The sequence below is a fragment of the Sorangium sp. So ce145 genome, from assembly GCF_051525985.1.
GTDB classification, from domain to species: Bacteria; Myxococcota_A; Polyangia; order Polyangiales; family Polyangiaceae; genus Sorangium; species Sorangium cellulosum_B.
In genome coordinates, this window is record NZ_CP150315.1 from 10576606 (window position 1) to 10634276 (window position 57671).

Here is a 57671-nt window from a genome sequence, read left to right on the forward strand (position 1 = left end):
CCTCCACCTGGTCGCGCGTCGTCTTGATCTCGCCCTGAATGGGCGGCAGCGTCGTGTTGATGTCCGCCGGCGGGTCCGGGAGGTCGGTGCAGAGGATCTGGCGCTGGATGAACACGCCGCGGTGGATCGGCGAGCTCTTGTTGAAGAACGCGTGCGAGCTCAGGAAGCCGGCCTGCGTGAGCAGCCCCGCCCGCTCCGCCGGGTCGAGCGGCGTCTCCACGAGCTCGCTCGTGAACGACCCCTCCACGCCGTAGATCGGGGCGAGCCTGTCGTTCACGAAGCCGACGGGCGCCGTCATCAGCGTCCTGAAGTCGCCCTCCATCTCGAGGACGACGTGCCGGATGAACTGCCTCGTCTCGGCCGCCATGGCCGAGGACACGCTGGCGTCGAAGTCCTCGTAGAGCGCCGGATCCTTCGAGAGATCCGCGTAACGGCTCATGTGGAGCCACTGGGCGTGGAAGTCGTCCAGGGCGCTCGTGGCCCTGGGGTCGGCGAGCATGCGCCGCGCCTCGGCCTCGATGCCCTCGGGCGTGCCCAGCGCGCCGCCCTCCGCCGCTTCGAGGAGCGCGTCGTCGGGCAGGCTGTTCCAGAGCAGGTACGAGAGCCGCGTCGCGACCTCGTAGGCGTCGAGCGGGATGATCCCCGCGCCGTCGAGCTCCTCGCTGAGCTCGATGCGGTAGAGGAAGTGCGGCGACTGGAGCATCGCCTCGATGACGTGGCGCACGCCCTGCTCGAACGGCGTGCCCGCGTCGAAGAGGCCGTTGCCGCGGGCGTACGCGGCGGCGTACGCCTCCTCCTGCTCCGCCGAGAGCGGCCTCCTGTAGACGCGCTTGCCGAGCTCCCGGATGAGCTGCCGGGCGCAGGCCGCGCCGTCGCCCTCCGGCGCGCACGGCACGATCTTGCCGAGCACGGCCTGGTCGACGACGGCGTCGGCCGCGATGGTCTCCGCGGCGCGGCGGTAATCGCGGGCGAGGCGGTCGGAGACGAGGAGCCCCTTGGCGTTGTTGTTGAACCCCTCGAACGCCGGGTCCGCGAGGAACGCCGCCGAGGCCTTCATGTCCTTGCCGAAGAGGTCCCGGATGGTGTTGTCGTACTGCGCGTGCGTCAGCCGCGTCAGGCGCGGGGTGGGGCCTGGCGCTGTGACGCCAGGCTCGCACTGGGCGCCGGGACCGGGGCCGGGGCCGGGGCCGGGACCAGGGCCGGGACCGTCGCCCGGATTCGATCCGCCGTCTCCAGACGATCCCGAGCACGCGGCCGCGCTGGAGAGCGCGATGGCCGCGAGCAGCATCCTCGGGGTGCTTCGATTCACGGGCAGCTCCTTCGTGAATGAGCTCGAAGAAAGAAGAATCTACGAGCGCTCCATGGAACAGGCTATCGGGGCCAGGCGCCCAGCGTCAATGCGAGGCGGCGGTGGAGCGGTCGGTTCCGTCAGTTCCGCCGGTTCCGCCGGTTCCGCCGGTTCCGCCGGTCCCGCCCAATCCGCCGGAGCTGTTCACCGGAATCGGCGCAGCGCGGCGATGACGCGCCCAGACTGGAAAGGCGCCCAGGTGGGCGCAGGGAAGTGCGTTATCCACGATTCAGGAGACAGCGCCTGATCACGCACGCCGGGAGCGCTGGTCGCTCCTGGGCGTTCAAGGCGTCGCGGGCATCTGCGGCTGACACCTGCCCGACGAGCAGACCGCCGTCATCCCGTCCGGGAACACGGGCGCGCACGGCGGGCACGCGCCCATGCCGGCGGGACAGACGAGGGCATCGAGCTCCGCGCTCTGGTTGAGGGCGACGATGCCTGTCCCGTCGCACCCCTCGCAGCAGCCGAGGCCGTCGCGCAGGACGCAGTCCGAGTCGACCGTGCACTCCGTCAGCGGCGACTCGCGCACGTCGAGGACGACGCAGCGCCCCGCCTCGCACGTGGCGGTGAAGTACTGGGTCGTGCGCTCCGCCTCGGTGACCTCCGGGCACGCGCCGCACGCGACGCCCCCGCACCCCTGGATGATCTCGTTGAGCCTCGTCCCGGCGCGGTTGATGGCCCTGAAGTTCTCGGCATTGGCCGTGTCACAGGCGCCGCAGCAGCCCCGCGACACGAGGATGCAATCGCTCGGCGCGTTGCAGACGCCGATGTCGGGCAGCTCGCCCCGACAGGCCTCCTCGCACGCGGCGAGGGAATCGAAGCGGTTCTCGTTGCCCTCGCAGCCGCCGTAGGTGAACTCCCTGCACGCGCCGGCGGCCGGGTCGTACCGGTATTTCGGGAACGCGGCGTCACACCGGCCAGGATCCGCCGGGAGCAGGCACCGGACGGGCAACTCCCCGCCGCCGCCACCGCCGGTCTCCGCGGACGAACCGCCTCCGCCCGGGTCCCCGCCGCCCGAGCCCGCGGGGTCCACCTTCCCGGAGCAGCCTGCGGCGAGCAGAAGGGAGGTAAGCAAGCCAAGACCCAGGGATAAGCGCCGAGACATGCCGGGCGAGTTGCAACGCGCATGCCCTGGGCGTCCGGTCGGTGCGCCCGCCGATCTCGGCCCGGATCGCGCGGGCGCTGGGCCTCGGTGTGCCAGACGGCGCGGCACACCATGACGGCGTCGTCGAGGCGGCCGGTCCCCGAGCGGCTCGCCGTCAGGGGTCGCGCGTCAGCCGGACGTTGTACATGGTGCTCCCGAACACGATGCTGCCGTCTGCCCTCTGCTGGTCGACGACGAAATCGAAGGCGACCGCGTTGCGCACATCGATGGTGCACCCGGATGCATCACAATCGCAAACGCCTATTCTACACAGCGCGATGTATCCGCAGTCGGCGGGCTGCCCGTCCTGGGTACAGCCGGCGGCCCCTGTTCCCCACCCCCCGTTGGGCATGCAGAGGTAGGCGTCCGAGTCTGGCTGCATGAGGTACGACGTCTGAAGCTCGCACCAGCCCGTCCAGAGCTCTCGGGGATCGATGGTGAAACGCAGCCGGCGGTCGGTGAGCTGCGCATCGAGCATGGTGAAATCGAACCCCTCGTAGGGCAGGTCGGTATCGTAGTAGTCGCCCGGCGCGATCGACGTGGGATAGCCCACGTCCGGATCCACGGCCGGGGGGATGGCGGCTCCCGTGCCGAAGCGCACCTTCCCCTGGATCGATGCGCCCTCCACGGTGTCGATGTCGATCTGGATCACGTCCGATCCCGAGCGGAACTTGAAGTTCTCGACGTATCCATCCCAGTGCGCGATGAGCAGCGCGGCCGCGCTGGAGTCGGGGTTGGGCTCACCGCTGCCGATGGGCAGATCCTGCGACTGACAGCCGGTGTTCCCGAGCGAGGCAGCCGTGAAGAGCAACGCGAGCGCGACGCGGGTCGAACGATTCATGGTTCCTCCTGTCTCTTGCGGTCCATCGCTACATGGCCGGCGCGAGGAACATCCGTCTCTGTCAGTCGAGATTTTCTCGGAACGCGCACGAGGCGCGGACTCGGCCCATGTGCACCGAGCCCGGCGCTTCGCCGAGGAGCCGCTCGGCCTCCGCGCGCGCCTCCGGCGCCCGCCCTGCCGCGCAGAGGGCGAGCACGCGCGCGGCCATGCGCTCCTCGCGGAGCTGGCCCTCTGGGAACCGGGCGCCGAGGTCGTCGAGGCGATCGAGCGCGGCCGACGGATCGCCGTCCCGCACGGCGTCCTGCGCCTCGCGCAGCAAGGCCATCTCCGCGGCGAGCGTGCTCGGCGTCGCCGGCTGTCCGCCGCGCGGGCGCGCCGGCTCGCGTTCGCCGCCGCCTGTCGAGGGCGCTCGCGCGGCGTCCTCCGCGCCCAGGTCCAGCGGCCGCGGCGGTGCGGAAGCGACCGCGCGGGCGGCGCGCGAGGGCGCCGCTATCGGCGCCGGCGCGGCGACTGGAGCCGCCGCGGGCGGCGTCACCGCGGGCGGAGGCGCCGCCCGCGGCGTCACCGCGGGCGCGCTCGCCGGCGGCGCTGCGCTGGCCGGCGGAGGGACGTCGACGGTCGCCCTGCCGGTGAAGAACCCGCCGGCGAAGGCGACGGCGCCGATCAGCGCGCCCGCCGCGATCACCTTGCCCGAGAGCACGCCGCCGGCCGCGTTGCCCGAGAGCACGCCGCCTTCCCCGCTGCCCGCGAGCGGCGGCGGGGGCGAGGTGGGCGCCTCCCCGGACGGCTCCTGCGGCGCGCCGACGGCCAGCTTGCCCGCGAGCGCCGCGCGGAGCCGCGCCTTGTCGGACGGCGCGAGCCCGTCCGCTCGGGCCGCCTTCAGGAGCGCGCGCGCCTTCTCGCCCGGATCGCTCATGGCCATCCGCCTCCGCTCCTCGCCAGCGCCAGCTCGAACTCGCGGCGCGCGGCGCGCAGCCGCGAGTAGACCGTGTTCAGCTTCAGGTCGAGCGCCGCGGCGATCTCCGGCGCGCTCAGCTCCTCGATCTCCGCCATCACGAGCACCGCGCGCTTGTCGTCGTCGAGCTCCGCGAGGAGCGCATCGACGAGCTTCAGCGCCTCGACCTGCTCGAGCCGCTCCGCCGGCCCCGGCGCGCGGTCCGCCACGCCGCCCGGCAGCTCCTCGAGCCCTCCCTTGCGCCGGACGAGGCGCCGGTGATCGCGCGCCACCCGGCAAAGGATCGCGAACAGCCACGCCTTCACGCTCGACCGCGGCTCGAACTCGCCGAGCCGCCGGTGGACCACGACGAAGACGTCCTGGAAGGCGTCGTCCAGGCTCGCCTCGCTGACGCCGAGCCGGCGCAGGTTTCGCCAGACGAAGTCGGCGTGCTCGTCGTAGACCGCATCGAAGTCGAGGGAGACGGGCCCGTCGTGGACGCCGAAGTGCGGATCGAACACGGACCCCGCGAAGGGAAGCGCCGACGCGGGGGACGTCCTCGTCACGCGAAGTACATGGCCGGCGCCGTCCGGATCCGTCACGGAAATCGCACCTCGACCCCCAGCGAGGCGCGGAGCGCGGCGGCGGCGCTCCGATGGACCGCGCCGATGCCGACGAGAACGAATTGATCGCGCCTCACCGGAACATGGACGTCGAGGACCAGCGGGACGCGGATCCGATCCGAGAGGGCAAAGATGGCGAGCGCTCCGGCGTACGGCGCGACCCAGAGCGCCCGGTTCGAGCCGGGCGACGCCGCGCCGAAGCTGGCCGCGCTCATGACGCCGACCTCGATGCCGGCGCAGGGCCCGAGCTCGAACGCGCGATAGCGCCCGGCATAACAGAGGCGCAGCCCGCCGGTGGTCAGGTGGACGGTGCCGCCCATCGTCGTCCCCGCGACGACCGCTCGCTGTGCGCCGAAGGTGGTGCCGGACAGCTCGGCGCGGAAGGCCTCGAGCAATACGCCCGCGGCGAGGCTGGCGCCCGGGGCGACCGCCGGGAGCGAGGCCGAATCGATGACGCCGGAGGCCCTGAGCGTGGCGCGCAGCTCTAGCGGGCGCGACGGGCGCGCCGCGCGCCGCTCCGGGGCCGCGGGGGCGCTGGCGTCCGGCGGGGGCGAGGCCGCGGGCGGCGCCTCGGCGGCGGTGCGCGCGTCCGGAGCTGCGTCCGCCTCCGGCTCCGCGCCGGCGCCCTGCTCCGCGCCGGCGGCGGCGTCCGGCGCCGCGCCTGCGTCCGGATCCGCCTGCGCGGCGCCTCGGCTGGCCGCATCGGGATCGATGGCGAGCGCGATGATCAGCGCCGCTGCGTCGGCGAGCTCGGCGCAGGTCTCGCCGTGGAGCTCGCGCGACCGTGCCGTCTCGCCGAGCGTCATCGTGAGGCGGAGGTCCCACGACCCGCGCACGTTCCGGGACACCACCGCGCGCGCCTTGAGCGGCGGCTCGCCGCTCGCGCCCGCGGGCCGCCCGAGGCGCTGCTCGATCTCGGCCAGCACACGCCCTCGATCCGCGCACTCTCCGGGCGCGACCCAGTCGAGCGCGACGCCGTCCGCGTTCGCCGCGCCCTCTGCGGCGCTGGCGCGCGCCTCGGCCGCCGTCGCGGCGAGCGCGAGCGCGGCGAGCGCGGTGAAAGAAAGAGACGAAGCGGACATCGGCTGCAGCGATGACGTCCGACCCGCGGCGGTCGCGCGGGCCCATCACGTCCCGCGGATCGCGGACGACGATGGCGCCGGGCTCCTTCGCGATCCGCAGGAGGCCCTGCGCTCCGCTCGGGAGGCCGGCGCGGCTCGACGGCCAGCGAGCCTACCAGAGATCGCGGGGACACGTCCGCCAGCGCAGCCGCAGGCGGCGGGCGCGCGTGCCTCGCGGCGCCCTTCTGGCGCCACGCCCGCCCCCGTCGAGCGCCCGGCGCCGTGATCCGGCGGGCGCGCGGCGGCGCTCGCGGGTGCTAGCGTGAGGCCGTGCGCGAGCGCCTCGATGGGATAGTCGCCAAGCTGACCGCGGTCCGGGAGCGGGGCCTCTCGTGTTTTGGCAGCGACGCTCATCGCTTCGAGCTGAGGCCGCCGGCCACCGAGGCCGAGGTGGCGGCGTTCGAGGCCGCGCGGCGGGCGCGGCTGCCCGAGGACTACCGCGCGTTCCTCCTGCACGTGGGGCACGGCGGGGCCGGGCCGTTCTACGGGCTCCTGACGCTCGCGCAGTGCGACGAGGCGCGGTACGAGGCGATCGACGACCTCGACACCGCGTGCCCGCTGCACCCCGACACGCTGCCGCCCGGGAAGGACTGGCTCGATGTGCTCCTGCCCGGCGAGGGCGAGGCGATGGACCGCGCGCTGCGGGGCACGCTGAGCCTCGGCATGCAGGGCTGCAGCTACTTCAGCCAGCTCGTGGTCACCGGGCCGGCGCGCGGCCGGGTGGTGTACATCGACCTCGACGGCGGGCGCCCGTATTTCCCCGAGAACGAGGGCTTCCTCGACTGGTACGAGCGCTGGCTCGACGAGCTCCTCGCCGGGTACGAGTTCCACTGGTTCGGCACCGGCATGCCGGGCTTCGAGCCCGAGCTGGCCGGCGCGCTGCGCCGGGGCGAGCGCCTGGCGGCGGCGCTGGCGGCGATGTGCCAGCTGCCGCGGCTGGGCGGGGACACGCTCGAGCTGGTGATCGCGCGGCTCGATCACCCCGAGGCGGGCGTCCGGCAGCAGGCGCTCCAGGTGCTCGGCAAATTCGACGACGGCGCGGGGGCACGGGCGCGGCGGTTCCTGCGCGATCCGGAGCCGGGGCCGCGCCGGGCGGCGCTGAAGGTCGTGTGCAAGGGCGATCCCGCGCGCTGGGCCGCCGATGTCCGCGCCCTGCTCGACGACGCCGACGGCTCGATCGCGTCGGCGGCCCTCCGCGCCCTGGACGAGGCGAAGGTGATCATGCTGGCCGACCTCGCGCCGCGCGCCCGCGACCCGCGCAAGGGCGTGGCGACGGACGCGGGCTGGCGCCTCGCGGGCATGGCGAGCCGGGGCGTGCCGCCGTCGGAGGCCGCGGCGTTCGTCGCCGCCGCGACGGCGATGCTCGATCACGCCGAGCCGAGCGTGGCGATGTACGGCCTGCAGGTGCTCGTCCACGTGGACGCGCCGGCGCTCGTGGAGCGGCTGCGGGCGTTCGCGCTCGGCGAGGAGCGCTCCCACCGGATGAGCGCCTGCCGGGCGCTCGTCCGGCAGGACCGCGCCGCGGGCTTCGAGGTGCTGACCGAGCTGACGAGGCACGCCGATCCGTTCGTGCGCCAGGACGCCGCGCGCATGCTGGGCGACGTCGGCGACGCGCGGGTGCGGCCGGCGCTCGAGCGGCTGCTCGAGGATGAGACCAAGCCGTTCGAGCGCACCGCGACCGGCACCCGCAGCAACGTCTACCGCGTGTGCGACACGGCCCGGATGGCCATCGAGGCGATCGATCGCCGCGCGCTGCATTGAAGCGCGGCGACCGCGGCGCGGCCTCCGGAGGTCAGAACCGCTCGACAGCGAGCGTCCTGTGTCGGGATTGTGTTTGCGTCTCCGCGCTCTGCCGGCCCAACGACTGCCGTTCAGCGGCGCACCGCCCTGCTGAGCGGAGCGAAGTGGGGCGGTGCGTCCGATGCAACGGCCTGTTCGGCGCGCTCGTCATCATCGCGCTTGCCTCGCACACGAGTTCGAGCACATCTGTCCTCCACCCCAATGTCGAGCCCCGACGCAACAGGAAGCTCGATCGCGCGAGGCTCGGCGCGACTGGAGGCGCCGGCGACCTTCTTTGCACGGTTTCTCTCGCGGGCTCGATGTCGCCGCTCGCGGTTCTTTTGCTTCCTCGACCGCAGCGGCGATCTCTCGACCCTCGGCTCGCCTACGTTCGGCGTTCCGTTGCTCTTCTCGGAGATGGCGCTCCCCGCCTCCCGTCGACGTTTCTCGGCGACAGTGCGCTTCTCGCTTCCCTGCGCCACGCCGCGCGCCGCCCGCGCCAACTGATCGCACCGCGCATTCAGGTACGCCCGCACCGTGTTCGTACGCTGGTGCCCCTTCACCCAGCGAAGGTCCATCTCGATCCCGTGCTCGTTCGAGAACGTCCTGATCCTCTCGCGCAGCCTTGCAACCGCTGGAGCGTTCCGCTGGATGCGTGGTTTAAGCGCTCCATCGCTCAGAAAGCGAACAGCCGCCTGGCTGTCTGTGTACACGACGAGCCCGCGCACAGCCTCGCCCCACGCCTTCCGCGCCAGGTAGACCCCGGCGAAGATCGCCGCCAGTTCTGCCTCGTTGGCGCTGCTGACATACGGTGGACAGGCCCCGTGCCGCACGATCCTCCCGCGAGTCGACCTCAGCCAGACGCCCCAGCCGGCCACGATTGGTGAGAAGGACGCGTCCGTATAGCAGGTGACCCAGAAGCGCGATTCCCCGGCCCTTTCTCCCTGGCTGTTCATCCCAGTCGTGCCCCCAGGAAAGCGCTCTTGCCGTCGGCCCGCGCGGCGCTGCATGCGCCTCCGCTTGGCCGCGAGGCGGTGCAGTCGGCAACCGCAGAGTACGTAATCCTAGAACACCGATCACGTTGATCGAGCGAGAAGTGAACCGCCAAGGCGCCATAAGACGCCAAGATTTTGTGATTTTCTTGGCGTCTTTGGCGCCTTGGCGGTTCGAATTCTGCTCTCTTCTGGCGGTTTCAACCCGTTTGTCGCTCTAGAGTGACGGCAGCTGCTCGCGGAAAAACGCGTTGTACTTGGGATCGTTGTACCGCTCGTACTCGATCGCGAACGGGGTCAGCTGGCTGACGCCGCCCTTGTACCGGATGGTGAGGGCCATCGGCGTGACCTCGCGGTAGTTGCTGGCCGCCGGCAGGTCGTCGTTGGTCTTCCCGCCCGCGGAGAACAGGGTCAGCAGCACGCCGTCGGGGTCGTCGTGCACGACGCGGAAGCCCTCCGGGACGCGCTCGTGGCCGCGGATCAGCGTGGTGCAGCCGAGCTTCTGCATGAAGCTCTTGAACTGCCGCTTGCCGAAGGGGAAGCGCGCCGTGGACTTCTGGAGCTCCGCGGGGATCGCGTCGACCTCGCTGGGGTCGCTCCAGAGCATCTGGAACCGGATCTCCGGGTCGTTGAGCGAGGACACCGACGTCCACCGGGCGGCGATGGTCTCGTCGCGCGGGATCCCCGCGTGGACGAAGAGGATCCTGTCGAAGACCAGCATGTTGGGGAGCGCCTCGAAGAGGCGCATGTAGGCGGCGAACACCTCGTTCGGCGCGATGGCCGCGAGCGAGCTCATCGCCTCGGAGGGCCGCACCGGCGCGAGGACGCGGCCGTTCAGCTCGACATAGTACTCGTGATTGCCGCGCAGCACGAAGACGTTGTCGGGCGCGGCGAGGAAGAGCTGCATCACCGTGCGCAGGACGCCGTTGTAGCTGAACCTGCCGCGATCGATGTAGTCGCCCAGGAACACCAGCAGCATCCGCGGGTTGTGCGCGGGGTCGTCCCGGTGGGCCTGCACCTTGGCGAAGAAGTCGGCCTGCATCAGCGCCCCCTTGAGGCACGAGTAGCAGCCGTGCAGATCGCCGATGACCAGGAGCTCGACGTCCTCGGCGGGATCGGGCGAGGCGACGTAGACGTGGCCGTCGAGGAAGGGCGCCTGCCCGGCGAAGCCCGCGAGATCCGCGGCGCCGTCGAGCCGGCCCGCGCCACGCGCGCGCTGCTCCTCGAGCTTCGCCTCGAACCGGCGCATCAGGTCCATGTCGACCTTGGCCTGCTCCGCGAACGTGGCGGGATCGCTCGCGTAGTCCCACTCGAACGCCTTGAAGAACGGGTGATCGACCTCGCGCGCCTGCTTGCGCGTGGCCGGATCGATCACCACCGCGCCCTGCTCGATCGTCTCGATGTCGACGTCGTCGATCTCGATCGGGGACGCCGACAGGAGCGACGAGAGCTCGTCGCGGAACCGCTGCTCGTTCGGGTGGACGACGCCGTCGGCGAGCATGAGCTCGTCGACGGTCGCGAGCAGCGCCTTCCGGTTGTCGTCGTCGAAGCCGTCGAGGAGCTCGAAGCAGCGGAGCTTGATCTTGGAGAGGACGAAGTCCCTCGGGTCCTCTCCCTCGGCGACGCTCTCGGTGAAATGGCTCTGGATCTGGTGGTCGATCTCGGAGAAGACTTCGTGGAAGTGGCTGGTCCACCGGCCGACGACGTCCGGGTTCTCCTGGGCCTCGCCGCCGAGGGCGTCGCGCGCGCGCTGCCGGACGAGGTCGTGGATGTAGCCGCGGATGAAGGACTTCTCGGTCGGATCGAGCTCGCCGTCGATGTACCCGAACCCCGTGAGGTAGTAGATGATGGCGTGCATCTGCTGCTCTGCGACGCGCGGATCCGGGCTGAACGACATCATCAGGCAGCTCTCCTCTTCGCGATGGTGCCCCAGGGTAGCGCAAGACGGGCGCGCGGCGGCGGCGAGCGCGCCTCACGGCCGCGCGGGCGAGCGCGCGTCGCGGCCACGGCGGCGATCCCACATCACCGCCGCGCGGGCGGCGCCGCGCGCCCGACGAAGGCGCGGATCCGCGCGCGGTCGGCCTCGGACAGCGCGTATCCCGGGGGCGGCATATTCCGCTCGTCCACGACCCGGCGCGCGATGGCCTCGCGGAGCGAAGCCCACGCCGCGGGCGTGGAGAGGTCGACGCCGCCCTCGCCGCGCGGGCGGTGGCAGCGCGCGCACGCGCGGGCGAACACGGGCGCGATCTCGCCCCAGGCGGGCCCGCCGCCGTCCTCTGCGGCGAAGCGCCGGAGGGCGCCCGACGCGAGCAGCCACACGTCGCCGCTCGGCGAGCCGACGAGCCTGCCGGCCCGCGGGAGGCGCGCGCCGCGGGTCTCGCGCACGCCGGCCTGCTCGAGCACGCCGAGCTCGTCGCCGTCGGCGAACCACGCGCGGTCGCCGGAGACGGCGAGGCCGTGGAGCGCGGCGCGCGCCCGGAACCGGAGGCGCAGGACGCCGGCGCCGTCCTCCGCGTAGAGCGCCGCGGGCGTCGCCGCGAGCAGCGCGCCCGCGCCGGTCAGGGCGAGCAGCGGCGCGGCGCCGTCCGCCGGGAGCGGGTACGATCGCAGCGCCCTCGTGGCGACATCGAGGGCGCCGAGCCCATCGCCCCCGGCCGCGAAGGCCACGCGCCCGGCCCCCGCCGCGAACGTCGCGAGCGGGCCCGCCGCGTAGCGCGTGACGGTCTCGCCGTCCGCCACCGCGATCTCGCGGTCCAGCGCGAAGGCGGCGCCGCCCTCGCCGAGGCCGATCGCGGACCGCACCGCGGCGCGCTCGAGGCCGTAGCGGTCGGAGACGGCCTCGAAGGCCCCCTGGCCCGGCAGCCGCAGCAGCCGGCCCTCGGCGTCGACGCCGACGATCCACGTGCCGTAGCCGTCGGGCGCGGGCAGGGCCGCGGCGCTCACCCAGCGGTGGGGCGCGCGCTCCACCCTCGCGAGGGCGCCGTTCACGAAGACGGCCGCGGCGCCGTCGTGGAACACCACGACGCGGCGCCCGTCGTCGGCGACCGCGCGCACCGGGCCGAGCTCCCCGGGGGACGGCCACGCGACCTCGCGCACGACGAGCGGCGGGAGGGGCGCCGCGGCCTGCGCCGCGCATCCGGCGAGCGAGAGCGCCAGCGCCGAGGACGAGAGCGCCAGCGCGGAGGACGAGAGCACCAGCGCGGCGGCGGACGCCGCTCGGCGGAGGAGCGTCACGGCGACCGGAGGAGCTCCGGCACCACCTCGCCGTCGCGCAGGTGCTCGCGCGGGGAGATGCCGAAGGCGAACAGGAAGGTGGCGAGCAGGTCGGGCGGGGCGATCGGCCGCGGCCCGCCCTGGAACGTCTTCGCCGGGGCCGGCAGGAGCTGCTCCGGGTCGGTCTTGCCGAACGCGAAGCTCCCGCGGAAGCGCGGGGAGATCACCATGGCGGAGTTGTTGGGGTAGTGGTCGCGGCCCATCGCCGTGTTGAGCTGAGGCGTGCGGCAGAAGTCGCTCGTCACGAGGATGTGGGTGTGATCCGAGAGCTTCTTGCCGGCCCGGGTCGGGTGCGGGGTCTTGTCGAGCGAGCCGAGGAGGGCGGCGATCAGATCGAACAGCTCCTGCTGGGTGGCCGCGTGCTGGCGGTAGGTGCTCGTGTGCGTGTCGAACCCGCTGCTCGAGAAGCTCACGCAGCGGACCACGTTCCGCCGCATGGCCTCGATCGCGAACGCGGCGTTGACGGCCGCTTGCCTGGCGAAGCGGGCCGCGTGGTTGAACTCCGGGTGCGCCTGGATGAGCTTGCCCCTGGAGAACACCTCCTGAAGGCCTGCACTCAGCATCTTGCCCAGCCCGTCCGCCTGGATGGCGAAGCCGCGCAGGGCGTCGGCGTGGCTGGATCGCGCGGCGAGGGCCCTGGCCTCCTCGGAGAGGAGCGCGGTCACCGCGGCGCGGTCCTCGTCGGTGTCGTAGTGGCGCGCGCGGGAGAGCGAGCGGCTGAGGGTGCCGATCTCCCCGACCATGAGCGGGACGGCGCGCCGATCGAGGCGGTCGCCGACGAACGCCGAGGGGAACTGGACCGAGACGACGGGGAAGGTCTGGCCCGCGCCGAGCTCGCTCCCGCAGATCGCGTCGACGCTGGAAGCCACGGTGCGGCCGCCGCTGAGGTGCCGTCCCGTGGTCGAGAACGCCGTGCCGTCGGGGTGGCTCACGGTGTTCATCGCCAGGCCGTTGAGGATGCACAGCCGGTCGTGCATGTCCGCGAGGGCGCCGATGCCGGGGCCGAACGCGAGGCTCGATCCCTTGGGCGTGACCGGCGCGAAGCTCTTCGCGCCTCCGGCCGCGGGCGCGTCGACCCAGAGGCGGAGCCCCGCGGTGTCGGTGTTGTCGGTCGTCGCGGGGCTCACGAGGCCCCTGGCCTCGTTCCGAGGATCGGCCCAGAGCGTCACGTCCCAGCCGCCCGACGCGTGGATGAAGAGGAAGAACTCGTCCTCCGCGGCCTTGCCCGGCGCGGCGAGCGCGCGCGCCGGCAGGCCGAGGACACCGGCGAGCGCCGCGCCCGCGGCGGCCTCGAGCAGCGCGCGGCGCGGGACGGCGAGGCGGCGGGGGCGGGGGGCGTGGCGAGGCATCGGGCGCGCTGCTCAGGATACCCTCCGCGGCCGCGCGCGCCCGCACGACCTTGCCGCCGAACGCGACCGCCATCGCGTGCATCGGCGCTACACGGACGAGCTCATCGGGGCTCTTAGATTCGACTCACGATTCTCCCCAGCTGTCGCGCTCCGCGCTCAGCGCGGCATCAACTTGCTCCTTCGACAAGAGTTGCTCCGGGTTCTCTTCGCGCCACGCGTCGACGGCACGGCAAGCGGCCAAGAGCCTTTCATGGCGTCCATCTTCCATGGAGTGCGCGTCTCGCTGTTCGCGAATCAGCACGATGATGTCGGCTTCTAACCCGGCGGTAGCGCGCTGTGACCTCCTTCGCACCGCCCGTCCAAGGGCCATCCTCCGCATGGGTGCGATCTCGGAAGGACGAGACGGCGATCGATGCGGATGGGATGAGAAATTTCGTCGCCAAAATGCAATGCAACGCCAGATGCCTCTCGGCATCGCTCACGCGCCGGGAACGCTGGCCAGGCACACACGGTGGATGGTAGAGAGCGAGCGTGACGCTGGCGCGCGGTCACGTGCGTTGGCGCGCCCGAGGTGGAGCGTGCGAGGTCCTCGATCAGCATCCTGGCTTCCGTCGTGGGCAGTGTTGTTCCTCGTGCTGCTCGCGGCTGCTCCTGCGCGTGCGGAGGCGCCTCCGAAGCGCTCGCGAGCCGTCAAGGAGCTCATTCGCGAGGCCGGGGCGGCGCTGGCTCGGCTCGACGTCGCGCGAGCCCGGGAGCTGTGGGGCGAGGTGTACGATATCGAGCGGTCGAACGTCGCGATGTGCAACATGGGGCAGCTCGACCTGCGGATGGGCCGCTGGGAGGAAGCCGTGGTGGAGCTCTCGCAGTGCGTCGAGCACATGCCGGCCCCGCGCACGGAGGTGGAGCGGCGCCTGTATGACCACCGGCACGCCGACCTCGCCCGGGCCCGGCGGCGCGTGGGCGAGGTGATCCTCATGCCGCCGCCAGGCGTCGTGGGCATGTTCGTGAACGGCCGGGGGCTGAAGGACGGCAGCCGCATCTACGTGAGGCCTGGCCAGCACGAGGTGATGGCCGTCGGGCAGGAGGGGCAGGTCGCGCGCGCGGGTGTGAAGGTGGAGGCGGGCGAGTCGAAGGAGGTGCCGCTCACGTTCGACAAGCCGGCACAAGCGCCGGAGGAGCGCGCGCTGCCGCCGAAGGATCACGCTCAGCCGCCGAAGGGGGCTTCCGGGCCTGGTGCGCCCGGGCCTGCGGCGCCAAAAGGGCCGCCGCAGGGCGCGGGCCGGCCCGGGCCGGACCTCCGGATCGTCACGACGGGCGCGGTGGCCTCGGTCGGGTTCTTGGTGGCGGGCGCCGTGTTCCTGCAGAGCGCGCAGGGGTACGTGCAGGAGGCGAAGGCGGGTTGGTATCACGCTCAGGCGATGAGCAAGCTCGATCCCACATTTCAGCCCGACTACAATAAAGTCATTGATCCTGCCGCCAGCGGGAAGCTGATGCATCTCCTGGGTACCAGCGCGTTGATCGCTGGGGCGGCAGCAGGCGCGGCCACCCTCGTGTACGTCTGGTTGCCGAACGACACGCAGATTCGAGTGGCGGCGCACGGCGCGGAGGTTCGCGTCCGATGGTGAGCGTCGGCGAGGTCGCTTTGGGCCGTCAGCGCGCGAGCATGGTGAAGCTGTCACGGAGGCCTTCCTGATGCGACGTCCGATGTTGCTGCTCGTCTCCGCGACGGCGCTGCTCGCGTGCCAAGACGAGTGGTACGTACCGCTGCTTCCGCCGCCTGCCGATTCGGGTCCAGTGCTGTGGATGTGGGTAGGTCCGGAGGACGATGCGCCTCCCTGTATCGACGGCCAGCCGCCGAAATGGGAAGGCTGGATGGCTGAAGCCCCTGAAGGGCTGCCGGACACGTGCCAAGCGTGCGAATGCGGCCCAGCGGCGTGCGAGCTGCCCTCCAGGGTCATGGCGAACGCGATGACCTGCGCAGGCGGAGGCACGTCGATCGCGCTCGATGCCGGAGCGGGATGGGATGGGACGTGCGCTGCGCTCCCGTCGCCCGTCCAGCCGGACGACTTCGCGTCCGTGGTCTACGAGCCGCCGACACTCTCGCCGTGCACCCCCTCGGCGACGCCCGAGCCGCCGCCCGTTCCGGCAAGGTTCGTCCGGGTGTGCGCCGGCAACACGGCGCAGGCCCCGCCGGGGTTCATCCCCTGCATGCAGGCCAGCAGCGAGGGGACCTGCAGGCGCGGCCTGACACGACACGAGTTCTTCGAACAGCTGATCGACAACCGCGCCTGCGCTCCGTGCGAGTGTGGTCCCCCAGCGGGGGGCAGGTGCGTCGCCGACGTCGGCTTGTATGGGGACAGCGCGTGCAGCGACCGCATGGACGCCGGGCTCGCCGTCGGCCTCGGGGAGATGCCCTGCGCGGACGTCACCTCGCCCCTCCCGCTCAGCGCGATCCGCGCCACCCTCGCGGAGGAAGAGCCAGGCGCCTGCTCCCCGAGCGTCGCTGCCGTGCTTGGCACCCTGGAGCGACGCGAGCCGCACGTCGTATGTTCCTATTCCGAGATCTGGTGGGACACCCCGTGAGGCGGATGACGATGTCCATGTCGAGCGCGCGGCTCACGCTCCTGGCCGTGCTGTCGCTGCCAGCGATGGCGTGCGTCAACAATCCGGACATCGCGGGGAAGGCGGTCGTCGCCCTCGACGGTGAAACCCTGAATTACGATACTGGCGATGATGGACGGAGGTTCGTGAAAACAGGGGAGAGGTGGTCGACGGGGTGCTTCCTGAAAGACTCCTTGCCGGAGATGGCCCTGGACCGCGCGCGCGACGACAACCCGCCGATCAGCGGAATTTCATTGGACGTCGAGCGGAAAGATGACGGCGGCGAGCCTCTACCGAACGTCACGATGGACATAGGAGAGGATTTCTACGATGGCTTTTGCCACGTCGTGGCGACGGTCGGCAGCGATCCGCGCGAGGTGGACTTCTCGACGGGCGATTGCGAGCTGCAGCGGGCCCTCGACGGCCATCCCGCGCTGCTCGTCTCCGCTCTGTTTCACGTCAAGGAGTGCGACGAGTAGGTCACGGCCGGCGCGGCCGGAGCCATGCACGGCGCCGGTCGCGTCGTGGGCCCGCTGATAGTACCCCTAATACAGGTGGAACTCCGGGTGCCGCACGAGGCCGTAACACACCGCGGCCCACCCCGCCTCCTCCGGCGAGAACCGCGACTTCGCCGCGCCCTTCGCGCGGTGCCGCGCGACCGTCCCCTCGTACAGCGCGAAGAACTTCCCCTGCCGGTCCGGCGGCGCGAGGCGCGCCGGGTAGCTCAGGAACGTCCGGTGCAGCACGTCGAAGCGCGGGGCGAACGCCGCCTCGTCCGGGTCCTGCGCGGGCAGATCGAACGCGAAGATCAGCCGCCGCTCGATGGGGACGCGCTCCTTCGCCTTGAGATCGTGCTCCAGGGCGCGGTCGCAGAGCGCGATCCCGAGCCGCTCGAACGCCGCCAGCATGAGCGCGTTGGTCTGCGTGGCGCGCGGGAGATCCAGGCCGTGATCCGGGAGCCCGAGCGCCGCGAGGTAGTCGCCCCAGGTGTCGAACAGCGCCGCCTTGTCGTCCCCCCGCGCGCGGCGCTCGAGCTCGGCGGGCGCGAGGCCGCCGAAGAGCCGGAGATAGGTCCTCAGGTACGCCTCGGCCGGGATGAGCCGCAGATCCTGCTTCGGAGCCCGGCTCTGCGCGACGCGCCCCGTCTCCCGGAGCGGCGCTGCAGGCCGCGGCGCGATCGCCTCCGGCGGGCCGCACGCGCCGGCCAGCGCGGCCACCGCGGCCACGCCAGCGAGGGCGAAGGCCCCCGTCCGCCCGGGCGCCCTCCCCCGGCCCTGCATCACCGCGTCCCCTCGCCGCGCGTCGCGCCGCCCCGCTCCCCCGCCCCGCCCCGCTCCCCCGCTCCGCCCTTCGCCGCCCCGCCCCGCTCCGCCTCGCCCTTCGCCGCCCCGCCCCGCTCCAGCGCAGGCCGCACGTTGCTCGCGCGCGCATACGCCGGCGAGCGGACGATCGCCTCGACCAGCGGCCGCATCCGGTAGCCGCGCGACACGAACCGCTCGCGCAGCGCGCCGAGCAGCGCCTCGTCCTCCTCGCGCAGCGGCCGCCCCAGGAACGACTCGGTGACGCGCAGGGCCGCGCACGACGCGAACTCCGGCATGCGCGTGATATCGGCCGCGGCGCCGGCCGGACCGCGCTCGGCGTGATCCGCCGAGGCATAGGCGCCCCGCAGCACGCCGCGCTCCCGGCTCGAGAACACGGGGTCGTAGAAGCGCTCGCACGATTGCCCCGTCTTCCCGTCCGCGTTCAGCTTGCACACCGGGTTCTCGATCGGGAACCGCTCGGCGGGCAGATAGGTCCACGTCGTCTCCTCGACCCGCGTGAAATACGCCGCGAGCGGCTCCAGCGTCGCATGACAGCTCGCGCAGCCAGGCCGGACCATGAGGTCGGGCTCCTCCGACGGCGGGAGCTCCGCGTGCTCGGCCGTGAAGCTCTTGCACAGGAACGCGCTGTAGAGCGCCGCCGCCCGCGCGCGCCGCGAGGAATACTTCGTGAGGAACACCGGCGTCGTGAGGATCCCCGCCGCGCGCGGCCCGCGATCGGGGATGAACGTCCAGGCCGAGACGTCGTGCGGCGCGACGACCGGCGGCACCGCGCCCGGCAAGAACAGGGGCGCCTCGTCCTCGCGCATTCCAAACGACGGGTGCAGCGAGCAGCACGCCGCGGGCGCGCTCGACCGGTAAAACTGCGCGAGCGGCCCGTTGATGAACGTGTAGCGCCCGGTGAGGATCTCCCGGAAATCGCGATCCGCCGCGAAGACATGATTCATGAGATGAATCGCCTCCTGCGACCACCAGAACTTGTTCCAGCCGGTGATCGTGTGCGGCGCGGAGCCGATGGGATCGTCGATGCCGAGCGGGGTACTCGCCGGCAGCACGAAGGCGCGCGGATCCCTGCCCGCGCTGTCGGCGGGCAAGCAATGCTCGAGGCCGATGCCGCAGCCGCAGTCGACGCTCATCACGGGCGCGAGCGCGCTCCGGCACGAGATCGGCTCGCCCCGGTGCGCCTTCGCATAACGATCCTCGCGCACCGGCGGGCGAGCGCGGCCCGGCGGCGGCGGAGCCCCCTTCGGCGGCGGGGGGATGTCGCTCGCGTAGATGTGGCCGACCTCGGCGGTCTGCGCCTCTTCCTTGCAGACCCGGACCTCGACGGTCGGCGTCTTGCCGTCCGGCTCGACAAGGAGCTGCGGCAGCGGGACATACGCGCTGTCCGGGTCCTTCCACCCATCGCCATAACGCTGCGTCGGGACGACGGAGAGGTAATCGCGATAGAGCCAGTAGGGGCGCACGAGCGTCGTCCGCTCGTCGAGCAGCCGCTGGGAGATGCGGGCAGGCGTCCCCTTGATGGGCGCGTACGCCGCCACCGCGAGCCCGCTCTCGGCGTCGGAGAAGCAGAACTCGCCGTCGATCACCGGGTTCAGGCGGCGCTGGTTGACGCGGTAATAGACATAGAGCGGCTTGCCCTCCGGGCCGAGCACCTCCACCCGGCGGAGCGTCGTCGCAGACGGCGTGAACAGCCCCGCCGGGCCGAGCTCGAGCCGCAGGACATCCATGTAGATGCGCGTGAGCCGCTCGGCATACCCCGGGCCGTCGAGGTGGCGCTCTATCCAGGCGTCCAGATCGAAGCCCGGCGACTCGATCTCGGCGAGCTCCTCGCGCGTCGGGAGCCGCCCCTTCAGGTCGAGGGAGAGCGCCCGGAAATACCGGTACTGCTCCAGCGTCGGCGCGGCGGCGGACGGCGGCGCGAACGAGGCCGCGGCCGCCGCCGCGAGCGGCGCCGCCACGGCCAGCGCGCGCAGCGCGCGCCCCCTCATGCGTCGACCTCCTCGCCGGGCGGCGGGGCCTCCTCGCCGGGGAGCACCCCGGCCATCAGCATCCCGAGCTCCGTCCGCGATACCGCGCCCGCGTCCCGCGTCGCCACGATCTCGCCCCGGTACATGACCGCGATCCTGTCCGACAGCGACAGGATCTCGTCGAGCTCCGCCGACACGAGCAGCACCGCCGCCCCCGCGTCGCGCGCCGCCACGATCTCGCGGTGGATGTGCTCGATCGACCCGACGTCCACGCCCCGGGTCGGCTGGCTGGCCACGAGCAGCTCCACGGGGCGGCTCATCTCCCGGGCGAGGATCACCTTCTGCTGGTTGCCGCCCGACAGCGCGGAGGCGGGCGTCTCCGGGCCGGGCGCGCGGATGTCAAAGGTCTTTATCAACCGCCTCGCGTTCTCCTCGCGGGCGTCGTCGCGGAGCACGCCGCGCACGGCGAATGGAGCCTTGTAGTACGTGCACAGCACGAGGTTGTCCGCGATCGCGTACGAGAGCACGAGCCCGTGGCGCTGGCGGTCCTCGGGCACGTGCGAGACGCCGCGCTCGATGAGGGCGCGGGGCAGCGCGCCGGTGACGTCGCGGCCCCGGAGGAGCACGCGCCCGGCGCGGGGCGTCGAGAGGCCGGTGATGGCCTCGCAGAGCTCGGTCTGGCCGTTGCCCTGCACGCCGGCGATCCCCAGGATCTCGCCGGCGCGCACCGAGAAGCTCACCTCCCGCACCACGTCGGCGCCCGATCCGCGGCGGCCCGCGACGCCGAGGCGCTGGACGTCGAGCACGACGTCCCTGGGGCTCGCCGGGGCCTTGCTCACCTGGAGCGCCACCTCGCGGCCCACCATCATCGCCGCCAGGCCGCGCTCGTCCGTCTCCGCCGGGATCGCGGCGCCCACCACGCGCCCGGCGCGCATGACCGTCACCCGGTCCGCGACCGCGAGCACCTCCCTGAGCTTGTGCGTGATGAACAGGACCGAGACCCCCCGCGCCGTCAGCCCCCGCAGCACGCGGAACAGCTCGTCCGCCTCCTGGGGCGTGAGCACGGCCGTCGGCTCGTCGAGGATCAGGATCTCCGCCTTCCGGTAAAGAGCCTTGAGGATCTCCACCCGCTGCTGCACGCCGACCGGGAGGTCCTCCACCCGGGCGTCGGGATCGACGTCCAGCCCGTGGCGCGCCGAGAGCTCGCGGACCTCGGCGCTCGCGCGCCGGCGGTCGAGCAGGGCCCCGCGCACGGGCTCCGCGCCGAGCACGACGTTCTCGGCGACCGTGAACACCGGGATCAACATGAAGTGCTGGTGCACCATGCCGATCCCGAGCGCGATCGCGTCGCTCGGCGAGCGCAGCGCCACCGGGCGCCCGCTCCGGAGGAGCGCCCCCTCGTCCGGGCGCAAGAGCCCGTAGAGGATGTTCATCAGGGTCGATTTGCCGGCGCCGTTCTCCCCGAGCAGGGCGTGGATCTCGCCCTTTCGGAGATCGAGATCGACCTTGTCGTTCGCCAGGACGCCGGAGAACCGCTTCGTGATCCCCCGGGCCTCGAGGACGGCCGTCACCGCCGCCCCTCCCGCTCGTACGGCAGGCCGTCGGCGGCCGGCGGCGTGGTCTTGCCGATGACGCCGGTCAACAGCAGCAGCGTCAGGAGATAGGGCACCAGCCCGACGACCGACGATTGCTGCAGGAACGACCACGACGGCGGGATCTGGTCGCGGAAGAGCTGCAGGTTGATCTGGAACGCCTGCGCCGCGCCGAAGACGAGCGCCGCGGCCCACGAGCCGAACGGCGTCCAGTCGCCGAAGATCATCGCCGCGAGGGAGATGAAGCCGCGCCCGTTCGTCATCAGCGGCTCGAAGGACGGCACCGACTCCAGCGTGAAATACGCCCCGCCGAGCCCGGCGATCGCCCCGCCGATCACGACGTTCACGTAGCGCACGCGGGCCACGTCGATCCCGACCGTCGCGGCCGCGCGGGGGTGCTCGCCCACGGCCCGCGCGCGCAGGCCCCACCGCGTGCGGAAGAGCACGAGGTGCGTCAGCGCGACCAGCGCGACGGCGGCGACGGCGATCGGCTGCTGCTCGAACACGGGGCCCACGACCGGGATGTCCGAGAGCAGCGGGACGCCGAGGCGCGGAAGGACGCCCGGCGCGTGAGGCACCTGCCCGCCGAACACGCTGCCCGACCCGAAGAAGAGCTGGCGGTTGAAGAAGCCGGTGAGCCCCACGGCGAGCAAGTTGATCACCGTCCCCGCGAGGATCTGGTCCACCGAGAAGGTCACCGCAAGCGCGGCCAGCAAGAGCCCCAGCGCGGCGCCGGTGGCGACCGCGATCACGACGCCGATCAGCAGGCTCGGCAGCGGCGGGAAGCCCAGGATCGCGCTCGCGTAGATCGACCCGAACCAGCCCGAGAACGCCGCCGCGAGCATCATGCCCTCGATGCCGAGGTTGACGACCCCGGAGCGCTCGCAGAAGACGCCCGAGAGGGCGCCCAGGGTGAGCGGGGTGGCGACGGCGAGCGTCGTGGCCGCCATGCTGGCCACGATCGTCAGCGGCGGCACCTGCGACGCGCCGACAAGCGTCACGACGAGGACCAGCACGCCCACGACCACCGCGATGAATGCGTAGCGTCGATAGCCCATCTTCGTCCTTCCCTGCTCCCGTTCCCCGCTCCGGTCCCCGGCCCCTCGCTCGAGCCGGCGCGCTAGCCGCCCCACCCGCGCGTGAGCACGAGCCGCTCGCCCTCGCCCCGGACGCGGTAGATGCGCCGGACCAGGGCGTCCGCCGCGACGAAGAGCAGGATCAGCGCCTGGATGATGGAGATCACGTCGATCGGCACCTGCGTCAGGTACTGCATCCGGGTCGCGCCGCTGCGCATCACGCTGAACAGGAGGGCCGCGAGCACCGTCCCGCCGGGGTGCGTCTTGCCGAGCAGGGCGATGGCGATCGCGTCGAAGCCGTATCCCTGCGAGAACCCGAGCTCGTGCCGGTGGTGGAGCGCGCTCACCTCGATGGCGCCCGCCAGCCCGGCGAAGGCGCCCGAGAGCGCCATGGTCGCGATCACGGTGCGGCTCACCCGCACGCCGGCGTAGCGCGCGGCGTCGGGGCTCTGCCCGGCCGTGCGGATCTCGAAGCCGAACGTCGTCCGCCGGAGCGCCCACCCGACGAGCGCCGCCGCGAGCAGGGCGAGCGGGAAGCCCCAGTGCAGCCGGAAGCCGTCCACGAGCGCCGGGATGCGCGCGCTCTCGTCGATGAGCGGCGTGCGGGAGAGCACGTTGGACGCCTCGGGATCCTTCATCGGGCCGTTCAAGAGGAAGCTGACCGCGTTGAGGGCGACGTAGTTGAGCATGATCGTGCTGATCACCTCGTGTCCCCCGGCGCGCGCCTTGATCCAGCCGGGCACCGCGGCCCACAGCCCGCCCGCGAGCGCGCCGAGGAGCAGCGTCACGGGGACGTGCAGCGCCGCGGGCAGGCCGCCGCCCACGAGCTGCGGCAGCCAGTGGCCCGCCCAGGCCGCGGAGAGCGCCCCGAGCGCGAGCTGCCCCTCCGCGCCGATGTTGAAGAGGCCGCCCTTGAGCGCCAGCGAGACCGACAGGCCGGCCAGGATGTACGGCGTCGCCCACACGAGCGTCTCGCTCACCGCCCGCGGCGACCCGAGCGCGCCCTCGAGCATGCCGGCGTAGGCCTCGAGCGGGTTGCCCCCGGCCACGGCGATGAGGACGCCGCCCAGGACCATCGCGGTGAACACCGAGAGGGCCGGCAGGAGCAGCGGCCGGAGGCGCCGGAGCAGCGACTCGAGGCGCCGGATCAGCTTCTCTCGCATCCTCGGGAGCCCAGGGCGATCACGGCCCCTTGGCCGGCGGCACCGCCGTCTTGAGCGTCCCGTCGAGGAGCCCTTTCCGGAGCTCCTCCATCTTCGCCTTCACCTCGGCAGGGACCTTGGCGTCGAGATCGTGATACGGCGCATACCCCGACTTGCCCTGGAAGTTCCCCGCCGGCAGCTTCCCCTCCTTGGCCGACTTGATGAGGTCGAAGGTGCCGTCGGAGATGAGCTTGACGGCGCTGGAGAGGAGGACCTTCTGGGCCTCGGGCACCGTGAAGTACTGGTCTGTGTCGACGCCGATGGCGTAAACGCCCTTCGTGGCCGCGCCGAGCAGCGCGCCGTTGCCCGTCTTGCCGCCGCCGCCGAAGACGATATCGACCCCCTTGTCGATCATCGAGACGGCGGTCGTCTTCCCCCACTCGGGATCGGTAAACGTCTTATCGAAGCCGACGTCGTTGTGGTAGACGACGCTGAGCTCGATGTCGGGCTTGACGTGGCGCGCCCCGGCGCGGAAGCCCTCGCCGAACCGCCACACGGGCGGGACGGCGTCGGTGGCGAGCACGGCGCCGATCTTCCCCGTCTTGGTCATCATCGCGGCCAGCGCGCCGACGAGGAAGCCGCCGTGGTCCTCGGGGAAGACCAGGCCCACGACGTTCGGCTTGGTCGCGATCTGGAACTGGTCGATGCCGATGAACTTGACGCCGCTGAACTGATCCGCCGCGGCGCGCGTCGCCTCCGTGAGCCCGAAGCCCGACGTGACGACCACGTCGTACCGCTCCTCGGCGAACGTCCCGATGTTCTTGGGGTAGTCCTTCGGATCCGTCGTCTCGATGTACTGCGTCGTGGCGCCGAGCTCCTTCTGCGCCCGCTGGATCGCCTCCCAGGCCGACTGGTTGAACGACTTGTCGTCGATCTTGCCCATGTCGGTGACGAGGCCCACGCAGAACACCTCGGGGCTCGCGCAGTCGGCCTTCTTGCTGCTGTTACACCCCGCGAGCGCGCTGGCGAGGGCCAGCAGGACCGCGAGCGCGACGCGCCGCTTCTTCAACATGGCGGATCTCCTTGGAAGGCCCGCATTGGACACCGGGCCGCGCACCAAGGCAACCACCGCATCGCACTGGCGCATATTTACCCACACGGCGCTCACACGAGCGCTCTCATCTGCTGCGCGGGAGCACGACCGGCTGCGCGGGAGCACGGCGCGCCTCCCCTCGAGATCGCGATCGGGGGAGCAACATTTTTTCCTCGAGCGTTGTCACAGTCGATCGGCAGCGCCCGATGAGCGACGGGGCGCGCCGGCGCAGCCTTCCCGAGGAGGTCCTTCCATGAATGGTCCCGCCGTTCGATTCACGCTTTTTTGTGCTCTCATCGCGTCCGCCCTCGTCCCTTCGGCGGACGCGTCGGCCTGCGGTGGAGTCGAGATCATGCCCGCGATCGACCACCGCGTGATGGGGATCGCCCAGGCCGAGCGAGCGCTTCACGACGGCCGGTTCACCGCGGCGGCGGGGAGCGTGATCCGGATGTTCCCCGAGATCCGGCGGATCTCCTATGACAAGGACCCGCTGATCAACCGGGCCTTCCGCGTGCTCGCGGTGGCCACCGCGCGCGCGGACGGGGCGCTCCAGGTCGGACCGCAGCTGCCGCGCGAGCTGCTCGAGACGTGGGGCGGGGCGTCGGCCGAGGAGCGCAAGGGGAACATCGACTGGTCGATCCGCGCGCTGCGCCGGCTGAACGAGCAGCGGAAGAACGATCCGGCGCTCCAGACCGACCTGGGCGAGGCGCTCGCCAGGGCGCCCGAGCACCGCGGCGAGGCGCTCGAGCTGCTCGGCGATCTGGCGGAGAAGGACCTCGTGACGAGCCCCGAGGCGTACGCGACGCTGGCGCGGCTGCGCGCGCTCTCGGGGGACAACGCGGGGCACGACGCCGCGGCCACCCGGTGCGAGACGATGGCGCAGAACAAGGCGCTCTGCCGGACGAGCGGCGCGGTCGGTCCGCAGAGCTGACGCCGATGCGCGCCCGCCCGCTGCTCGCCCTGCTCGCGGCGCTCGCCTCGGGCGCCGCGGGGTGTACCTCCGAGGACGCGCGGGGATCTGCCCCTGCCGCGGCGCCGCGCGCGAGCGACCAGGGCGCCGGGGCGGCCGCCGTGGCCGCCGTGGCCGCGGCGCCGGCCGGCGATCCGGCGCGCGGGGAGCGGCTCGTCGCGGAGCTCCAGTGCAACCGCTGCCACGACGGGACCGGGCAGGCGCCCGCGGCGCGCGACGCCCACTGCGTCCAGTGCCACCAGGACATCGCGGCGGGGCGGTTCCAGGCGCCGGCCGCGGCCATGAAGCGGTGGAACGAGAACCTCGTGCAGCTGCGCGACGTGCCGTCGCTCGCCGCCGCCGGCGACAGGCTGCGCCGCGACTGGATCCGCGGCTTCTTGCTGTCGCCGCACGACGTGCGCCCGCGCCTGCACGCGACGATGCCGCGGCTCGCGATCGGGCCCGAGCAGGCGAGCGATATCGCGGCCTACCTCACGCGCGATCGGCGCGAGAGGCGCGAACGTCCGAGTGCGCCGCTGGAGGGCGCGAGCGCGGCACGGGGGCGCGAGCTCTACGAGGCCAAGGGGTGCGGGACGTGCCACGCCTTCTCCGGGGCGGCCGGGGTGACGGCGGTCGCGCCCGTGAAGGGGATGGAGAAGGAGACGCGGGCCGCCGTCGCCCTGGCGCCGGATCTGCGGCACGCGCGCGACCGGATGGATCCCGCCGATCTCGTCGCGTGGGTGCTCGACCCCGCGGCGATCAAGCCGGGCACGCCGATGCCCCAGGTGCCGATGTCGCCCGCCGAGGCGCGGGACATCGCGGCCTTCGTCGTGACGGCGGAGCTGTCGGTGCGGGCGCCGGCGAGCGCGCCCGAGCGGCTGCCGCTGCTGTCGCGGCGGGTGACGTACGCCGAGGTGGATCGCCGGGTGTTCCGCGTCACGTGCAGGCACTGCCACTCCGAGCCGGATTACGCGCTCGGCGACGGCGGGCCCGGGAACACGGGCGGCTTCGGGTTCAAGCCGCGCGGGCTGAACCTCGCCACGTACGAGGGGATCGCCGCGGGCTACGTGGACGATCAGGGCGAGCGGCGGAGCGTGTTCTCGCGCGGGCCGGACGGCGCCCCTCGCCTCGTCGCCGCGCTGCTGGCGCGGCAGGCGGAGGAGGCGGGCCGCGCGGCTCCGGCAGTGCGCGGGATGCCGCTCGGGCTGCCCGCGGTCGGGCCGGAGGAGATCCAGCTCGTCGAGAGCTGGATCGCGCAGGGGCGGCCGCAATAGCGGACGAGCGGGAGGGGGCGATCGCCAGGGTCGCTCCGGCCTTGTCGTGGTGCCCCCCTTGCTTCCACGGCGACGCCGAGGAGGTGGCCGATGCCTCGGTGGTCTCAACGCGCTCAGCACGCGGGCTCGCCTCCGAGCGGCGGGGGCAACGGGCCTCCGGGGAGGATGTCCATAGGAAGGCGTCTTTCCTTGCTCGTGTTGAGTCAGCTGATCCTGGCCGCCCTGGGCATCACGATGTCCATTGTCGCGCTCAAGCGGCTGGCTATCGAGACATCCTACCTGCGTCACTATGTCTTCCAGCCGTTCGTCGTCATCAGCGGCGGCATCGAGTCGTCGAACGCTCTCTATACCCTGCTCGCTCGCCCGCCGTCGGACGTCGCGGTGGAGGTCCGGGAGCCGATGGTGCGGCTCCGCTCCTTCATCGATCGGTACCAGCGCGAGTGGTTGACGGCGACCTCGACCCTACCGGAGGCCATTCACCTCCGCGCTGCGCTCGCGCGGGCCGGTGAGCTCGCGCTCCTGGAGGAAGAGCGCGAGGCGGCGGACACCATCGCCGCTGCCGTTGCGCACATCGAGCGCACGACCGGGCTCGCGGGCCCGACGCCTGCCGCGCCGCACGTGCGGCACGCCGACGTGGAGAACCTCAGCGGCGCCCTCGTCAGGCTGCACAAGATCAACCTGCGCTACATGGAGGTCGCTTACGACGCGTTCGACCGCATCCGGCGGCGCATCTTCCTCGTCTTCATGACCGTCGGCCTCGGGGGCGTCACGGCGGCGTCGCTGTTCGGCCTCGCGGTGCGCCGCGCGATCGCGCCGCGCATCCACCGGATGGTGACCGCCGTCCGATGCTTTCGCGAGCTCGGCGTCTACGAGCCGCTCGAGGACCGGGGGGACGACGAGCTCGCCGTGCTCGCCCACACGCTGAACACGAGCTTCAAGGCCATCGCCGAGCGCGACAAGGATCGCGACCGGTTCCTCGCCGTCGCCGCGCACGAGCTGAAGACGCCGCTCACCACCATGAAGGGGTTCGCGCAGGTCGCGCTCACCCACCGGAACGACACGGCCATCCGCGAGCGCGCCCTGGCGATCATCGATCGCCAGGCGACGCGCCTCGGCCGCCTGGTCCAGGATCTCCTGTGGTCGGCGCGCATCTCCGGAGGCGAGCTCCCCTTCAGGCCCGAGGCGATCGACGTCGAGGAGCTCGCCCGCCGGGTGATCGGAGAGTTCGAGCTCGTGGCCAAAGATCACAGCATTCGCCTGGTGCCCAGGGGAGACGCGCACCTCCTTGGCGATCCAGAGCTCGTCGAGCAGGCGCTCTGGAGCCTGCTCGTCCAGGCCGTGTCCATCGCGCTGGAGCACGATCCGGTGCTCGTCACGATCGACGCCGGCGCCGCCGCGCGCGTGCTCATCACGGTCGAGGTCCGGGGCGGGAAGGATCTCCCGGAGGACCTCGAGAAGCTGCTGGAGCCCTTCGCCGTCGTCGCGTTCGAGGGGCGGCGTGGCGAGCCGCGCAGCACGGGTGTCGGCCTCCACCTCGTCCAGGGGATCGCCCGGCTCCACGGCGCGAGGTTCTGGATCGAGCGGAGGCCCGGTGACCTCATGGTCTTTTCGCTGGAGCTAAGGCGCTAGGTGGCAGAGGGAACATGGTGCGAAACCTCGTGCTGGTCATCGACGATGACCCTGATTTCCGGGAGCTCGTCGTCCTCAGCCTGACCGAGTGGGGGCTCCAGTGCCTCCAGGTCTCCGCCTGCGCCGACGCGCTCCCGCTGCTCGAGCGCGAGCGCGACGGGCTGCGGGCGGTGCTGTGCGACTACTTCATGCCCGGGCTCTCCCCCAAGGATTGCGCGAAGGCGATCCGCGCTCGGGTCGATCCGGCGGTGCGCGTGGTGCTCGTGAGCGCGGCGGTGGACGTCTCGGAGCGGGCCGCGGAGCTCGGGCTCGCGCGGTTCCTCGCCAAACCCTTCGATCTCGACCAGCTCTACGACGCGGTGCTCGGTTCGCGCGAGCCCTCGGCGTGAGCGGGGGCGCCCCCGGACGCGGCGCGCTCCGTGGTAGCCTCCCGCCCCGCACCTGCGCGCGGGTGCGGCGCTCGGAGGTCTGCGTCATGACAGGACAGCTTCTGGAAGAGGTCTTTACGAACCCTGGGATCGATCCGCGGCTCACGTGGCGCAACCCGCCGGCGCGCTGGGCGGTGGAGCCGGAGAGGGGCGTGCTCGTCGTCGAGCCCGCCGCGAAGACGGACTACTGGCAGCGGACGCACTACGGCTTTCGCAACGACAACGGGCCTTTCCTCTTCACCCGCGCCGGCGGCGACTTCGTGATGACCTGCCATGTGCGGTTCCGGCCGGCGCACCAGTACGACCAGGCAGGGCTCATGGTGCGGATCGCGGAGTCGTGCTGGCTGAAGACGTCGGTCGAGTTCGAGCCGGACGGCCCGAGCCGGCTCGGCGCGGTGGTGACGAACGCGGGCTACAGCGACTGGTCGACCCAGCCATTTCCTTCGGATCGCCGCGAGATCTGGCTGCGCGTCCGGCGGGAGGGGCCGGATTACCTCGTCGACAGCTCGGACGACGGCGCGGCGTGGACGCAGATCCGCATGGCCCACCTGCACGAGGACGACGGCGCGCGCGAGGTGGAGTGCGGCCTCTACGCTTGCAGCCCGCTCGGCGAGGGCTTCGTGGCGGAGTTCGATCGGCTCCGGATCGCCCCGGGGCGCGTGGGTTAGTCTAGAGCGGTTCCCACCCGCCCCCGATACGAGCGTCGCAGAGCGGCGGTCACCCGCACAGGAGACGGGTCCAGATCGGCGTTTTCGGCGCGGAAGCGCACTCCTGTGCGCTGAGCACCGAAAACGTCGAGATGGGCCCGTATCCGAAGCGGGTGACCGCCGCTCTAGCGGTCGAGCGCCTCGAGGTGCGGAGAGAGGACCTCGGTGAGCCAGCTCATCACCGCGCGCACGCGGCGCGGCACGCTTCGACCGTGCGTGTGGAGGAGCGAGACGGGCATCGGCGCGCAGGTGAGGGAGGGTAAAACCTCGACGAGCTCGCCCGCGGTGATGCTGGGGAGCTTCCCGGCCCGCGGCGCCTGGATGATGCCGAGGCCCGCCACGCACGCGGCGAAATAGGCGTCAGCGCTGTTGACCGTCACCACGCTGCGCATCGGCCACTCGCGGTAACCGCCGTCGTGGGGGTACTCGAACGACGGCGCCTCGGCGCCGAGCGTCGTCGAGTAATGCACGAGGAGGTGCCGATCGAGATCCTCGATCCGGCGAGGCGTACCGTACTGGCGCAGATAGGAGGGGCTCGCGCAGTTCATCATGCGCAGGAGGCCGAGCCTGCGGCCGACGAGCCCGTCGCCCCCCGGGGCGCCGACGCGCAGGACGCAGTCGAAGCCCTCGCGGAGCGGCTCGACGCGCCGATCGGTCGTGCTGAGGAGCACCTCGAGCTCGGGGTGGCGCGCGAGCAGCTCGGGCAGGCGCGGGATGATGACGTCGCGCGCGAAGTTCACCGGCAGATCGATCCGCACCCGCCCGCGCAGGCCCCGCGCGGCCTGGAACATCGCGCCGAGCTCGTCGGCCTCGAGCGCGAGGCGCCGCGCCCGCGGGAGGAGCTCCTCCCCGTCCGGCGTGAGGCGCACGACGCGCGTCGACCGCTGGAGGAGCCGGGTGCCGAGCTCGGCCTCCAGGGCCTTCAGCCGCAGCGAGACGCGCGCCTTGGGCATGCCGAGGTGCTCGCCAGCGCGCGTGAAGCTGCCGAGCTCCGCCACCTTCACGAAGATTTTCAGCGATCCGACGTCGACGGTCATTGTTTCGACTGGCGAAACAGTGTGTCGGAGCCTCGGACCTTCCGCAACCGGGATCGGATCGCTATTCACAATCGCAGACAGCGGCGCGCAGCCGCCACGGACAGCGGCGAGCAGCCGCGTCGCCATCGAAAGGACCCGACCATGAGCACATCCAAGCGTAGCCCCGTCGCCCTCGTCACCGGCGGAAGCCGCGGACTGGGAAAGAGCATGGCGCTCCACCTCGCGGATCGCGGCGTGGACGTCATCATCACCTACCGCGGCGCCGCGGCCGAGGCGGCAGACGTGGTGAAGCAGATCGAGGCCAAGGGGAGGACGGCGGCGGCCATCGCGCTCGATCTGGGGAGCACCCGCGGATTCGACGCGTTCGCGGCCGCGGTGAAGGCGGAGCTCGCCGGTCGCTTCGGGCGCGATCGCTTCGATTACCTGGTGAACAACGCCGGCATGGGCGGCCAAGCGAGCTTCGCCGAGACGACCGAGGAGCAGTTCGACGCGCTCATGAACGTCCACTTCAAGGGCACGTTCTTCCTCACGCAGAAGCTCCTTCCGCTCATCGCGGACGGCGGGCGGATCCTCAACGTCTCGTCGGGGCTCACGCGGTTCAGCTTCCCCGGCTACGCCGCCTACGCCGCGATGAAGGGCGGCGTGGAGGTGCTCACCCGCTACCTGGCAAAGGAGCTCGGGCCGCGGAAGATCGCGGTGAACACGCTGGCGCCCGGCGCGATCGAGACCGACTTCGGGGGCGGCGTCGTGCGCGACAACGCCGAGCTGAACAAGATGATCGCCGGCCAGACCGCCCTCGGCCGGGTCGGCCTCCCCGATGACGTCGGCGGCGCGGTCGCCGTGCTGCTCTCGCCCGAGGGCCAGTGGATCAACGGCCAGCGCATCGAGGCGTCAGGCGGCATGAATCTCTGATGCGCTCCGCGCTCGCGGCAGGCGCGTGGTCGTCAGGCCCGCGCCTGCAACGGGAGCAGCGAACACCACGAGCATTCCGACACAGAACGGCACAGGTCATCGAGCGTAACCGGGGCTTTTGCGAAGGAGCTCGACTGGCACATTTGGTGCTGAGTGGCAGCGCATCGCAAGGAGGCGAGCGCTCATGAGCAGGGAATTGCCTAACCATATCTTTCGAATCCTCGGGATCGGCATGCTCGCCGGCCTGTCGCTGACACTCGGATGCCAGGGCAGCACCAGTGTGCCAGCTGGCACAGGAGGGGCCGGCGGCGCCGGGGGTGAAGGCGGCGCCGGGGGTGAAGGCGGCGCGGGCGGTCAGGGCGGCGCGGGCGGTCAGGGCGATGCGGGCGGCGCCCCGGAGACGTGCGATTCGCAGCGGGGCGACCATGACGACGCCTGTCCCGCGGACGCGCCTTGCGCGATCACGCTCGACGTGGAGGTGACGTGCACCGGGTACGACTTCGCAGCGGGCGGGGTGCGGGCCGTTCCGGCGGCGGGAGCGACGTACCTCGTGACGAGCAGCAACGCCCCGACGCGGCTGTTCGAGCTCGACGACGAGGGAGCGACGCAACGCGACTTCGACGCGCAGAGCACCACCGTGAGCGTGGCGCTCTCGCCGGACGGAAGGGCGTATGCCGCAATGGATGAGACGGACGGCGGCCCCAACAGCTATCCCGGCGGTGTCGTGTTCCTGCCGCTCGCCGGCAGCGCGACCGAGAAGCAGATGGTGTTCGATCGCGACGACAAATACGTGCCGGTCCTCGATGTCGCGATGGACTCCAGGGGCGAACCGCACATCTGGATCCTCACGGACGCGCCGGAGATCATCGAGCACGCGACGCGCACGTCCGGCGGCGCCTGGGACGTCGCGCCGGCGAGCCGGCTGGCCGACAGCGGTTGGCCCCGCTTCGTCCTCGCGCCCGACGACGCGCCGCTTTCGTTCGGCATGGTCCAGGCGGGCTCCGACAGCTGGCAGCTCCAGGTGCTCGACGGCGCCGCGAAGCGGAGCCTTGGCGCTCCGGTCCCCTCGGGCTCGCCGGTCCGTTACGAGCCCATCCCGCCGCCGAAGCCCGCCGGTCAAGCGACGATTCCGCGCTTCGCGGCGGTCGTGCAGCACCCCGACGGGCTGCGGCTGGAGAGCGCCGGCGAGGGCGACGGCGTCGACGAGGTAACGATCCCTGGCACAGCGACGCCGTCGTACAGCTGCCAGCGCGGCTTCGGCGACCCCGCGTTGCCGGACTGCCCGGCCGACTGCCACGAGGTGACCTCCGGGCTCGAATGGTCGGCCTTCGCGGCCGCGCGCACGAGCGATGGCGACGTGTGGATCGCGTTCCTGATCAGCCACATCGACTGGACGATCGCCTACGAGGTGCAGGACATCGACCTGCAGCCGACGTGCGTCGGAAACATCGCGGCGGACGAGAGCCGCGGCGAGCTGCGCCTCGTGCGCGTGCCTGCCGTCGGAGGGGCGCCGGAGGTCGCGGTGACGCTGCCGCTCCCCGCGATCGCAGGCGAGAGCCATTTCATCGATGTGTACCAGCGCCACCCGCTCGTCGATGTCTCCGCGTTCGGCACGGAGCTCACCGTGGCCATGCGCACGCAGGCGTCACGCCTGGGGCCCTTCACGGCCCGCGTGCTGCGCATCGACACCTCGCTCCTCGCGCCTGCCGCGCCAGGCGACTGAGACGCGCGCTGCACATCGACGCCTCGGTCCTGCGCCTCGGGCCGAATGCGCATTTTGACACAGAACGACACAAGCCATCGCGTGTGACATCGGCTTTTGCGCGAAAGATCGACTGGCACGTTTGATGTTAAGTGCCAGCGCATCGCAAGGAGGCGATCACTCATGCGCCAGGATTTGCAAACTCAGATCCTTCGAATGCTTGGGACCGGCATGCTCGCCGGCCTGTCGGTGACGCTCGGGTGCCAGGGCGATACCACCGTGCCAGCTGACACAGGAGGGGCCGATGACGCCGGGGATCAAGGCGGCGCGGGCGGTCAGGGCGGCGCCGGCGACGCCCCGGCGACGTGTGAATCGCGGCGAGGCGATCACGACGATGCCTGTCCCGCGGACGCGCCTTGCGCGATCACGCTCGACGTGGAGGTGACGTGCACCGATCCCACGTTTGCAGCGGGCGGGGTGCGGGCCGTGCCGGCGGCGGGCGCGACATACCTCGTGACGAGCAGCGACGACCCGACGCGGCTGTTCGAGCTCGACGACGGTGGGGCGACGCAACGCGACTTCGACGTGCAGTCCACCACCGTGAGCGTGGCGCTCTCGCCGGACGGAAGGGCGTACGCCGCGGTGGATGAGACGAACGGCAGCGGTGACGGTTATCCTGGCGGTGTCGTGTTCTTGCCGCTGGCCGGCAGCGCGGCCGACAAGCAGAGGGTGTTCGATCGCGACGGCGACTACGTGCCGGTCCTCGATGTCGCGGTGGACTCCCGGGGCGAGCCCCACATCTGGATCGACACGGGCGCGCCCGACAGTGTCGCGCACGCGACGCGCACGTCCGGCGGCGCCTGGGACGTCGCGCCGGCGAGCCTGCCGAGCGGCAGCAATTACACCCGCTTCACCCTCGCGCCCGACGACGCGCCGCTGGCGTTCGGGCTCGTCGAACCGCTCGCAGGGGTCCGGCAGCTCACGGTGCTCGACGGCACCACGGAGCGGAGCCTCGGCGCCCCGAAATCGGCGAGTTTTCTGCTCGACTACGAGCCCGTCCCGCCGCCGCAGCCCGCCGGACGAGCGACGTTTCCGCGCTTCGCGGCGGTCGTGCAGCACACCGACGGGCTGCGGCTGGCGAGCGCCGGCGAGGACGGCGGCTTCGACGAAGTCGCCATCCCCGGCACCGAGACGCCCACGTACCGCTGCCAGGACGGCGTCGACATCCCGCCTCCGGGCTCTGCGAGCTGCCCGGCCGAATGCCACATGGTGGCCTCCGGGCTCGCATGGTCGGCCTTCGCGGCCGCGCGCACGAGCGATGGCGACGCGTGGATCGCGCTCCTGATCAGCCACATCGACGAGACGCTCACGTACGAGCTGAAGGACACCGGTCTGGACCGGGTGTGCGTCGGCCACACCGTGGCGGACGAAAGCCGCGGCGAGCTACGCCTCGTGCGCGTGCCTGCCGAAGGAGGCGCGCCCGAGGTCGCTGTGACGCTGCCGCTCCCCGCGATCGCAGGAGGGAGCTACTTCAACGATCTGCACGAGCAGCACCCGCTCGTCGATGTCTCCGCGTTCGGCACGGAGCTCACCGTGGCCATGCGCACGCAGGCGTCACGCCTGGGGCCCTTCACGGCGCGCGTGCTGCGCATCGATACCTCGCTCCTCGCGCCTGCCGCGCCAGGCGGCTGAGACGCGCGCTGCACATCGGCGCTCCGGACCTGGACCGTGCCGCTCGGGTGATCGAGGTGCGCCGCTCCCCTCCACGCTCGCGCCGGGTCGGGCCAGAAGCGAATCGTGATCGCGACCATGCCCATCAGCACGATCACGCCGAGCCCGAGGAACATCAGCGTGAAGCGCTGCATTCAGAAGCCTCAGCGTCCGCCTGGGCATGGACGGCAGCGTCGCCCTCTGGTCGGGCGTCGTTCCGCTTGAGCTTGAGCACCTCGTCGCGTCCGCAGGAGCGAGCAGTGGCTGCTTCATCCCATCAAAGGGGTCGCCTTCACCTCACGGCCTGCGGGGTCGCCGCATGAGCGGTGCTCGCGGCCTCGCCGCGGGGCGCGGTCTCCGCTTCGTCGCACGCCGCGCTCGGCGCCTCGACCTGAGCCTCCGGGGCCCGCACCCCGCGCAAGAACCGCCGCACCTTCTCCCTCAGCGCGAAGCGATCGAGGCCCTTCCGGATGAGCGCAGCGCCGGACGAACAGGCCGTGTGCGTGACGTACGGGACGACCATGGCGGCCGATTTGCGGACCAGCCGGACGGTCAGCTCGTCATAGGACCGCGTGGAGAACAGCCGCTTGTACTCGCTGTCTCCGTAGCCGAAATCGAGCGTTCTCGGGACCCCGTCCGCGCACAGGTCTTCGAGGATCATGAGGAGCAGGACGCTGCCGGGATGATATGCCGCCCACGCGGGATCATAACCCACGCGCTCGTAATAATATGTGCTCTCATCCAGCATCCCGATCACGAAGGCGACAGGAGCGTCGCCGTTCAGCAAGAGGTAACCACGCAGCCAGCCGCGCTCCGCGAACGCCTCCAGCTTGCACCGCATCGCCTGCCCGTCGACCGATTGCCCGAGACATCTGCCCTGCCAGCTCCGCGCCGCGACGATCCCCGCCTGCTCGAGGAAGCGCGGCAGCTCTTCCTTCCGTGTGATGCGCTGGAGCCTCATGCCATTGGTCATGGCGCGCGTGAGGCGCTTCGCCTTGTACTTCAGCGTTCGGCGCGTGCGGCCGCTGAACTTCTCGAGGTACGCATCGAAGTTCCCCGGCAGGTCCACGAGGCGGCGCGGCGTCACCTCGGCCGGCGTGTCCACCCAGAACTCCCGGCGCACCAGCGGGGAGGTCCGGAGGAGGCGCAGGAGATCCGAGTCGACCGGTAATCCCTCGATGAAGAGCATCTGGTAGGGGACCTCCGCGGACAGGACCGCCTGGAGGAGCGCCTCCTGCTCCGCCGGGTCGTCCGGGGCGAGCCAGTCGGTCCCGCAGAGCACCGCCCGCCGGACCGGGAACGCGCCCATGGACACATAACCGAGGCGACAGCGCCAGGTCCAATCCTGGACCAGGAATGGCGCCGCGCCGACGAGCGTCCCGAGATCACGGTTGAAGAGGGCTGCGACCATCATGCCCTCATTCCCCGTCGACCCCGGGGAGCGCGTCCGGGTCATCTCTTCCGCCTCGATGGCGATGTGCTCCAGCCGATGATGCAGCTGGCGCGGCGCACGTCGGCGACGGCAGCGCTCCCAGGCGTGCGCGAGCTCGGTGAGCTCCGCCTTCCTGCACAGGATTTGCGTCTCATACTGCATGTGATACCCCCCCCTGAATCAACAGAGCACTCGACGCCGATGACGGCTTTCTTGCGCGTACCTTGATCGTGACGGCGAGAGCGATCGCGCATCGCTGACGCCCCCCTGCCATTCGGCAGATCACGGCGCGATCGAGCCCGCCGGGCACCCGCCGCCACCGCCCTCGATCCCGTTCTGGACACCGACAGCGCGAGCGACGAGCGCCGCCCCAACGCTGGCTCCGGGGCGAAGGAGCGCCGGGCCGGAGCGCCTCAACCCAGGATAGAACGCGCTGTGTACGGGTGCGTGACCGTGAAAGGACCTAGCGTCCGGCGTGGAACGTGAATGGCGAAGGTCCGATGTTTGTTGGAATGCGAGTATATGTGGGAGCAGGCATGGTGCAAGAGAAAGTTCGGCTCCCTGGTACGGGCCTGCTCACGGCGGCGGGGTATCCATCTGCGCTTGGCGTGCGTCAGCGCGTCACTGTGAGGTTTCTCGCTGGGCGAGCCAGGCGAACGTCCGTTCGTGGAACAGCGCGCGCCCGTGCTCACGTTGTTCGAGCGGCCGCTGTCCGGAACGATGTAATCGGCTTCTTGCGAGGCTGGAGGGCGGTCGTGCGCGATGCCGCTGATGATCGCCGCGCCGCACATCGCCGGACGAGCGCGCGATACGATGGGGGTGCTGCCCCGAGATCAATAGACAGATCGGCGTCCTCGTACGAGGCCCCCTCAGTTAGTCTATCTAATGAAGTCGCCTGTGCGCGCCCTGCACCACGCTCGACCTGCGCTCTCGACCCATGAGCCAGGCGTTGCGACGCTCGTGGTCCGCCTCTTCATCGCGCCACGCTTCTTCGCGCGGCGATCAACTGGAATCGTGCTGCGCTGGATGCCTCCTCGCTGCCGCTCCGGAAGGTCCGGCAGGAGTCCGAGGTCACGACGGCACAGTCATGTGCATGGCACCGGGTACTGGACCGGGGCCCAATCCAATGTCCATTCCCACGCGTTCCCGCCCAGGTCGGATTGCTCCCACTGCCCGTCGCCTTTGGGCGCTCGCGATCGCCACGCAGTACAACGACACCGCTGGCAACGAGCGCGCGTACGTCGACTACGTGCGCGCCACTGTCTTCCACTCGCCCGCGACCTGCGACTGACCCGCCCCGCCTTTCACGATGTCAGGCGCGCGATCTATGCTATCTTGCCTCATCATGACTGTCGCCGCCTGCAAGCGCGTGGAGCTCGCCTCCGCCGTCGAACGTTCCGAGGTCCGCCGGTGATCCGCCTGCTCAAGCGCGCGCAGAACACCCTGCATCGCTCGCTCGAGAACCACGGTGCGCTGGGGACGCTGAGGCTGGTGCCGCGCGCAGCGAAGTCGGCGGTGCTGCGCCGGGTGCGGCGGTTCTCCAGCAAGGCGCGCGAGGCGGGCGAGATCGAGGCGCGCTTCGATCGCGCCGCGGGGGTGGACACCGCCGCGACGATCGAGCTGGCGCAGCTGCAGTTCGATGGCCAGACCGACAAGGAGAGCATCAAGCACGGCCTTCGCTATCAGGCGACGCCGATCGAGGTCTTCGACGCGCTGCTGGCGCGGAGCGGGATCGATTGCTCGCGCTACGAGCTGGTCGACCTGGGCTCCGGCAAGGGGCGCGTGCTGTTCATGGCGGCGATGCACCCGTTCCGCCGCATCACCGGGGTCGAGTTCTCGCCGGAGCTGACCCGCATCGCGCAGGAGAACGCCGGCAAGTTCAAGGCGCCCCGGCAGGCCTGCCACGAGATCGTCACCGTCTGCGCCGACGCCACCCAGTACGCATTCCCGAACACGGCGACAGTCATCTATATGTACAACCCGTTCACCGCCCCGATCATGGAGCGCGTCGCCGCCAACCTCGAGCGCTCGCTCCGCGAGAACCCGCGCGACGTGGTGGTCATTTACTACAACGCCCGCTGCCCCGAGCCGCTCGACGCCTGTTCGCGCCTGCGCGAGGTCGCCTCGCAGCGCGCGCAGCAGGGGCGCGACGATCCCTGGGTGATCTACCGCTCGACCACCAGCAACTGACGGCCGCGCCGTCGACGCCTCGGGGGGCGCCCCGTGACCGCCGCATCTACGTCGGGGCCCGGTGCGCGAGGACACCGCAGCACACGGACGGGCTGCAACACCCCCTGTCAAGGCCCGCAGAGCGCGCGTCGCGGCCGCATCATGGGCCGGCCCAGGGGAGAGGCAAGGCCCGTCGTGCCCGCTGAAGACGCGTGTCCGCATCGCGTCCGCTCTCGTGGAAGGCGACTCGATCCGCGCCGTCGCGCGCATGATCGACGTCGACGAGGGGACCGTGATGGCCCTGGCGCTCCGCCTCGGAGAGGGCTGCATCCGGCTCCACAGCCGCAAGGCGCCACCGGTCCACCAGCGGCGCGTGATCGCCTGCCCGGAGCCGGGCGGACTATGGCTGGCGGAGCCGGCGCGAGGACAGGAGCTCGAGCCCTCCCGTGCGCTCCGCGATGCGCTGGAGCGACGCGAGCAGCGCGCCGGCCTGCTCCTCGCCGAGCAACGCGCGGAGCCGCCTGTTCACCGCGGCGCGCGCGGCGCGCCCCGCCTCGACCGCCGCCCACCCGCGGTCGGTGAGCTCCACGAGCCGGTTGCGCTGGTCGTCCTCGGCGACGCGCCGGCGCACATAGCCGAGCTGCTCCAGCTCCGCCACCGCCTTCGAGGCGCCCTGCGCCGTGATGCCGAGCCGCTCCGCGAGCTCCCTCACCTTCACCGGGCCCGGGACGAGGTGCTGGAACACGTATCCATGGCTCGGCCGGAGATCCCCGTGGCCGGCCCGCTCCACGCGGCGCATCACCTCGTCGCTGTTCGCGGCCGCGATGGCGGCGAAGAGCAGCACGAGGTCCTCGTCCGGGCGCGCGGGCTTCACGGCCGGAGCGTGTAACCCGCAACCGAGGTTGCGCAAATGACGTTGACGGCCGCGGGCGGCGGCCCTATTCATCAACCAAGGTTGCGCAACATGGGTTGCGTATCATCGGGGTCGGGCGCGAAGGGCCGGGCGGCTCGCCCGCGCGCGCCCGTGCCCGTGCTGCCCCGAGGAAGGGACGAAGGGACGAGCGATGCACCTCGCGATCCATGGCTCCTGTGACCCGGCGTTCGCGCCCGTGCGCGCGGCGTTCGCCTCGAATTTCGAGCGGTTTCCCGAGCTCGGGGCCGCCGTGTGCGCCGCCGTGCGCGGCCGCGTGGTCGTCGACCTCTGGGCCGGCTTCCGGGACGCGGCGAGGACCGCGCCGTGGCGCTTCGACACGATCGTGAACGTCTTCTCGGCGACGAAGGGCGCCGTGGCGCTGTGCGCCCACGCGCTCGCGGAGCGGCGCGCGCTCGACGTGGACGCGCCGGTCGCCGCCGCCTGGCCGGAGTTCGGCGCGGCCGGCAAGAGGCGCGTCCTCGTGGCCCAGCTGCTCGACCACAGCGCCGGCCTGCCGGCGCTCCGCGCCGAGCCGGAGGAGGGCGCGCTCTACGACTGGCAGGCCATGACCGCCGCCCTCGCCGCGGAGGAGCCGTTCTGGGAGCCGGGCGCCCGGCACGGCTACCACGCCGTCACGTTCGGCTTCCTCGTGGGCGAGGTGATCCGGCGCGCGAGCGGCCAGCGGGTCGGCGCGTTCCTCCGGGAGGCCGTCGCGGGCCCGCTCGGCCTGGACTTCCACATCGGGACAGGCGCCGAGCACGACGGGCGGATCGCCGAGGTGCCCCCGACCATCGCGAGCCCGAGCGGCCTGGGCGGCGCGTTCGGCGCGAGCTTGCGCGACCCGGCGTCGCTCACCTCGATGGCCTTCACCAGGCCGCGCGACCTCGTGACGCCGGGCCTCGTCAACGCCGCCCGCGCCCGGCGCGCGGAGATCCCCGCGCTGAACGGCCACGCGAACGCGCGCGCGCTCGCGCGGATGTACGGCGCGCTCGCGAACGGCGGGGCCCTCGCCGGCGCCGCGCGCGTGCTGTCGCCGGGGGCGGTCGAGGCCGCGCGGGTGGAGCGGTCGGCCGGGTTCGATGCCGTCCTCCTCGCGGAGAGCCGGTTCTCGCTCGGGTTCATGCTGCCGAGCGCCCTGCGCCCCTTCGGGCGCGGCCCGCGGACCTTCGGCCACCCCGGCGCGGGCGGCGCGCTCGGCTTCGCGGACCCCGACGCGGGGCTCGGGTTCGGCTACACGCCGAACCAGCCGATCGCGAGCGGCGAGGGCGGCGACCCGCGGTGGCCGGCGCTGATCGAGGCGGTGTACTCGTGTCTATGAGCGCATGTCCCGCGTCGCCGGGGCGCGTGCCTGGTTGCTGAGAAAAGGACCCCTGAAGGCAGAAAAGGCGCCGAGGAGAGGACGAGACCCATATCGCGGGTCAGGAGCCCTGCCGTCGCGGAGGACAGACACCGGCACACCGATGTGCCGCCAGGCACGTCGGTCGAGAACAGCCTCCCTGGCCCCGGCGTCAGCTTCAGCGTTCGTCAGGCGGCGACACCGTCACGGATCCGGCCGTCAGGCGATGCGCGCCGCGCCGCGCCTCGCGCCGCCAGGGCGGAGGCCTCCTGTCGTCAGCTCGTGGAGGGCTCCCGCCAGCGACGAGTACGTGGCCAGACTGCCCAGCTCCACGTCCACGAGGCTCCTGGCGAGCTCGGGGCGCACGCCGACCAGGAAGAGGCGCGCGCCGAGCAGGGCGACCGCGCGGCTCGTCTGGCCCAGCGCATGGGCGACCTGGGCGTCCACCGCCGGCACGCCGGTGATATCGAGCAGCACGAAGCGCGTTTCGTGCTGGCCCACCCCCTCGACCACGGCCGTGAGCACCTGGAGGGCGCGGTCCCGGTCGATCGCGCCGATGAGCGGCACGAGCAGCACGCCGGGCAGGAGCGGGATGAGCGGGCAGCCGAGCTCGCGCACCGTCTCCGAGAGCGTCCGCTCGCTCGCATAGGCCACCTGAAGCTCCGCGTTCTTCGTCGAGAGCGACTGGACGAGCTCGCCGCGCTCGAGGGCCGCGGCGAGCAGCGACGCCCAGACCCCGACGGTGCCCTCGTCGCCGGCCAGCTCGCGGAGGGTCGGCCCCATGAGCGCCACGACCCCCCAGTCGCGCCGCTCGGTGCGGATCGGCAGCAGCATCATCATGAGCGCGCCGCTCGCGGCCGCGGGCGGCAGCAGGTGCTCCGGCGGAAACGCCTCCAGCCGATGGCGGCTGCCGATCGGGGGCGTCGCGCTGCCGTCACGGCTGTAGGCGCCGGCGACGACGAGCGTCTTCGCGTCCTCCCGGAGCGCAAGGCAGGCCCAGATCGCGCTGGTCTTCGCGAGCCATGAGAGCGACATGGATTCCTCCTGGGAGCCGCTGACCAGCGCGAGGCCCACGTCGTGATTGGACCGCACGAGCATCCCGAGCTGCGCCACGAACTCGGCCTCGACGCTGAGCCGAGCCCGAGCGATCGAGAGGTGCGCGCCGTCCAGGAACGCCTCGACCCGCTGCGCCGACGCCGCATCCCCGCCCAGCCGCGCGCGGCGCCGCTCGTGGGACCGGCGGAGCAGGCGCACGATCGCCATCAAGGTGCCAATATCGGAGGAGATGTCGATGGCCTGTTTGTAGGCGCGCTCCAGCGCCTTCGCCGGAGGGGGCGCGGCGCCCTCGATCGCCGCCTCATACGCCTCGAGCACCAGGGCGACCCCCGGCCATACCGCGGCAGGCGACGTATCGGGCGGAAGGGGCCGGGGCGCGAGGAGCAGCTCGACCATCCGCCGATCCAGGTCGCCGCCGTCGTGCTCCCCCGTCGCCGCGTTCTCGTCGAGGAAGCTCTGGACCACGTCGCATCCGCACGAGATCCGCTGGATCAACGTGTTCGGCGTGAGCACGAGCTCTGGCTGGGCCGTCTCGCCGGCGAGCATCGAGACGACGAGATCACACGCGGCGCTCCCCAGCATCTCGAACTGCTGGCGCACGGTGGTCAGCGGCGGGTCGGATGTTTGCGCCTCCGGCACATCGTCGAAGCCGACGATCGCCAGCTCCTCGGGGATGCGGACGCCCGCCGCCTTCAGCGACGGCATCATCCCGATCGCGTTCTTGTCCGTCCCGAAGACCGCCGCCGTGCACGCATTCCGCAGCGCGATGAGCCGCGGGGCGGCGTTCTCACCGCCGGTATACCAGTTGTCGTCGGTCCGGATGACCAGATCTGGATCGAGCGGTATCCCCGCCTCGGCGAGCGTCTCTCGGTAGGCGTCGAAGCGCTCGCGCACATCGGACTCGTGGAAGCAGCCGACGAACGCGATCCGCCGGTGCCCGTGTCCGATCAGATGGCGCACCGCGCCCCGGATCCCGCTGTGGTTGTCCGGGATCACGGACGGGCAGTCGCCCTTGTGGACATGGGTGCCGACGACGACGAGCGGGACCCGCTCGGCAGCGAGCCGCTCGATGCCGTCCACCCCGATCACGACGATCCATCCATCCACCTGCTCTCTGGCGAGCGAAGGGGCCTGGAGCGAGCCGGCCGTGCCGCGCATCACCAGCATGCGACAGCCGTGCTGCCGCGCCGCCTCGTGGATACCCGTCAGGACCGGGTTCCAGAACGAGCCGTCCAGATAGGGGGTGATGACGCCCACGGTCATCACACGTGGCATCCCATGAACGCCTGTACCGCGGCGGGGCGGCTCCGCAAGGCGATTCACGTCACGCGTCGAGCGTCCGGCATCTCCTCCCGCGGCCGGCTGCCCGTCCGCGCCATCTGTGGCCGGCTGCCCGTCCGCGCGATCTCCCTGGACCGAGCCGTCAGAGCTGCCGCCCCGCTGCTCCGGCAACTCGACTTCACTGCCCCGGCTACCCTGAACCATCGCCCCGGTCTCCCTGCTCCCCCGTCCCACGGCTGCGCTCGCGTGCCCACCTATATACCACGGTCCGGACGTATCCCTCTGCGACGGGGCGATGTCGAATTGCTCGCTCGATTACTCGCGCGATCACTCGCTCGATCACTCGCTCGATCACTTGCTCGATCACTCGCTCGCAAACCACTTCGGTCCATTCGTGCAGAACGCCAACGCTGCCAATCTTCCCATCGACACCCATGCGCTGGTCGCCATGATCGTGCCACGCGGCCTGCTCGTCCTCGACGACCCGCACCAACATCGGTTGAGCGCGCCAGCCGGCTACACGACCGTCCTGGCGATCGTCCTCGGCGGCTCGACACCGCGCCCACCCACGAGCTCTCCACGGGACGGCGCGGGAGCCTACGGACCGCGCGGGGCGCCGGGCCCAGGCCATGCCCGCATCGCGGCCTCCACGGCCGCGCGGAGGCTCTCCCGTGACGCGCCGTCCCGCGCCTGGACCGACATCCCCAGCAAGACGGTCACGTAGAACGTGGCCAGCGCGGCGGCGTCCGTGTCGGACGCGAGCTCGCCGTCCTCGGTGCTCCGCAGGATCCGCGCCTGGAGCGAGGCATGCCAGGCCTCGCGGCACCCTCGCATCAGGTCCTGTACGGGCCGCGCGCCGGGGGAGCACTGGGTCCCGGCCAGCGCGATCATGCAGCCGGACGGCCGATCGGGCCGGGTGAACTCGTCGGCCGCCGTCTCGAGCAGCCGCTGCACCGCGCCGCGGGCCGTCGGCTCCTGGCCTACCTGGCCGGCCCCGAGGGCGCCTTCGTCACGGGCGCCAACCTCAAGATCGACGGCGGCTTCACCGCCTGATCTTTCCGGGCCGCGACCGGAGACCGCGTCAGCCGCCGTCCTCGCCCGGCTCGCCGCCGGCCCCCGGCGAGCGGCACCGCATCACCATGCGGATCTCGTTGCCCTTCTCGTTGTGCCGCACCTCGTCCATGAACGTGCGGATCAGCATCAGGCCGCGGCCGCTCGGCTTGTCCAGGTTGGCGAGGTCGGTCGGATCCGGCAGGTTGCGCGGGTCGAAGCCGGGCCCCTCGTCGCGCACCACGTACGTCGCCTCGGTGCGCGTCTCGCGCGCCACGACGATCACGCGCCGATCCCGGTACGGGGTCTCCGCCCGGCGGCGCTCGACGAGCGCGGAGAAGGCGCTCGGCTGCTCGTCGAGCAGCTTCGAGCTGACCTCGAGGTTGCCGTGCACGATGGCGTTCACGAGCGCCTCGCGCAGCGCCACCGCGACCTGGATCCGGCCCGTCTCGTCGCACAGCCGCATCCGTCCCAGGCTCTGCTCGACGTGGCCCACCAGCGCGGGGACTTTCGCCACGTCGTTGTCGAGCTCGAAATGGGACTCGGTCGCCGTCAGGCACGAGAGGAGCTGCTGCTCCCGCCGATCGAGCCGCGCCACCGCGAGGACGTTCTCGACCGTGTTCACGAGCTCCGCCGCGAGGTTCCGCTTCGCGACGTAGCTCGCGGCGCCGCGCCGCAGCGCCTGCACCGCGATCTCCTCGCTGCCGTGCGCCGTCATCAGGATCACCGGGAGGTACGGGTGCTCGCGGCGGATCGCCTCGACCAGCTCCAGGCCGTCCATCTCCGGCATCTGGAGATCGGTCAGCACGATCTCGGGCATCGACCTGGCGATCGTCTCGAGCGCCTCGACGCCGTTCTCGGCGTACACGGGCTCCATCCCGGCGCGCTTCTTGAGCAAGCTCCCGGAGAGGCGCCGATCCATCGGGGAGTCGTCCACCACGAGCACCCTCACCATCGCGTCACCTCGCTGTCAGAGCGCCGCTCGCCCTGCACCGGCGGCGCCGGGTCCGCCGGCGCGCCCTCGCGCACGAACGCGGCGAGCTCGGGGAGCAGGCGCTCGATCTGCGCCCGCAGCGCGAACTGCGCCTCGGCCAGGCTGCCGAGCTCGTTCGCGCGCGCCATCTTCTCCAGCGCGAAGGAGGCCTCGAACGCGCCCCGCGCGCCGAAGCTGTCGACCCCGCCCTTCAGGCTGTGCGCGGCTCGCTGGAGCTTGCGGGCGTCGCCGGCGGCCACCGCGTCGTCGATGTCGCTCATCCAGCGCGGGCACTCCTCCAGGAAGACCTCGGCGAGCTCGCGCAGGAGATCGGCGTCGCCGCCCGTCCGCTCCAGCGCCTTCGTGCGATCGAACATCGGCCGGGCCGTGATCGAGGAGGGCGAGGGCAGGAGCCGCTCCTCCGATCGGGTGCTCGGCGGGCCGCTGTCGGACGCCGGCGAGGGCACCGACGCGTACGAGCTCGGCGCGCCGAGCGACATGCGCGCCGGGTCCTCGATCTCCAGGGCGGAGGGCCCGGCGGCCAGCCGGTCGATCATGTCGTAGAGCTCCTCGACCTGCACCGGCTTCGACACGTAGCCGTCGAAGCCGGCCCGGAGGCAGCGCTCGCGGTCGCCCTTCATCGCGTACGCGGTCACGACGATGAGCGGCATGTGCCCGCCCTCGCGCCGCTCGCGGGCGCGGACGACCCGCGCGGCCTGGAGGCCGTCCATCTCGGGCATCTCCACGTCGAGCAGGGCCACGTCGTACTGCCCGCCCGCGATCTTCTCGACGGCGAGGCGGCCGTTCTCGACGATGTGCACGTGGTGGCCCTGCCGCTCCAGCCAGCGGCGCATCAGCTTCTGGTTGATTGCGTTGTCCTCGGCGACGAGCACGCGCAGGCCGCGGGCGCGCGGCCCGGGCGCGGCGCGGCGCGGGTCGGCCGACCGGAGCGAGGTCCGCGTCGGGACGCCGAAGGCGTGGAACACGGCCTCCTGGAGGTGGGACGTCTTCACGGGCTTCGTGACCATGGCGAAGACGCCGAGATCGCGGCAGCGCGCGACGTCCGCCTGCGCGGACGTCGAGCTGAGCAGCATGAGGACGCGTCCCTTCAAGATCTCGCGCTTCCGGCAGTGCTCGACCACGGCGAAGCCGTCGACCTTCGGCATGCGCGCGTCGACGATGGCGAGGCCGAACGAGCTGCTCGGCCCGACCGCGTTGCCCCCCGGCTTGCCCCAGGGCAGCGCCCAGACGCCCGAGTCCTCCGAGAGCGCCGCGATCGCCGCCGCCCCCGAGTCGACGGGGACCGCCTTCATCCCCCAGCCCTCGATGGTGTCCGCGAGGATGCGCCGCGCGGTCGCGTTGTCGTCGGCGATGAGGACCTTCGTGCCGAGGAGGTCCTTCGGGATCTCCAGGCGGCGCGACCGGGCGGCGCCCTCGAGCGCCCGGAGCTGGAGGGTGAAGTGGAACGTGCTGCCCTTGCCGGCCTCGCTCTCGATCCAGATCTTGCCGCCCATCATCTCGACGAGGCGGGCGCAGATCGTGAGGCCGAGCCCCGTGCCTCCGTACTTGCGGGTGGTCGAGCCGTCCGCCTGGGCGAACGCGTCGAAGACGACCCGCTGCTTCTCCGGGGCGATCCCGATGCCCGTGTCGATCACGCTCACGCGGAGCACCACGGCGTCGCCGAGCACCTCGCCCGCGTAGAGGCTCGGCGTGCCCTGGCTGTCCGCGCTGGCCTCCTCCTCGGGGGTGAGGGGCGCGCGCGAGTCGACCTCGGCGCGGACGACGACCTCGCCGGCGTCGGTGAACTTCACCGCGTTGCTCACGAGGTTGACGAGGACCTGGCGCAGGCGCAGCGGATCGCCGACCAGGGCCTCGGGCACGTCGGGGCCGACGTCGTAGGCGAGCTCGAGCCGCTTCTCGTGGGCGCGGAGCGCGAGCGTCTTCACGGCGTCGCCGATGATCTCGCTCGGGTCGAAGACGACGGGCTCGATCTCGAGCTTGCCGGCCTCGATCTTCGAGAAGTCGAGGACGTCGTTGATGATGGAGAGCAGCGCGTCGGCCGAGATCTTGACCATCTCGAGGTACTCGCGCTGCTCCTGGGTGAGCTCGGTCTGGAGCGCGAGCGACGTCATGCCGATGATGCCGTTCATCGGGGTGCGGATCTCGTGGCTCACGCTGGCGAGGAACTCGCTCTTCGCGCGGCTCGCCGCCTCGGCGGCCTCCTTGGCCTGCTGGAGCTCCTCCTCGACCGCCTGGCGCTGCATGAGCAGGGCGCGCAGGCTCGCGGAGTGCTCGCGCTCGTTCTCGAGCGAGGCCTCGCCCATGGCGTCCGCGCGGCGCTTGGCGATGCTCGCCATCACCGCCATGGCGGGGGTGGTGACGGCGTAGACGATGACCCGGAGGAGGTTGTCTTCGTCGTACGATAAAAGGACGCCATCCTTGGAGAAGTAGAGCGCGAAGAAGACGCACGAGATGAGCGCCGTGACGATGCCGCTCCAGAGGCCGCCGCTGAACGCCGCGAAGACGATGATCATCGAGAGGATCGCGGGCGGGTTCGGGACGGTCCAGTCGAGCGCGGCCTCGAGCGTGGCGACGGCGCCGATGACGAGCAGCGCGAGCAGGGGGCCGAGCAGCGGGAGCACGAACTTCTCCCACGAGGGCCGGCCGAGGCGCCGCTGCAGCGCGGAGGGGAGCGGCAAGAACGTGCGGCGGCCGTCGGCGTCGCCCACGCCCATGGATGCGCGGGGCTCGCCGCCCAGCGACGGGCGAGGCTCGCCGCCCACCGATGCGCGGGGCTCGCCGCCCACGCCCACCGATGCGCGGGGGTCCGCGTGAGCGGTCCCCGGCGCGGCAGCGGGCGGGGGATCCTCGGCCTTCGGCATGGCTTCATGGAGATAGCGGGGTCGCGATCGGGCGTCCACGGCCGCGAGGGCCGGGTCCCATGGACGGGCGGCGCCGGGGCACAGCGGGCAAGTAGGAGGGACGCCCCTCGGCCCCGAGCAGCACGAGGCCGGGCAGCGCGGGTCGCATCGCCGGCGGACGCGGCATTGACGGCCCGCGCCGCCGGCGCCCCGGCCGCCGCGCGCCGGGGCGCCCGCGGCCACGCTCACCGCGGCGCGCTCACCCCTTCACGCCGCCCGTCGTCAGCCCCGCGATCAGGTGACGCTGCACCACATAGAACGCCGCCATGACCGGCAGCGACACGAGGAGCGCCCCCGCCGCGAACCGCTCCCACTGCGCGTCGTACTCGCCGATGTACCGCTGCAGCACCACCGGCAGCGTGAACATCTCCTCCTTGCCGAGCAGCGTCGCCGCGAGGATGAACTCGTTGTACGCCGTCATGATCGCGAACAGCGCCGTCACGGCGATCGCCGGCCGCGCCGCCGGGAGCACGACCCGGAGGAACGCCTGGAAGCGCGTCGCCCCGTCGACCATCGCCGCCTCCTCCAGGTCGATCGGGATCGCCTCGAACGCCGCCCGGAGCTGGAAGATCGAGAACGGCACCGCCGTCGACGCGTAGCAGAGCACGAGCCCGGTCCGCGAGTTGAGCAGGCCGAGCGCGTCGAGCAGGAGGTACAGCGGGATCGCGCTCGCCACCGTGGGGAACATCTGCGTCGCGAGCAGCGCGCGCAGGCCGCGATCCTTGCCGAGGAACTGGAAGCGCGCGAGCGCGTACGCCGCCGGGACCGCGACGGAGACGCCGGCGGCCGCCGTCGCGAGCGCGACGACGATCGAGTTGGCGAGCTGGCGGGGGAAGAGCCAGATCGGCTCGCCGCCGACCTTCTTCGACGTCGTGACCACCGCCACGATGTGCTCGAACGTCGGCTGGTTCGGGATGGGCAGCACCTCCGGCACCGGCGGGCGCGCCCCGGAGAAGGCGATCGAGGCGACCCAGAGCACCGGGTACAGCGCGAACGCGACCGCCGCGACCAGCGCGGCGTGCACCGCGATCGACTCGACAGGAGAGGGCCTCCGCGTCACGCGACCTCCGTCGCCGCCGCCGGCACGGGCGCCGAGCCAGCCTCGGCCCCGCCCTGCGGGATGGCGGAGACGGGCGTCCGCCGCCGCCGGAAGCGCCAATCCCGCGTCGCGAGCGTCAAGAGCAGGAAGATGAGCACCGAGTACGCCGCCGCGTAGCCGTACTGGGCCTCGCGGGTGAACGCCCACCGGTACGCCTCGGAGACGAGGATGTCCGTGGTGCCGTCCGGGTCGCCGCCGGACACGAGGAACACGACGTTGAACATGTTGAACGTCCAGATCGCGCCCAGCGTCACCGCGGGCGCGAGCACCGGCTTGATCAAAGGCAACGTAATTTTCCGCAGACGCTGCCACCGCGTGGCGCCGTCGACCTCGGCGGCCTCGAGCACGTCCTCCGGCACCGCGGTGAGCGCGCCCAGCGTGACCACCATCATGAACGGGAACCCGAGCCAGACGTTGGTCGTCACGTTGGCCGTGAACGCCGTCGTGAAGCTCGAGAACCAGGAGATGGGCTCGATGCTCGTCCCGAGCGCGGAGTTCACCGCCTCGATGAGGCCGGTGACGGCCCCGAACTGCCGGTGGAACATGCCCTTCCAGGACAGCGCGGTCACGTAGCTCGGCACGGCCCAGGGCACGATGAGGAGCACCCGGTAGAGCGCCCGGAGGCGCAGGGTCGGGCGGTGCAGGAGCAGCGCCAGCGAGACGCCGAGGAGGACGTGGAGGCAGAGGTTCACCGCGGTCCAGAGCACGGTCACCGCGAGCACGAGGTAGAACGAGCCGCTCGCGAAGAGCGGCCCGCCGCGGGCCGTGAGGATGCTGATGAAGTTGGCGAGGCCGACGTACCGGAGGTCCTCGCCCCTGCCGGCGAAGAGCGACGTCGCCGCGCCGATGACGAGCGGGATCACCACGAGCACGCCGATCGCGACGACCGCGTGCGCGACGTACTTGTAGGCAGGAATCGAGCGCCCGATCGAGCGTTTGAGCGACCGCCGGAACGAGCGCCAGCGCGCGGTGCCGGGCGCGGCGTCCCTCGCGGCGCGGACCCACCGGAGAGCGAGCAGCAGCGCGAGCGCGCCGAGCGCGACGAGGAGCGGCGCCGGCGAGGCAGGGGGCGGGAGCGGCCGGCGGACGTCGTCGAAGCGGCGCTTGGCCTCGGAGAGCGCGACGTCGGGGGGCGCGTCGCCCCGGAGCACCTTGCGGATCGCGCGCGTGGCCGGCTCCCAGGTCGAGCGCATCGCCGGCGAGGTCGGCATCGGGATGGCCGCCTTGGCCTGCTCGGTGAACGCCGCGATGAAGGCGTCGCCGGCCGGGACCGCCACGTCGCTTCGCACCGGCGGCGTGCGCGCGACCTCGAGCCGCGTGGCCGCGGCCGCGGCGCCCGCGAGGTGGCGCGCGAGCGCCCGCGCGCCGGCGCGCCGCGCGCCCTGGGGCGAGAGCATCACCGCCTCGACGGTCAGGAACGGCCGCATCGGGAGGCCGGTCTCGCGCACCTTCGGGAGCGGGACGACGCGGGCGCGCCGCCGCGCCTCTTCCCCGAGGCCACCCGCGAACCACGGCCCGCTGATCACGAACGCGGCGCGGCCCGCGTTGAACAGGTCGGTCACCAGCGCGCCGTTCGCGTCCTCCGGGACGACCCGCCACTCGATCAGCGTGCGGACGAGCTCGAGCGAGCGCTCGGGGCCCGGGCCGACGAAGCCGAACTGGTCGTCCTCGCGCAGCATCGCGCCGCCGAACGCCGCGAGGATGGGCATGTGCGCGTAGGCGTTCGACGCCTCGTACGCGAGCGGGTACACGCCCTCGGGGAGCGAGCCGGCCAGCGCCGCGATGTCCTCGAGGGTCGCCGGGGCCTCCTTCACGAGCGCGGTGTTCATGTAGAGCGCCACGCACTTCTGGCTGATCGGCAGGCCGAGGATCTCGCCCCCCTGCCGGACCGCGGCGAGCGCCGGCCCCAGGAACACGGCCTCGCCGCCCGGATCGAGCGCGTCGCCCACGGGCGCGACGAGGTGGCGCGCGCGGAAGTCGCCGAGCCGCTCGTGGGCGTCGATGAACAGGTCGGGCCCCTCCCCCATCGGGATCGCGGCCTGGAGCTTCGAGGCGTAGGCGTCGAACGGGACGGCGAGGACCTCGACCTCCTCGCCCTCGAAGGCCGCGACGATGGCGTCGAGCGCCCTGGCCTCGTCGTCGCGGTAGGCGTGCCACAGCCGGATCGGCGCCGCGGCCGCGAGCGCGGGCAAGAGGAGGATCAGCGCGGGCGCGGCGAACGCAGCGAGCGCGAGCGCGAGACGACAGCGACGGCTGGGCACGGTCGCCTCACGCTTCTCGCAGGCTCAGCCCGGAGTCCGCGTCGAACAGGTGCACCTGGCGGAGCGCGACCCGCACGGTGTCGCCCTTCGCGACGCGCGCGGCCGGGTCGAGGCGCGCCACGAACGGCGCCCCCGCGACGGTGCCGTGCGCGTACGACTCGGCCCCGAGGGCCTCGACGATCGCCACCTCGAACGGGGCGCCGCCGTCGCCCGACGCGAGGTCCACCTCGTGCGGGCGCACGCCGACCGTCACCTGCCGCCCGGACGAGAGCGCGCCCGGGAAGTCGGTCGCGTCGACGTCGATGGCGAGATCGCCCTGGGCCGCGACCCACCGGCCGCCCCGGCTCTCCAGGCGCGCCTCGACGAAGTTCATGGCCGGGCTGCCGAGGAAGCTCGCCACGAACCGGGTGCGAGGCCGGGCGAAGACCTCGAGGGGCGGCCCCGACTGCTCGACGACGCCCTTGTTGAGCACGAAGATCTCGTCGGCGAGCGTCATGGCCTCGACCTGATCGTGGGTGACGTAGACGCTGGTCGCGCCGAGCCGGTCGTGCAGCTTGCGGATGTCGACCCGCACCTGCGCGCGCAGGGCGGCGTCGAGGTTCGAGAGCGGCTCGTCGAACAGGAAGAGCTGCGCCCGCCGCACGATGGCCCTGCCCATGGCCACGCGCTGCCGCTGGCCGCCGGAGAGCGCCCGGGGGTGCCGGTCGAGGAGCGGGCCGAGCCCGAGCATCTCCGACGCCTCCTTCACGCGCGCCTCGATCTCGGCCGGCGGCGTCTTCCGGAGCTTCAGGCCGAAGGCGAGGTTCTCGCGCACCGTGAGGTGCGGGTAGAGGGCGTACGACTGGAACACCATCGCGATGTCGCGATCGCGCGGCTCGAGCCGCGTGACGTCCCGGTCGCCGAGCGCGATCGTGCCGTCGTCCGCCTCCTCGAGCCCGGCGAGCAGCCTCAGCAGCGTCGACTTGCCGCAGCCGCTCGGCCCCACGAGGACGGCGAACGAGCCGTCGGGCACGTCGACCGAGACGCCGCGCAGCACGTGGGTCTGGCCGAATCGCTTGTTGAGTCCGCGCACTTTGACAGACGCCATGTTGGAGACTCTCTTGGAAGGGAGGAGTGCCAGGCAGGATCAGAGACCATGGATGATCTGGTCTTCCGGGATGAGCAGCGCCCCGCTCACCGGAGGCAGCTTGACGGTGACAGCGCCGTTCGCGCCCGCCCTGTATGTCTTTTTTTCGGGCGAGAGCACGTCGACGAGCACGGTCCCCCGCGTCAGCCCCGTCTCCATCGCCGCCCCGTTGAAGCGCGTGGCGCTCTGCTTCCGGGGGTGCGTGTTGAGCACCACGAGCGCATAGTCGCCGTCCGGCTCCCCCCGCTCGAACGCGAAGATCCCCGCGTCCTCGTCCCCTTCGCCCGTCCGCTCCGTCGACCAGCGCACCCGCTGCTCGCCGACGGTGAGCGCCTGATAGCCTTTGCGCAGCGCCGTGAGCCGCTGGATCCACCGGAAGAGCGGGTGCTCCGTGTCATAGCCGCTCTCCCAGAGATCTTCGCGGTTCGCCGGATCGTCGCCGCCGCTGAAGCCCTGCTCCGTGCCGTAGTACAGGCAAGGGATGCCTTCCTCCGTGAAGAGGAACAGGAGCGCATTCTTGAGCGCCGCCTCGGGATCGGCCTTGAAGGGCGAGGCGCCCGGGCCGACATGGAGGAAGCGCGGGACGTCGTGGTTGTCGATGAAGTTGACAAGCGCCTTCAGCGGCGGAACGCCGATGCCGTTCGCGTTCGGCTCGGCGCCGTAATTGAGCGCCCGCGCGTCCCAGAGCTCCTCGATCCGCCGCGTGGCCCGGGCGTCCCGGAAGACGTCGTGGAAGACCCGATAGAGCTGAGGGAAATACAGCACGGAGTCGACCGAGTCCCCCGTGATCGGCGCGGCGCCCGGGCAGCCCCCCTCCGCCTCGTCGCCGTTCTCGCGCTCGAGATCGCCGCCGAGCGCTTCGTCGTGCGGGTGGGCCGGGACCTCGTGCTTCGTGAAGCTGCCGACGAGGTCGTCCTTGCCGTCGAAGGCCTCTCCGAACATGAAGAAATCGGTCTTGCCCATCGCCGCCAGCTGCAGCCGGACGTTCTGCGTGAAATAGCGCCAGAACTCGTGCTCGACGTGCTTCAGCGTGTCGATGCGGAACCCGTCGACGTCGGTGAGCTCGGCCCAGCGCACGAACACGTCGACCATCGCCCGCTTCACGTCGCAGCGGGAGGTGTCGATGTCCTTGAGGCCGCCCGGGAGATCGCCGTGCACGAGCTGGTCGACATCCTCGAAATCGAGGATGCGCCCCTTGCGGTTGTAGACCTCGGGGTCCTGGAAGAGCTCGGGCTGCGGCGGGAGGTGGTTGGTCGCGGGCTCGTGGCGGAAGACGATCGGCGCCGGCCTCGACTTGCCGAACGGCCTCCGCGCCTGGACGCCGCGGGGGTCGAACTCCGGATCGTACTCGTTCACGGCCTCGAGCTGGCGGCGCCCGTCCTCGCCGCTGCCGTGGACGCCCCCGTCGGGCTGCCCATTCTCGTTGATGTCATAATAGAACAGCTGGCCGACGTGGTTCGTCACGACATCGAGGATGACCTTCATGCCGCGATCGTGGGCCGACGCGACGAGGCGGCGCAGCGACGCGAGGTCGCCGAAATGGGGGTTCAGCTCGGTGAAATCCTGCGTCCAGTAACCGTGGTATCCGTCGACGCCGGCGTCGGTGTCGACGTTCTTGACGATCGGCGAGATCCAGAGCGCTGTAACGCCGAGCGCCTCGAGGTAGGGCAGACCCTCCTCGAGCCCCTTCCAGTCGCCGCCGTGCCACCTGCCCGGCGCCGAGGACACCCGGTGGTTGTTCCCCGCGTCGCCGTCGGCGAAGCGGTCTATCAGCACCTGATAGATGATCTCCTCCCGCCAGTCGCTCGCGTGCGCCCCGAGCGAGGCCGACCGCGTGGGCTCCTCGTCGAGCTCGGCGCACGCCGCCGCGAGGAGCGCGAGCGAGGCGGCCCCGGCCGCCCGCGCGAGGGCGGCCGCGCGCGCCGTCCGCCAGAGAGAGAGTCTCGATCGCCGCCGGTCCATCGCGATCACCTTAGCTCGGCGCGTCGAGCCATCACGCATCCACGCGAGCCGACACACGCGCCGGACGAGAGCCCATCTCGACGGATGAGCCCGATGGGCAGCGGCGCGGCCGGCGCGAGCGCGGCCGGGTCAGGCCGCCCGCGCGCTCCGGCAGGAGCTTCTGGAGTGTCAGGCAAAGCCGTAGTGTCTGCAGGAGCCTTCCGAGCCGCGGAGCGCAATGCGCAGACGAGCAGCGGCACCGCGGCCGGCGCGGCCACGACGCGATTCTGCCCCACCCTCAACGCCCCTCGCACGGCGCGGACGCTACACCAGCAGCGGTGGCCCGGTCCACGATTTCTGGACATAAAAAGCGGGTTTTCGCGGCGCGACACGATCGGCGCACACGCAATCGCGCCGCGCGCAACACGGGCGCGCAGGCGCACAGCCGGGGCCGGGGCGCGCGTCGCCAGCGCCTTCGCCGGCGAATCGCGATCGTGTGAGCGCCAGCCCATCCCGTCGACGCGACATTCGCGTGACATTCACCGCGCCATCGCGAGCCCTGTTGTTTCACCGCGGACGCCAGCGACACGGGCTGTCGTTCCGTTGACGGTCCTGGCGTCGCATGGCACCGTCAGATTCGTGACCTTCTCGGCGCCTCCCGACCTCGATCAGGCGAAGGCCAGTGCCGGTGATCACAGGCGCCGGTTCCAGGCGGGCGGGACCGTGGGCGAGGGCGTGATCTATATCGAGCGCCCCGCCGATAGAGAGCTCTTCGAGGCGCTCCTGCGCGGAGAGCTCTGCTATGTGCTCTCGACCCGGCACATCGGGAAGTCCAGCCTGCGACTCCAGGTCTCGACGCGGCTCCGCGCCGAGCAGGTGGAGTGCGCGAGCGTCGATCTCGGGGCGCTCGGCACCGACACCACCTCGCCGGTGAGCTGGTACCTCGGGATCGCGTCGGAGATCGCCGAGCAGCTCGGGCTGGAGCCGCCGGACGAGTTCTGGGATGCCCACTGGCACCTCGGGCCGGTGCACTGCTGGTTGCGCTGGCTCGAGGACGTCGTGCTCGTGGAGATCTCTTCCGCGATCGTCCTGTTCATCGACGAGGTCGACGCCACGCTGGCCCTCCCGTTCTCGCGGGACGATTTCTTCGCCATCCTCCGGGCCTTCGTGAACCGGCGCGCGGAGCGCCCCGCCAACGCCCGGCTGACCTTCTGCCTGCTCGGGGCGGCGGCGCCCTCGGAGCTCGTCGCGGATCCGGCGCGCGCGCCGTTCAACATCGGCCGCCCGATCCGGCTCGACGACTTCACCCGCGCCGAGGCGCGCGGCTTCCGCGCGGGCCTGGAGGGGCTCGTGGCCGACCCCGACGCGCTGCTCGACGCGGTCTTCGCGTGGACCTCGGGGCACCCCTACATGACGCAGCGGCTCTGCGCCGATCTCGCCGGAGAGCGGCGCGATCTCGACGTCGACGAGGCCGTGGCGCGGCGGTTCCTGGACCAGGGCCGGACCGAGGACCCGAACCTGCGCCACGCCGAGCGGTGCCTGGAGGCGCAGGGGCCCCGCTGCGGGCGGGCGCCGGCGCTCCTCCAGCTCTACAAGCAGCTGCTCGACGGCCACCGGGTGGGCGTCGACGCCGGGGACCCGGTCCAGCGGACGCTGCTGCTCTCGGGGCTCTCCGTGGAGCGGACGGCGCCCTCGGGCGCGCCGTACCTCGACGTGCGCAACCGCGTCGTCCGCGAGGTCTTCGACCGGGCGTGGGTCCTGTCGCGGGAGGCGGACCGAGCGACCAGGGAGCCGCTCGCGCGCTGGCTGGCGCACGGGCGGAGAGACGACTATCTCGTGGGCGGCGCGGCGCTCGCGGAGCTCACGTCGTGGTGCGATGGGCGAGCGGACCTCTCGGCGGAGGAGAGGGCGTTCCTCTCCGCCTGCGCGCGGGCGGAGGGCCAGAAGCGGTCGACGCGGCGGCTCGTCACCGTGCTCGCGGTCGCCGTCACGCTGCTCGGCGGCCTGACCCTCGTGCTCCTCTGGCAGATGGGCAAGGAGGAGCGGGCGCTGCTCCGCGCGCAGCAGGAGTCGCGCGAGAACGACGCCCGGCGGCTCGCGGCCCAGTCGGCGAAGGAGCGCGCCGAGGGCCTCTTGCCCCGCGCGCGCCTGCTCGCCGTGGAGGCGGCCCTCGCCGCCAGGGCGAGCGGCCGCCCCGCGGGCCCCGCCGTGGTGCAGGCGCTCGGCGACGCGGTCTGGGGCCCCGCCGTCGACCAGGAGGTGCTCGTCGGGCACGGCGGCGCGGTCCACCACGCGGCCTTCAGCCCCGACGGCCGCCTCGTCGCCACCGCCTCGGCCGACGGGGCCGCGAGGATCTTCCGCCTCGGCGGGCGCGACGAGCCGCTCGTGCTGCGCGCCGCCACCCCCGGCGGCGTCGTCGCCGTCGCCTTCAACCACGACGGGAGCCTCCTGGCGACCGCGTCGACCGACGGCGCGGTGCGCCTGTGGCGCCCCGACGGCCACGAGGTCCGCGCGCTCGGCACGAGGGACGCCGCGCCGACCAGCGTGGCGTTCAGCCCGGATGGCAGCCGCGTCGTCGCGGGGACGACGGGCGGCGCGATCTACGTGTGGCGCCCCGGCATGGAGGGCGAGCCGCCGCTCGTCGTGCCTTTGGGCGAGCGGCTCATCCGGCGCGCGGTGTTCAGCCACGACGGGGCCCGGATTTTCGCCACGGCCATCAGCGGGACGGTCCACGTCGTCCGCGCCGACGGGCACGGCGCCCCCGCGGCGCTGAAGGGGCACGGGCCGGGCGTCGAGAGCGCGGACACGAGCCCGGTGGACGACCGCACCGTCCTCGCGACGGGCGACGGAACGGCGCGCATCCTCGGCGCGGACCGGCGTGAGCCCGTCGTCCTCCGCGGGCACGAGGGCGCGGTGCGCGGCGCCGCGTTCAGCGCCGACGGCGGCGCGGTGGTCACGGCCTCCGCGGATGGGACCGCGCGCGTCTTCCGCGCGGACGGCAAGGGCGCGCCGGTGGTCCTCGAGGGCCACGAGGGGGTCGTGAACAGCGCCGCCTTCAGCCGCGACGGCGCGAGCGTCGTCACCGCGTCGGAGGACGGGACCGCGCGGGTGTGGCGGCTCGGCGGGCCGGGCGAGCCGCGGCTCCTGCGCGGCCACGAGGGGCCGCTGACCGGCATCGCCGTCAGCCACGACGGCAGCAGGATCGCCACCGCCGGGACCGACAAGACCGCGCGCGTCTTCCGGGCCGACGGCTCGGGCGAGCCCGTCGTCCTCCGCGGGCACGCGGAGCACCTGCTCAGCGTCGACTTCAGCCCCGATGGGAGCCGCCTCGTCACCGGCTCGGCCGACAAGACGGCGCGGATCTGGCGCGCCGATGGGCGGGGCCAGCCGATCGTGCTCGGGGTCCACGACGACCGGGTGGTGGGCGTCGCCTTCAGCCCGGAGGGCACCCGGATCGTTACCACCTCGTGGAACGGCATCCTGCGCGTGTTCGAGGACGGCGTCCCGGGCGAGCCCGTCGTGCTGCGCGACGAGCGCGCGGGGCTGCTCCGGGCGGCGTTCAGCCCGG

At 72.1% G+C, this 57671-nt stretch carries 43 protein-coding genes and 1 pseudogene (2 of these 44 only partly in view); 16 read left to right on the forward strand and 28 right to left on the reverse strand.

Translation table 11 applies throughout. From position 1 onward, the window contains the following. From WMF34_RS39295 to WMF34_RS39320, 6 genes are all read right to left on the reverse strand, one after another. Positions 1–1309, reverse strand: the 5' portion of a protein-coding gene (locus WMF34_RS39295; protein ID WP_437991009.1) for a DUF1592 domain-containing protein. The gene continues 401 nt to the left of window position 1, outside the view; 1309 of the gene's 1710 nt are visible here — the first part of the coding sequence; the start codon lies at positions 1307–1309; its stop codon lies beyond the left edge, outside the window. A gap of 322 nt (positions 1310–1631) precedes the next feature. Continuing rightward, on the reverse strand, positions 1632–2423 hold the full coding sequence (locus tag WMF34_RS39300; RefSeq protein ID WP_437991010.1) for a BPTI/Kunitz domain-containing protein: 792 nt from the start codon (positions 2421–2423) through the stop codon (positions 1632–1634). Positions 2424–2607: 184 nt separating this feature from the next. After that, positions 2608–3333 (reverse strand): hypothetical protein, encoded by a 726-nt coding sequence (locus tag WMF34_RS39305; RefSeq protein WP_012240349.1) that lies wholly within the window; start codon positions 3331–3333, stop codon positions 2608–2610. 61 nt (positions 3334–3394) lie between these two features. Then, on the reverse strand, positions 3395–4249 hold the full coding sequence (locus WMF34_RS39310) for a hypothetical protein (protein ID WP_437991011.1): 855 nt from the start codon (positions 4247–4249) through the stop codon (positions 3395–3397). Continuing rightward, positions 4246–4869 (reverse strand): RNA polymerase sigma factor, encoded by a 624-nt coding sequence (locus tag WMF34_RS39315; protein WP_437991012.1) that lies wholly within the window; start codon positions 4867–4869, stop codon positions 4246–4248. Before WMF34_RS39315 ends, WMF34_RS39310 begins: the two co-directional genes overlap by 4 nt. After that, entirely contained in the window at positions 4866–5972 is a 1107-nt protein-coding gene (locus tag WMF34_RS39320; protein WP_437991013.1) for a hypothetical protein, read from the reverse strand. Before WMF34_RS39320 ends, WMF34_RS39315 begins: the two co-directional genes overlap by 4 nt. 309 nt (positions 5973–6281) lie before the next feature. On the opposite strand from WMF34_RS39320, the gene WMF34_RS39325 reads away from it, so the two are divergent. Next, complete coding sequence (locus WMF34_RS39325; RefSeq protein WP_012240353.1) at positions 6282–7772, forward strand: HEAT repeat domain-containing protein; 1491 nt, start codon at positions 6282–6284, stop codon at positions 7770–7772. 110 nt (positions 7773–7882) lie between these two features. On the opposite strand, the gene WMF34_RS39330 is transcribed toward WMF34_RS39325, so the two are convergent. The 5 genes from WMF34_RS39330 to WMF34_RS39350 form a co-directional block, all read right to left on the reverse strand. After that, positions 7883–8746 carry a ribonuclease H family protein gene (locus WMF34_RS39330; RefSeq protein WP_437991014.1) on the reverse strand — a complete coding sequence of 288 codons (864 nt, stop codon included), beginning with the start codon at positions 8744–8746 and terminating at the stop codon, positions 7883–7885. 253 nt (positions 8747–8999) lie between these two features. Further along, on the reverse strand, positions 9000–10682 hold the full coding sequence (locus WMF34_RS39335; RefSeq protein ID WP_012240355.1) for a metallophosphoesterase family protein: 1683 nt from the start codon (positions 10680–10682) through the stop codon (positions 9000–9002). Positions 10683–10804: 122 nt separating this feature from the next. After that, positions 10805–12016 (reverse strand): c-type cytochrome, encoded by a 1212-nt coding sequence (locus WMF34_RS39340; RefSeq protein WP_012240356.1) that lies wholly within the window; start codon positions 12014–12016, stop codon positions 10805–10807. Beyond that, positions 12013–13404, reverse strand: coding sequence for a DUF1501 domain-containing protein (locus WMF34_RS39345; RefSeq protein WP_012240357.1), 1392 nt, complete (start codon positions 13402–13404; stop codon positions 12013–12015). Before WMF34_RS39345 ends, WMF34_RS39340 begins: the two co-directional genes overlap by 4 nt. A gap of 124 nt (positions 13405–13528) precedes the next feature. Then, a complete protein-coding gene (locus WMF34_RS39350) occupies positions 13529–13705 on the reverse strand; it encodes a hypothetical protein (protein ID WP_157907230.1) in 177 nt (58 codons plus the stop codon). A 322-nt stretch (positions 13706–14027) separates the two neighbouring features. On the opposite strand from WMF34_RS39350, the gene WMF34_RS39355 reads away from it, so the two are divergent. The 3 genes from WMF34_RS39355 (at position 14028) to WMF34_RS39365 (ending at position 16484) form a co-directional block, all read left to right on the forward strand. Beyond that, positions 14028–15029 (forward strand): hypothetical protein, encoded by a 1002-nt coding sequence (locus tag WMF34_RS39355; RefSeq protein WP_049876511.1) that lies wholly within the window; start codon positions 14028–14030, stop codon positions 15027–15029. Between the two features lie 247 nt (positions 15030–15276). Beyond that, positions 15277–15987, forward strand: coding sequence for a hypothetical protein (locus WMF34_RS39360; RefSeq protein WP_231864490.1), 711 nt, complete (start codon positions 15277–15279; stop codon positions 15985–15987). A gap of 17 nt (positions 15988–16004) precedes the next feature. Then, a complete protein-coding gene (locus WMF34_RS39365; protein WP_044966909.1) occupies positions 16005–16484 on the forward strand; it encodes a hypothetical protein in 480 nt (159 codons plus the stop codon). 66 nt (positions 16485–16550) lie between these two features. Here the strand turns inward: WMF34_RS39365 and WMF34_RS39370 are convergent, their stop codons facing one another. From WMF34_RS39370 to WMF34_RS39395, 6 genes are all read right to left on the reverse strand, one after another. Further along, positions 16551–17285, reverse strand: a complete 735-nt coding sequence (locus WMF34_RS39370; RefSeq protein WP_231864491.1) for a hypothetical protein — start codon at positions 17283–17285, stop codon at positions 16551–16553. Beyond that, positions 17285–19315, reverse strand: a complete 2031-nt coding sequence (locus tag WMF34_RS39375) for a DUF1585 domain-containing protein (protein WP_012240362.1) — start codon at positions 19313–19315, stop codon at positions 17285–17287. Before WMF34_RS39375 ends, WMF34_RS39370 begins: the two co-directional genes overlap by 1 nt. Further along, positions 19312–20865 carry an ABC transporter ATP-binding protein gene (locus tag WMF34_RS39380; protein ID WP_012240363.1) on the reverse strand — a complete coding sequence of 518 codons (1554 nt, stop codon included), beginning with the start codon at positions 20863–20865 and terminating at the stop codon, positions 19312–19314. Before WMF34_RS39380 ends, WMF34_RS39375 begins: the two co-directional genes overlap by 4 nt. After that, positions 20862–21944 carry an ABC transporter permease gene (locus tag WMF34_RS39385; protein WP_012240364.1) on the reverse strand — a complete coding sequence of 361 codons (1083 nt, stop codon included), beginning with the start codon at positions 21942–21944 and terminating at the stop codon, positions 20862–20864. The genes WMF34_RS39380 and WMF34_RS39385 overlap by 4 nt, the downstream gene beginning before the upstream one ends. Positions 21945–22006: 62 nt before the next feature. After that, positions 22007–23125, reverse strand: a complete 1119-nt coding sequence (locus WMF34_RS39390; protein WP_437991015.1) for an ABC transporter permease — start codon at positions 23123–23125, stop codon at positions 22007–22009. Between the two features lie 19 nt (positions 23126–23144). Continuing rightward, complete coding sequence (locus WMF34_RS39395) at positions 23145–24176, reverse strand: BMP family lipoprotein (RefSeq protein WP_012240366.1); 1032 nt, start codon at positions 24174–24176, stop codon at positions 23145–23147. Positions 24177–24549: 373 nt separating this feature from the next. Between WMF34_RS39395 and WMF34_RS39400 the strand changes: the two genes are divergently transcribed. The 5 genes from WMF34_RS39400 to WMF34_RS39420 all read left to right on the forward strand — a co-directional run bounded on the left by WMF34_RS39400 (position 24550) and on the right by WMF34_RS39420 (position 29145). Further along, a complete protein-coding gene (locus tag WMF34_RS39400; protein WP_012240367.1) occupies positions 24550–25128 on the forward strand; it encodes a hypothetical protein in 579 nt (192 codons plus the stop codon). A 5-nt stretch (positions 25129–25133) separates the two neighbouring features. Then, positions 25134–26420, forward strand: coding sequence for a c-type cytochrome (locus WMF34_RS39405; protein WP_437991016.1), 1287 nt, complete (start codon positions 25134–25136; stop codon positions 26418–26420). Positions 26421–26615: 195 nt separating this feature from the next. Next, positions 26616–28049: a sensor histidine kinase gene (locus tag WMF34_RS39410; protein ID WP_437994696.1), complete on the forward strand. Its 1434-nt coding sequence runs from the start codon at positions 26616–26618 to the stop codon at positions 28047–28049. A 14-nt stretch (positions 28050–28063) separates the two neighbouring features. Beyond that, positions 28064–28438 carry a response regulator gene (locus WMF34_RS39415; RefSeq protein WP_012240370.1) on the forward strand — a complete coding sequence of 125 codons (375 nt, stop codon included), beginning with the start codon at positions 28064–28066 and terminating at the stop codon, positions 28436–28438. 86 nt (positions 28439–28524) lie between these two features. Next, positions 28525–29145, forward strand: coding sequence for a DUF1349 domain-containing protein (locus WMF34_RS39420; protein ID WP_012240371.1), 621 nt, complete (start codon positions 28525–28527; stop codon positions 29143–29145). A 164-nt stretch (positions 29146–29309) separates the two neighbouring features. Here the strand turns inward: WMF34_RS39420 and WMF34_RS39425 are convergent, their stop codons facing one another. Continuing rightward, on the reverse strand, positions 29310–30221 hold the full coding sequence (locus WMF34_RS39425) for a LysR family transcriptional regulator (RefSeq protein ID WP_044966912.1): 912 nt from the start codon (positions 30219–30221) through the stop codon (positions 29310–29312). 141 nt (positions 30222–30362) lie between these two features. Between WMF34_RS39425 and WMF34_RS39430 the strand changes: the two genes are divergently transcribed. The 3 genes from WMF34_RS39430 to WMF34_RS39440 all read left to right on the forward strand — a co-directional run bounded on the left by WMF34_RS39430 (position 30363) and on the right by WMF34_RS39440 (position 34527). Then, on the forward strand, positions 30363–31133 hold the full coding sequence (locus tag WMF34_RS39430; RefSeq protein WP_012240373.1) for an SDR family NAD(P)-dependent oxidoreductase: 771 nt from the start codon (positions 30363–30365) through the stop codon (positions 31131–31133). A gap of 184 nt (positions 31134–31317) precedes the next feature. After that, the gene (locus WMF34_RS39435; protein WP_012240374.1) at positions 31318–32856 is read left to right on the forward strand and encodes a hypothetical protein; all 1539 of its coding nucleotides are present in this window, start codon (positions 31318–31320) and stop codon (positions 32854–32856) included. A 195-nt stretch (positions 32857–33051) separates the two neighbouring features. Then, positions 33052–34527 carry a hypothetical protein gene (locus WMF34_RS39440; RefSeq protein ID WP_044966917.1) on the forward strand — a complete coding sequence of 492 codons (1476 nt, stop codon included), beginning with the start codon at positions 33052–33054 and terminating at the stop codon, positions 34525–34527. A 310-nt stretch (positions 34528–34837) separates the two neighbouring features. Here the strand turns inward: WMF34_RS39440 and WMF34_RS39445 are convergent, their stop codons facing one another. Then, positions 34838–36139 (reverse strand): GNAT family N-acetyltransferase, encoded by a 1302-nt coding sequence (locus tag WMF34_RS39445; protein ID WP_012240376.1) that lies wholly within the window; start codon positions 36137–36139, stop codon positions 34838–34840. Between the two features lie 1248 nt (positions 36140–37387). Between WMF34_RS39445 and WMF34_RS39450 the strand changes: the two genes are divergently transcribed. Further along, entirely contained in the window at positions 37388–38167 is a 780-nt protein-coding gene (locus tag WMF34_RS39450) for a class I SAM-dependent methyltransferase (RefSeq protein ID WP_012240378.1), read from the forward strand. Between the two features lie 379 nt (positions 38168–38546). On the opposite strand, the gene WMF34_RS39455 is transcribed toward WMF34_RS39450, so the two are convergent. Beyond that, the gene (locus WMF34_RS39455; protein WP_231864492.1) at positions 38547–39020 is read right to left on the reverse strand and encodes a MarR family winged helix-turn-helix transcriptional regulator; all 474 of its coding nucleotides are present in this window, start codon (positions 39018–39020) and stop codon (positions 38547–38549) included. A 190-nt stretch (positions 39021–39210) separates the two neighbouring features. Here WMF34_RS39455 and WMF34_RS39460 point away from each other — a divergent pair, with 190 nt between their 5' ends. Next, positions 39211–40377, forward strand: a complete 1167-nt coding sequence (locus WMF34_RS39460; RefSeq protein ID WP_012240380.1) for a serine hydrolase domain-containing protein — start codon at positions 39211–39213, stop codon at positions 40375–40377. A gap of 237 nt (positions 40378–40614) precedes the next feature. Here WMF34_RS39460 and WMF34_RS39465 read toward each other — a convergent pair whose 3' ends face one another. Further along, positions 40615–42714: a substrate-binding domain-containing protein gene (locus WMF34_RS39465; protein WP_437991017.1), complete on the reverse strand. Its 2100-nt coding sequence runs from the start codon at positions 42712–42714 to the stop codon at positions 40615–40617. Between the two features lie 313 nt (positions 42715–43027). On the opposite strand from WMF34_RS39465, the pseudogene WMF34_RS39470 reads away from it, so the two are divergent. Beyond that, positions 43028–43249 (forward strand): annotated as a pseudogene (locus WMF34_RS39470) (glucuronyl esterase domain-containing protein); the annotation flags it as partial. Between the two features lie 80 nt (positions 43250–43329). Here WMF34_RS39470 and WMF34_RS39475 read toward each other — a convergent pair. From WMF34_RS39475 to WMF34_RS39505, 7 genes are all read right to left on the reverse strand, one after another. After that, positions 43330–43686 carry a TetR family transcriptional regulator C-terminal domain-containing protein gene (locus WMF34_RS39475; RefSeq protein ID WP_193790765.1) on the reverse strand — a complete coding sequence of 119 codons (357 nt, stop codon included), beginning with the start codon at positions 43684–43686 and terminating at the stop codon, positions 43330–43332. A 127-nt stretch (positions 43687–43813) separates the two neighbouring features. Next, positions 43814–44737 (reverse strand): response regulator, encoded by a 924-nt coding sequence (locus WMF34_RS39480; RefSeq protein ID WP_437991018.1) that lies wholly within the window; start codon positions 44735–44737, stop codon positions 43814–43816. Further along, positions 44731–47637, reverse strand: coding sequence for a response regulator (locus tag WMF34_RS39485; RefSeq protein ID WP_437991019.1), 2907 nt, complete (start codon positions 47635–47637; stop codon positions 44731–44733). Before WMF34_RS39485 ends, WMF34_RS39480 begins: the two co-directional genes overlap by 7 nt. A 238-nt stretch (positions 47638–47875) precedes the next feature. Further along, on the reverse strand, positions 47876–48736 hold the full coding sequence (locus WMF34_RS39490; RefSeq protein WP_012240385.1) for a sugar ABC transporter permease: 861 nt from the start codon (positions 48734–48736) through the stop codon (positions 47876–47878). Further along, positions 48733–51036 (reverse strand): extracellular solute-binding protein, encoded by a 2304-nt coding sequence (locus WMF34_RS39495; protein WP_437991020.1) that lies wholly within the window; start codon positions 51034–51036, stop codon positions 48733–48735. The genes WMF34_RS39490 and WMF34_RS39495 overlap by 4 nt, the downstream gene beginning before the upstream one ends. A gap of 7 nt (positions 51037–51043) precedes the next feature. After that, positions 51044–52123 (reverse strand): ABC transporter ATP-binding protein, encoded by a 1080-nt coding sequence (locus WMF34_RS39500; protein ID WP_437991021.1) that lies wholly within the window; start codon positions 52121–52123, stop codon positions 51044–51046. Between the two features lie 39 nt (positions 52124–52162). After that, entirely contained in the window at positions 52163–54124 is a 1962-nt protein-coding gene (locus tag WMF34_RS39505) for an alpha-amylase family glycosyl hydrolase (protein ID WP_437991022.1), read from the reverse strand. A gap of 618 nt (positions 54125–54742) precedes the next feature. Between WMF34_RS39505 and WMF34_RS39510 the strand changes: the two genes are divergently transcribed. Beyond that, positions 54743–57671 carry the 5' portion of an AAA-like domain-containing protein gene (locus WMF34_RS39510; protein ID WP_437991023.1) on the forward strand. It continues 605 nt past the right edge of the window, so the window shows 2929 of its 3534 coding nt (coding positions 1–2929); the start codon lies at positions 54743–54745; its stop codon lies beyond the right edge, outside the window.

Bases quoted from the DNA above. Each gene is read 5' to 3' on its own strand.
- WMF34_RS39305 (WP_012240349.1), bottom strand. From the start codon at position 3,333: ATGAATCGTTCGACCCGCGTCGCGCTCGCGTTGCTCTTCACGGCTGCC.
- WMF34_RS39310 (WP_437991011.1), bottom strand. From the start codon at position 4,249: ATGAGCGATCCGGGCGAGAAGGCGCGCGCGCTCCTGAAGGCGGCCCGA.
- WMF34_RS39320 (WP_437991013.1), bottom strand. From the start codon at position 5,972: ATGTCCGCTTCGTCTCTTTCTTTCACCGCGCTCGCCGCGCTCGCGCTC.
- WMF34_RS39330 (WP_437991014.1), bottom strand. From the start codon at position 8,746: ATGAACAGCCAGGGAGAAAGGGCCGGGGAATCGCGCTTCTGGGTCACC.
- WMF34_RS39335 (WP_012240355.1), bottom strand. From the start codon at position 10,682: ATGATGTCGTTCAGCCCGGATCCGCGCGTCGCAGAGCAGCAGATGCAC.
- WMF34_RS39345 (WP_012240357.1), bottom strand. From the start codon at position 13,404: ATGCCTCGCCACGCCCCCCGCCCCCGCCGCCTCGCCGTCCCGCGCCGC.
- WMF34_RS39360 (WP_231864490.1), top strand. From the start codon at position 15,277: ATGGCTGAAGCCCCTGAAGGGCTGCCGGACACGTGCCAAGCGTGCGAA.
- WMF34_RS39365 (WP_044966909.1), top strand. From the start codon at position 16,005: ATGTCGAGCGCGCGGCTCACGCTCCTGGCCGTGCTGTCGCTGCCAGCG.
- WMF34_RS39370 (WP_231864491.1), bottom strand. From the start codon at position 17,285: ATGCAGGGCCGGGGGAGGGCGCCCGGGCGGACGGGGGCCTTCGCCCTC.
- WMF34_RS39375 (WP_012240362.1), bottom strand. From the start codon at position 19,315: ATGAGGGGGCGCGCGCTGCGCGCGCTGGCCGTGGCGGCGCCGCTCGCG.
- WMF34_RS39385 (WP_012240364.1), bottom strand. From the start codon at position 21,944: ATGGGCTATCGACGCTACGCATTCATCGCGGTGGTCGTGGGCGTGCTG.
- WMF34_RS39390 (WP_437991015.1), bottom strand. From the start codon at position 23,125: ATGCGAGAGAAGCTGATCCGGCGCCTCGAGTCGCTGCTCCGGCGCCTC.
- WMF34_RS39395 (WP_012240366.1), bottom strand. From the start codon at position 24,176: ATGTTGAAGAAGCGGCGCGTCGCGCTCGCGGTCCTGCTGGCCCTCGCC.
- WMF34_RS39400 (WP_012240367.1), top strand. From the start codon at position 24,550: ATGCCCGCGATCGACCACCGCGTGATGGGGATCGCCCAGGCCGAGCGA.
- WMF34_RS39405 (WP_437991016.1), top strand. From the start codon at position 25,134: ATGCGCGCCCGCCCGCTGCTCGCCCTGCTCGCGGCGCTCGCCTCGGGC.
- WMF34_RS39415 (WP_012240370.1), top strand. From the start codon at position 28,064: ATGGTGCGAAACCTCGTGCTGGTCATCGACGATGACCCTGATTTCCGG.
- WMF34_RS39420 (WP_012240371.1), top strand. From the start codon at position 28,525: ATGACAGGACAGCTTCTGGAAGAGGTCTTTACGAACCCTGGGATCGAT.
- WMF34_RS39425 (WP_044966912.1), bottom strand. From the start codon at position 30,221: ATGACCGTCGACGTCGGATCGCTGAAAATCTTCGTGAAGGTGGCGGAG.
- WMF34_RS39430 (WP_012240373.1), top strand. From the start codon at position 30,363: ATGAGCACATCCAAGCGTAGCCCCGTCGCCCTCGTCACCGGCGGAAGC.
- WMF34_RS39435 (WP_012240374.1), top strand. From the start codon at position 31,318: ATGAGCAGGGAATTGCCTAACCATATCTTTCGAATCCTCGGGATCGGC.
- WMF34_RS39440 (WP_044966917.1), top strand. From the start codon at position 33,052: ATGCTTGGGACCGGCATGCTCGCCGGCCTGTCGGTGACGCTCGGGTGC.
- WMF34_RS39445 (WP_012240376.1), bottom strand. From the start codon at position 36,139: ATGCAGTATGAGACGCAAATCCTGTGCAGGAAGGCGGAGCTCACCGAG.
- WMF34_RS39460 (WP_012240380.1), top strand. From the start codon at position 39,211: ATGCACCTCGCGATCCATGGCTCCTGTGACCCGGCGTTCGCGCCCGTG.
- WMF34_RS39465 (WP_437991017.1), bottom strand. From the start codon at position 42,714: ATGACCGTGGGCGTCATCACCCCCTATCTGGACGGCTCGTTCTGGAAC.
- WMF34_RS39480 (WP_437991018.1), bottom strand. From the start codon at position 44,737: ATGGTGAGGGTGCTCGTGGTGGACGACTCCCCGATGGATCGGCGCCTC.
- WMF34_RS39485 (WP_437991019.1), bottom strand. From the start codon at position 47,637: ATGCCGAAGGCCGAGGATCCCCCGCCCGCTGCCGCGCCGGGGACCGCT.
- WMF34_RS39500 (WP_437991021.1), bottom strand. From the start codon at position 52,123: ATGGCGTCTGTCAAAGTGCGCGGACTCAACAAGCGATTCGGCCAGACC.
- WMF34_RS39505 (WP_437991022.1), bottom strand. From the start codon at position 54,124: ATGGACCGGCGGCGATCGAGACTCTCTCTCTGGCGGACGGCGCGCGCG.